The sequence below is a fragment of the Mesorhizobium sp. M0047 genome, from assembly GCF_040323315.1.
Lineage (GTDB): Bacteria > Pseudomonadota > Alphaproteobacteria > Rhizobiales > Rhizobiaceae > Mesorhizobium.
In genome coordinates, this window is the sequence record NZ_JAMYUW010000049.1 from 1 (window position 1) to 51,541 (window position 51,541).

Genomic DNA, 51,541 nt, shown 5'->3' on the forward strand with positions numbered 1-51,541 from the left:
GATCCGCCCTTCCGGCCTGTTCGGCCAGAAGCTCGTCGAGAGGATCTGAACGATGACCGCGATATCAAGCGATTTCTCGTCGGCGCCGGTGCTGCCGAAATGGGTCGCGCCCGTGCTGTTGCTCGCCTTCGCCTATGGCGTCGTGCCGCTGGTCGGCTCGAGCTATCTGTTCGAGGCCATCCTGCTGCCGTTCCTGGCGCTCAGCCTCGCCGGCGTAGGCTTGAACATCCTCACCGGCTATGCGGGCCAGGTTTCCCTTGGGAGTGCTGCTTTCATGGCGGCCGGCGCCTTTGCCGCCTACAATCTCAACCTGCGCGTCGAAGGCCTGCCTTTGATCGGCAGCATCTTCCTGTCCGGCATCGTCGCGGCCGCGATCGGCATCGTCTTTGGTCTGCCGAGCTTGCGGCTAAAGGGTTTCTATCTCGCGGTTTCGACCCTTGCCGCGCAGTTCTTCGTGCAGTGGGCACTGACCAAGTTCAGCTGGTTCTCCAACAATTCGGCATCTGGCGTCATTGATGCGCCCAGGCTGTCGATTTCAGGCTTTGCGCTCGACGGCGCCGTCGGCCGCTATTTCTTCGCGCTGACCATTGTCGCCATCCTTACCTTCCTTGCCTATCGGCTGGTCTCATCGCAGACCGGGCGCAATTTCATCGCCATCCGCGACAATGAAACAGCCGCCCGCATCATCGGCATCCCGGTCCTGAAGACCAAGTTGTTGGCGTTCGCCATCTCGTCCTTCATCATCGGCGTCGCCGGCGTTATCTGGGCCTTTGCGTATCTGCGGACCGTCGAGCCGGACGGCTTCGATCTCGACCGCTCGTTCCAGATCCTGTTCATCATCATCATCGGCGGCCTTGCTTCGATCCGTGGCGCCTTCTTCGGCGCCGCCCTCATCGTCGTCTTTCCACTCGCTCTGTCTCGCCTCGGCGGCTTCTTGCTCGGCGATCTCTTCGATTCGGGCGTGCTCGACATGAGCCAGCGCATCGTGCTGGGCGCGCTCATCATCCTGTTTCTGATCCTCGAACCCGACGGGCTGGTGGCCCTTTGGGACAGGCTCCGAAGACGGCTCCTGTTCGCCTGGCAATCGACTTGAGCTGACGCATCCGAAAATGAACCAGGGGCCGAACCCAAGGCGGCCCATACCGGAGTACCTCGACAATGACTTTCCTCAGCGCAATCAAGGCGGCGGCGCTGTCCGCGGCGATGATCGTGTCGGTGGCCTTGCCCGCCGCGCACGCCGACGAGCAATATTTCCCGCTGCAGAGCTATCGTGTCGGGCCCTATGCGGCCGGCGGCACCGGCTTCTTCGGCGGCTTCATCGACTATCTCAATCTCATCAACATCCGCGATGGCGGCGTCAACGGCGTCAAGCTGACCTGGGACGAATGCGAGACCCAGTACGAGGTCGAGCGCGGCGTCGAATGTTACGAGCGGCAGAAGAGCCATGCTGGTGCCGCCGCGTGGAATCCGCTTTCGGTCGGCATCGCCTACGCCATGATCGACCGCATCACCGGCGACAAGGTGCCGCTGATCACCGTCAACCATGGCCGCACCGACTCCACCGACGGGCGTGTCTTCCCCTATGTATTCCCGCTGCTGCTCAATCCTTACAGCGAAACATCCGGCATCGTGAACTACATCGCCTCCAAGGAAGGTGGCATCGACAAGCTGAAGGGCAAGAAGATCGTCGTGCTCTATCACGGCTCGCCCTACGGCAAGGAGACCATCCCGATCTATGAATTGCTGGCGCAGAAATACGGCTTCACCGTTCAGCAGATCGAGGTGCCGCATCCCGGCAACGAGCAGCAGTCACAGTGGCTGACCATCCGCCGCGCCAAGCCGGACTTCGTCGTCCTGCGCGGCTGGGGCGTGATGAACCCGGTGGCGCTGAAGACGGCGGTCAAGGTCGGCTATCCCGTCGACCATATCGTCGGCAATGTGTGGTCGAATTCGGAAGAGGACGTGATCCCGGCAGGGGACGCCGCCAAGGGCTACACCGCTATCACCACCCAGGCTTCCGGCAACTCCTATCCGGTGGTGCAGGAGATCGTGAAGACGGTCTACGGCGCCGGCAAGGGCAATCTGGAAGACAAGTCGCGCATCGGCTCGGTCTACCACAATCTCGGCATCGTCAACGGCATCCTCAATGTCGAGGCGATCCGCGTCGCGCAGGAGAAGTTCGGTCACCGCACGCTGACCGGCGACGAGGTCCGCTGGGGCTTCGAGCATCTCAAGCTCGATCCGGCCAAGGTCGAGGCGCTCGGCGCCAAGGATTTGTTCCACTCGATCAACGTCAGCTGGGACAATCATGAAGGCGAAGGCTACGTGACCTTCCAGCAGTGGGACGGCAAGAAGTGGAACGTCGTCTCCGACTGGATTGCGCCGGACTGGGCGCTGCTGCGGCCGATCATCGAGAAGTCTGCCGAGGCCTATGCCGCCGAGAAGGGCATCAGGCTGCGTACCGCCGATGATGCCGACGCGGTGACCACCAACTGATCAGCCAAGGCCGGGCGCTGCGAACGACTTTCCACACGCAGCCCCCGGCCTATTTTCGGTTCATCGAACCACGGGAATAAGAGCCCATGCCGGACAATGACGTCATTCTTGCCGTGGACGCGGTCCATGCCACCTACAATCACGCCATCACGGCGCTGCACGGCGTCAGCTTCGTGTTGCGGCGCGGCCAGATGCTTGCCTTGCTCGGTGCCAATGGCGCCGGCAAGACCACGACGCTGAAGGCCGTCTCCAACCTGTTGCCGGCCGAGCGCGGCCAGGTCAATGCCGGCACCATCCGCTATGAAGGCAGCGATGTCTCGCGCCGCAAGCCGGGCGATCTCGTGCGTGGCGGCCTGGTCCAGGTGCTGGAAGGCCGCCACTGCTTCAAGAGCCTCACTGTCGAGGAAAATCTGATTGCCGGTGGCATCGGCCGCAGCGGAAGCCGCGCCGAGATCAACAGGGATCTCGAACGGATCTACGGCTATTTTCTACGTCTCAGGGAAAAGCGCCGGACATTGTCCGGCCTGACTTCGGGCGGCGAACAGCAGATGACAGCGATTGGCCGGGCGCTGATGTCGCGGCCGCGTCTGCTGGTCCTCGACGAACCGTCGATGGGGCTCGCCCCGCTCATCGTCCAGGACATCTTCCAGACGCTTAGAAAACTCAATCGCGAGACCGGCCTGTCGATCCTGGTCGCCGAGCAGAACTCGGCGGTCGCGCTCAGATATGCCGACCATGCCACCGTCCTCGAAAACGGTGTCTCCGTTCTCTCTGGCACGGCTGCCGATCTTCGCCAGCGCGAGGACGTCCGGTCCTTCTATCTCGGTCAATCGACCCGCGAGCAACAGGCATCGCCTGCCGCCAAGCCAGCCCATCTCCACGCCGTTGCCTGAACCGAATCTCAAGGAGCAGTGAAATGACCGTTTCGACCGTCAAGACCGACCACGCTTCCGCCGCCGTGCCGCCAGTCGCGCGGCCAACAGCGCCGGCGCACATCATCAAGGACGACGCCGAGGCGATTGCGATTGCTCACGCGCTCGCCGCCGAATTCGTCAAGGAGTCCTCCAGGCGTGATCGCGAGCGGATCTGGCCGGTTGCCGAACTCGATGCATTTTCGCAAAGCGGCCTGTGGTCGATCAATGTGCCCAAGGCATTCGGTGGGCCGGAGGTATCCTATGCGACGCTGGCGAAGGTGATCGAGATCATCTCGGCGGCGGACTCCTCGATCGGCCAGGTGGCGCAGAACCATCTCGGCGTCGTCGCCGCCATCCGCACGGTGTCCGACGCGGATCAGCAGAAGCTGCTGTTCGCCGAAGCGCTGAAGGGCACCCGGTTCGGCAACGCCTTTTCCGAGTTCGGCTCCAAGCGCGCCGCCGATTTCGAGACCCGCTTCACCGATGCCGGCGATCATGTGGTCGTCAACGGCCGGAAATTCTATTCGTCCGGTGCGCTGCTCGCCCATCTGGTGCCGATCGTGGCACTCGATGACGAGGGCCGCGCCTGGTACGCGATCGCCGACCGTGGCGCGCCCGGCCTGACGGTCATCGACGACTGGTCGAGTTTTGGGCAGCGCACGACGCTGTCCGGAACCGTCATCATCGACAACGTCAAGGTGCCGAAGACGCATCTGGTGCCCGGCTACAAGGGCTACGACAGACCGACCGCAGACGGCGCCATCTTCCAGATCATCCAGGTGGCGGTCGACACCGGCATCGCCCAGGCCGCGATCGATGAGACGGTCAATTTCGTCAGGACCAAAAGCCGCGCCTGGATCGACAGCGGCGTCGACAATGCCTGGGACGATCCCTACACCATCCAGGCCGTCGGCGACCTGACGCTGCGCCTTCACGCGGCGCAGGCGCTGCTGGAAAAGGCTGGCCACGCGATCGACCGGGCGGTGATCGAACCGACCGCCGAGTCGGTGGCGCACGCCCAGATCGTGACTGCTGAAGCCAAGATACTGTCGACCGAAATCGCCATCGCTGCGACCAACAAGCTGTTCGAGCTGGCGGGAACCCGCTCGACCCTTGCTGAACACAATCTCGACCGGCATTGGCGCAACGCGCGCACGCACACGCTGCACGATCCGGTGCGCTGGAAGTACTCGATCCTCGGCAAATATTTCCTCAACGGCGAAAACCCGCCGTTGCACGCCTGGAGCTGATTTCCATCGGCGGGCAGGCAGCTCGCCACGTCGACCTTCGACCATCATTCGCAAGAGGCCCCACTGCCATGTCAAATCCAACAGTCGTCGGTTTTTCCGGCAACATCACCCGGCCGTCAAAGACACGTGCCTTCGTCGATTTGGTCACCAGGGACATCGCCGCCAGCCACGGCCTGTCCGCGAGCACCTACGATATCGAGGATCTCGGTCCGTCGCTGGGACCCGCGAAATGGGCCCGCGATCTCGATGGGCAGGCGCGCGCGATACTGGAACAAATCCTCGCAGCCGACGTCCTCGTCGTCGGGTCGCCGACCTACAAGGGCAGCTATACCGGCCTGTTCAAGCACTTCTTCGACCTGATCGATCCGGCAGCGCTGCGGGGCAAGCCTATCGTATTGACGGCGACCGGCGGTGGCGAGCGCCATGCCCTGATCGTCGAACACCAGCTGCGGCCCCTATTCGGCTTCTTCGAGGCCTTTGCCCTGCCTACCGCCGTCTATGCCACCGACAAGGATTTCACCGACGGTGTACTGCACTCCGAGGCCATCCTGAAGCGTGCGGCGCAGGCGGTCGACGAGGTAGGCTTCGTGCTGGCCAACCGCTCGGCCGGCAGGATCGCCGCCGAATAGTCTGGAGCCACCAGATTTCGCCACGATCAAAATAAGCGAGGACAGCGCCCTCGCTTACGCGCAGTTTACGACCGCACGCTACATCCTGTTCCTGTCTGATTCGTCTGGGATAGGAACATCATGAGCAAAGCCCTCACATCCTTCGCACTGGTCGCCGTGCTGATCGCCTTGCTCATGGCCTTGAGCCTGGCTGTAGCCAGGCACGGCTATCCCTATGGCGCGATCGGCGTCAGGCGCCTTGACGGCATTGCCGATGCCGGCGTGTTCATCCCGATTGCCGCTGTCTATTTCTTCAGCGCAATGCTGATGATGATCCTGCCGATCAGGGCGGCTGGCGTCGTCCTGACCCATGCCGCCGACGCCGTCTTCTGGACCGTGATTACACTTTTTGCGGCCATCGTCGGCTGTCTGGCCGCCAGATGGGCCTTCGGCCAGGGCAGCGCCGTGTGGGCGCTGTTGAACTGGCGGTTCCTGTTTGCGGCAGCGATCGTCGGGTGTCACTTCATCATGAACGAGTTGCGCCGCAATGTGCTCTTGCGCAGCCTGTTTTTCGCCGTCTTTGCCGCCGCTACGCTAGCCTGCCTGTTGTGGTCGTTCACCCTCTGACCAGCCGGCTCCAGTCCTTGCGTGCAGTGGATGGCCGTTGACGTTTGCGCGAATTCATCTCCACGAAACAGCGCGAAAAAATCCTCGATATCCTTGGCTCCTCTTCCCAATGACCATGGCGCATGAACATGTCGCGGATGGCGTTGACGCGCTCCTCGTCGGGGCCAGCCGAGTTGAGCTCGATGGGCGTTCTCGCCGCCCACGTCGCAAGCGAGGGGGATTTTTGTCGCGGCAAGCGACGCAGTGTTTGCTTTCCCGCAAGGCAATTGTCTGGCAAATACCAATTCAGACAGATGCCGCCGCGCGGCCAACCAGCAGGGAAGACAGGATATGACGCTGTTTCGACAGAACCTCATCGATGGCGAATGGGTCGGCGAAGCCGGTTCCCGTAACATCAACCCCTCGGATACCGGCGATGTCGTCGGCGATTATGCCTCCGCGGGAGTCGAGCAGGCCAAGCAGGCGATCGCTGCAGCCAAGGCGGCGTTTCCGGCATGGTCCCGTTCCGGTCCGCTGGCGCGCCACGCGGTTCTGAAAAAGGCCGCGGACGAGATCATGGCACGCAAGGACGAGATCGGCCGCAACCTGGCGCGCGAGGAAGGCAAGACGCTGGCCGAGGGCATCGGCGAGACCATTCGCGCCGCCCAGATTTTCGATTTCTTTGCCGGCGAGACATTGCGCCTCTCAGGAGAGGTCGTGCCAAGCGTGCGGCCGGGCGTCGGCGTCGAGATCACGCGCGAGGCGGTCGGCGTGGTCGGCATCATCACGCCATGGAATTTCCCGATCGCCATTCCGGCCTGGAAGATCGCACCGGCGCTGTGCCACGGCAACACTGTCGTCTTCAAGCCGGCCGAGCTGGTTCCGGAGAGCGCCTGGACCATCGTCGATATCCTGCACCGCGCCGGCCTGCCGAAGGGCGTGCTCAATCTCGTCATGGGCAAAGGCTCGGTGGTCGGTCAGGCGATGCTCGACAGCCCCGATATCAACGCCATCACGTTCACCGGCTCGGTCGGCACCGGCAAGCGGGTCGCCGCGGCAAGCGTCGAGCATATGCGCAAGTTCCAGCTCGAAATGGGCGGCAAGAACCCGCTGGTCGTGCTCGACGATGCCGATCTCGCGGTCGCTGTCGATTGCGCGCTCAACGGCGCCTTCTTCTCGACCGGCCAGCGCTGCACCGCCTCGTCCAGGCTGATCGTGACGGATGCCATTCACGACCGTTTCGTCGACGCCCTCAAGGATCGCATGAGCAAGCTGGTTATCGGCGACGCGCTCGACGCGCAGACCCAGATCGGTCCGGTCGTCGACGCCACACAGTTGAAGCAGGACGAGGACTACATCGCCATCGGCGTCAGGGAGGGCGCCACGCTTGCCTTCGGCGGTGAGCGGCTCGACCGCAAGACGCCGGGCTTCTACCTGCAGCCGGCCCTGCTGACGCAGGCCACCAACGCCATGCGCAGTTCGCGCGAGGAGATATTCGGACCCGTCGCCAGCGTCATCCGCGTCAAGGATTATGACGAGGCGCTTTCCGTCGCCAACGACACGCCGTTCGGGCTGACATCGGGCATCTGCACCTTGAGCCTCATGCACGCCACCCACTTCAAGCGAAATTCGGAGGCTGGCATGGTGATGGTCAACCTGCCAACAGCGGGTGTCGACTTCCATGTTCCCTTCGGCGGCCGCAAGGGCTCGAGCTACGGCCCGCGCGAACAAGGCCGCTACGCGGCGGAATTCTACACCACGGTGAAAACCGCCTATACGTTCCCAGGCTGATCGGCCATTGGCCGATCATGCCGGGCTGATCGGTCGCCTCTGATCGGGCCCGCAACCCCCTACGTACGGTCACTGGGCACATCGAGATTGGAGTGGTGCGAAGCGATGACGGTGCAGAACCTGACCTGGCTCAATCCGCCGCCGCACCATTCCATCGACGGCGATGCCGTTCGTGTGCGAACCGGTAAGGAGACCGATTTCTGGCGCGAGACGTTCTACGAGTTCTGGCGCGACAACGGTCACTTTCTTTACCGGCAGGTCGAGGGCGATTTCACCGCCGAGGTCACCGTCAAAGGCGACTACAAGGTGCTTTATGATCAAGCCGGACTGATGGTCCGGCTGAGCGAAACGCATTGGATCAAGGCCGGCATCGAATACAGCGACGGCGTGATGTACTTTTCCGTCGTCGTCACCAACGATGCCTCCGACTGGTCGCTGGCCACAATTCCGGCCAGTCCCGACGGTGTCAGGATCCGAGTGACCCGTCACGCCGAGACGATCCGCGTCCAGTACCTCGATGCTTCCGACAGCCACTGGAAGCCGGTGCGGCTTGCCTATTTTCCGATCTCGAAGACGGTCGATGTTGGTATGATGTGCTGCTCGCCGCAGCGCGAGGGTTTCGAGGTCACATTCTCCGATTTTTCCGTCGGACCACCGATTTCGCGCGAACTGCACGATTGATCGAAGAGAGCCTCGGCCCCTCACCATGGACGTGCCTGGACGCGTGTATGCGAAGCAGGTCCCGCACAGCACGATGATTGAGCAGCGGGCGCTCCGGACTTTGCGCCGGAGCACGGCGTGGTCACCGCCTGGACCACGCCAGCCAGCGGCCCGCCAGATGTTTCCAGGATGAGGTGAGCTTTGTCCGCCGATAGGCGTCGCCGGCCATCTTGATGCCTTGTGCCTGGGTCGGGAAAGGGTGGATGACGTCGGCCAGCGCGTGCAATCCCATGCCCGACTTGATCGCCAGCGACACCGCATTGATCATCTCGCCCGCATGACTGGCGACGATCGTGGCACCAAGGATGCGGTCGGACCCCTCCCTGACGTGGATTTTGGCGAAACCCTCCTCCTCGCCGTCCATGACTGCGCGGGCGACGTCGTGCATCAGCACCGTATAGGTCTTGACTGGGATGCCGTTCTGGCGCGCCTCCGTTGGATAGAGGCCGACATGGGCGATCTCCGGATCGGTGTAGGTGCACCACGGAATAACCAGTTCGCTTAATTTCCTGCGTCCGAGAAACAGGGCATTGCCCACAACAATCCGCGCCGTCGCCTCGGCGGTATGGGTGAATTTGTATGCGAGGCAGACGTCGCCCGCCGCATAGATGCGCGGATTGGTGGTTCTCAGATAGTCGTCCACTTTGATCCCGGTGGCGTCATACGCCACCCCGGCGTTCTCCAGGTCGAGCCCGTCGACATTGGGCGAACGGCCGATGCCGGTGATGATCTCGTCGACGGAAACCGTCATCGTGTCGCCGTCGCACACAAGGTCGGCGAGCTTCTTGCCGCCTTCTGTCCGTACCGCCACCGCCTCGGTATTCAGGCGAACCTCGACCCCTTCGCGCGCCAGCGCGTCGGAAAGGATCTGGGCGGCGTCGCGTTCCTCGCCAGGCAGAAACATCGGCTCCCGCTGCACCAGGATGACGCTGGCGCCCAGCAGGCAGAAGGCCTGCGCCGCCTCGCACCCGAGCGGTCCGCCGCCAATGACCAGAAGCCGTTTCGGGCACTCTGTGAGATCGAACATCGTAGCCGGCCTCGGTGAGGCCCGGAATCGTCGGCAGGGCCGGACGCGCGCCCGTCGCAACCAGCGCCTTCTTGAAACGCAGAGTCTTCCCGGCAACCGTGACCTCGTCCGGCCCGGAAAAACGTGCTTCGCCGAAGTAGAGGTCGATGCCTGCGGAAACCACGCTCGCAGCCGAATCGGCGCGGCTGATCCGCTGCCGGATCTGCCGCATCCTCGTCATTGCCCGCTGAAAGTCGATGCGAAGACGGTCCGGCGTGTCGCCGCCGAGATTTTCGGCATCGCGCATATCCGCATAGAGCCTGGCCGTGCGGATGATCGCTTTCGACGGGATGCAGCCGACGTTGATGCAGGTGCCGCCGATCAGCCCGCGCTCGATCAGCGCGACTTTCGCACCGAGGTTTGCCGCCTCGCTGGCAGCGGTCAAGCCGGCCGGCCCGGCGCCGATGACGAGGAGATTGTATGGGCCATTGGGCTCAGGGTTCTTCCACAGCGGTGGATGGGCACCCCTGATCAGCTCGATGTCATGGCGGTCGACAGGGAAGGCGGTGGCCATGGTCCGGTCACGCGACATCGCCACCACCTGACGCCGGGCTTGCCGGCTGAGACAGCCAACCGCCGCTGAATCCGGCTCTGCCCAGGCCGCGGCGGATGTGCGGGTTGGACCGCATCAGTTCCCAGATCAGGCGCGACCGATGGTTCTCGATCATCATCACCACGATGCCCTGATCCAACCCGAAATGGCCTTCCGACACCCAGCCGTTGCGGCCGAATTTTCGCCGGTTGGCCAATGTCGGATTGAAGCCGCTCGGCAGCCGGAAATTGTCAATCACCTCGGGGTAGCGGTCCCTGAGATGGCGCAAAGCCGCCAGGCAGATATCCGGCGCGAAGGGCAGCGACGCCAAACAGGACCATGGGGCGATCGTTCCGTCGTCCGGCCCGAAAGGCGCGCCGCGCGCGGCATAGCCGGAAAACCGGCGACGCTGTCGCTGTACGCTGGCACGAAAGCTGCCGGGTCCGTCGCCCGCCGAAAGTCCCCACAGGTTCGCGTCGTAGCCGCCGTAGCCGTAAGGGTTGTGGCGCGCATAGTCGCGGTGCAAGTACGTCGAACGGCGGCTGTTTTCGAAATAGTCCGAGTTCTTCTCACGCATGAAAGCGTCGCGGATGCCGGCGAAGTCGATCCAGGCATGCGAGAACTGGTGCATGAACAGAGGACCGCCATAGAGCACGTCGTAGCCGTAGATGTTTTCCCACTGATAGGTCGCCGTCCAACCCTCGTAGCTGTCGTCCGAGGTCGGGTTGTCGGGCGAGGCCATCGACAGCACGTAGAGGATCGTCGCTTCGTTGTAGCCTTCCCAGCCATAGTGGAGAAAGCCGCTCTTCGGCTTCCAGCCCTGCCGGAGCGTCGGGCTCGAGCCTTGCGCCCACCGCCAGTCGACGCGCCGGTAGAGCGCCTCGGCCAGTTGGCGGATTTCGGCTTCGTCGCCATCGTCGTCGGAGAAATAGGCGCCTGCCACCAGCATGCCTGATATCAACAATGCGGTATCCACCATCGACAGTTCGCAGCGCCAGACGCGCAGGCCGGTCCGCATGTCGAGGAAATGGTAGTAAAAACCCTTGTGGCCGGTGACCTCGTCGCCATTGCCTTGCCGGCTGGTCGAGAAGAAACGCAGAGCGGCAAGCGTCAGCTTCACGGCCGCATCGCGCGCCATCCAGCCGCGCTCGACGCCGATCGGGTAGCAGGACAGCGCGAAACCGACGACAGCGATGCTGGCCGGCGAATTCGGCCGCGACGTATCGGCGACCAGTCCATTTTCCGGGTTCACGTTCTCGATGAAATAATCGAAGGCGGCGCGCTGATAGCGCTCCAGAAGCTCGTCGTCGGACAGCACGGCAGGTTCGACCTTAAGCAAAAGAAGCAACCTCCCGCCCGATTGCTGTCAATTGCCAAGCGGTGGCATAGCACCGGCAGGTCATTGCCGAACTGTCACGCCGTGTCATGGCTTTCCCCGCATAGCTTTGTTGCATCTCCGTCGATTCGAAGTCTGGGATTATACGCCGCTGCGCACCCGTTCGTTGCACCGTCACGCGGAATTGAGATGCGTCCTGCTTAGTAGGTGGCGCGGCCGCTGGAAAAGTCGAACATGGCGGCCGTCGTGAACGAGCACTCCTCCGAGGCGATCCGCAGGTTAGCGCCACTCGTCGGCCTCGCCAACGCGGGCCATCAGTATCTTTGGCAGTATGAAGTCGATGTGCTGCCGGGCGCCTCTCCGCAAATGCCTCGCTGTAAGACAAGGTGACCGGATTTGCCATTGAGCGCCGGGCGCGATAGGTTATATTGCGCTGCACAATGGAGACGCCGTTTATTGCACGCCCATGTTTGCGAAAATTCCGGCCGGCTCATGGCTTGCCGGCCGTGGGTCGTGCCGGCGGGACTCTGAGATGAAGATTCCAAAGTCGTTGCTGATCGATCCCGAGAAAAACTCGGTCTATGGCGCCTTTGCCGTGGCCGTGTCGATCTGGGCGTTTTCCTACTCCGTCATTTTCGGCCAGGTGCTGATTCTCGCCTATTATGCGGTCTGGCTTCCGCTCATCCTGGTCGATTACCGGCGGTTTATGCGCCAACTGTCCAGCGCCTGGCTGCCGTTGCTGTTTGCGGCCTATGTCTGCTCCTCCGTCTTCTGGTCGCAGGCGCCCGGCGTCACGGCGAGAACGGCCGTCCAGTATTTTTCCCATATAGCCTGCGCCTATGTCGCTGCGCGCACCGTCAGCGCGCGCACGCTGACCATAGGTGCTCTGGTCGGGATATTCGTCGTCCTCATCTATTCGCTGAAGGTCGCGAACTATTCCGAAGACGTTCTGGATGGCACTGTCAACTTTGTCGGCGCCTTCGCTTCCAAGAACCAGATAGGCTTTGTCGGTTCGCTCGGCATCTATTTCTGCGCCGTCTTCCTCGCCTTTTACAGGCGCGGCCGGCTGAGCCTCATCCTGACGGCGCCCGTCGTGCTGCTGTCGGCCTATGTGCTCATCGTATCGCATTCCGCCACCTCGATGGCCTCGATCCCGGCGGTTCTGGCGCTGGTGGCGCTTCTTGCGATGAGCAAACTTTTGTCACGGCGCTATCGCCGCGTGATCTTCCTGATCGGCGCCGGGCTGCTGGTCGTGGTTGCGTTTGTCGCCTTGAATCTCGGGCTGATGGACTTCGTCCTCGGCCTCTTCGGCAAGGATTCAACGTTGACCGGGCGGACCTATCTGTGGGAACAGGGCTGGAATACCGTGCAGAAATCGCCAATTCTCGGTGTTGGCTATGCCGCCTATTGGGTGCAGGGTTTCGCCGAAGCCGAGCGGCTGTGGAACGAATTCTACATCACCACACGCACCGGCTTCCACTTCCACAACACCTACATCGAAGCCCTCGTCGAACTTGGCTTCGTCGGGGCGACGCTGGTATCGCTGATCATGTTGCGCACGCTCTACGGCCACGTCGCCGCTGTGATCTTCAGGACATGGCAGGCGGATTCGGTGATCCTCGCCGGCGTGATGGTGCTGCTGCTGATCCGCTCCTTCGTCGAGGTCGAGGTACTCAATCCCTACATCATGGGCTCTTTCCTGATGTACTTCAGCTTCTTCAAGCTGGCGCGAGTGCCCGTTACCAGCAGGCGACGGTCACAAGCCATAGAACAGGCAGAGGCCAGGGGAGAGGCCGATTGGCCCCGGCATGCTGGCCGTCCGGCGGCCGCCGATCCGTCATGACCCACCGGCTCGCAGGTTGAACTCAGCGCTCGCAAAAACAGTAGTGCCGCTGCGCTTTTCGCGATCTGGGCCGAACTCTGATATACCTGCTGCAATGCATGGGAGGTTTTCATGCCATATGCTGTTGAGACATGCCCAGACGACGTTGATCGATTAAAAACGCTTCTGCACAGCCTTGGTGAAGAGGGCAGTAAGATCGTCAACGTAATCTGGCAGCCCACGCGAGATATTCCGGCGGAGAACGGTCCATTCACAACGCCGTCTGGCTACATAATCATTTTGGAATACCCACGCTAAGTGCCGGCCAGAAACGCCCCACTGACGTGATCGGATTGCCACAGACGACCAAGCCGCCGCCCGTTGATTTCAAATTTCCAACACTGAAACACGTCCCAACCCTATCGGATCGAAATACTGGGCGGTGCCGGCGCGTCTATTGGCTGGCCAGCGGCGCCAGCTTGACCTTGATCACATCGCCAGGCAGCACCGGCGTATCTTCCTTCGCGGCAATTTCGCTGGTCTTGCCGTCGACGATTCTCACCAGTGTGTAGAGCAGGGTAGGCTCTTCATTGGTAGCACTGGCGGCCGCCGTCGTGGCAGGATCGGTTGCCTGGGCGATCAGGCCTTTCTGCATATTCGCCTTCAGCGCCGCCTCGTTCAGCTCGGCTTCGGTCTGCTGCCGGTCGGTGGCGAGCCTTGAACTCAAGGTATTCTGGGCATCGATGGCATCCTGCGTAGCCTTGCTGATCGCCTGTTTGGCGGTGAGGATGGCCGTTTCGTAGTCCAGGATCTTGCCCTGCAGATCGGCAACGTTTTGGCGCGAATCCAGCAGTCGGGCGTTGGCGATCAGGCCTTTCTGCGCCAGCGGGCCGATGCTGGTGAGTTGCTGCTGCGCCAGATCGACCTGCTGCTGCTGGTTGACGATCTTCTTCTGCAGGGATTCGATCTCGGACTGTAGAACCCTCTTCAGCTCGTCGAGCGCCTCGAGTTTCAGCTTTAGCGCTTTTTGGTCGGCCGTCAGGATCGTCATCTCGTCGGCGACGATGGCTGGCAGTCTCGGATCGCCCTCGACCTCCTTCGGTACGTCGAAACTTGTCTTGCCGGTCATGTCCGCGTCGATGCGGGCGCGCTTGACGATTAGCCGAATGCGCAAGTCGTCAGAGATATCGAAGTTACCCTTGGCTGTGACCAGATCCTTGCCTAGCTGAGGACCATAGTCGGGGTTTCGCCTGATGCCACCGGCGACGCTGATCGCCTGCAACACTGTCAGGTCGGGCACATAAGGAAATTTGCCGGGGTTCTGTACTTCGCCCGAAATGTAGAATGGCCGGAACTGCGCCATTTCGACCGAGGCTTCCGGCCTATCCGACAGAGCGAGCTTGCGTTGCAGCGCCTCACCGATCGTCGTTGCGATTTCGGACGTGGTCTTGCCTGCTGCCGGCACTTCGCCGACGAACGGCACCGACAGCGTGCCCGATGGACCGACCGTGTACTCGCCATTCACCGCCGACCAGTCACGAAACGTGCCTTCCACGGTCTGCCATTCGGCAACTCGAATGGTGAGTTTGTCCTGCGAGCCGAGGCGGTAGTCGCCTGCGACGGCGATGTGGGGGACGACGAGCGACATGGCGAGGCACGTGGCCAGCAAACGCGCCCGCCGCAGGCGGCCGGAAACCGGGCTGCTGCGAAGGGCTTCGAACATATCTTTTTTCAACTGAACATTCCGATCCGCTTTAGCCCCATCGCCCGATGAGCTTGCGTCGAATGGCCGGCGCCAATATCTGGCGTTGGCCACCGGCCGGTCAGTAAGAGCCGCGCGACATCCAGACGGCCGGGACGGTCTTGATGATGATGCGAACGTCCTCGAACAGCGACCAGTTCTCGACATAGTGGCGGTCGAAGGCGACGCGGCTGTCATAGGACACATCGTTGCGCCCGCTGACCTGCCACAGGCCGGTCAGGCCCGGGCGGGATTTCAGGTAGTAGACCGCTGACGTGCCATAGATTTCCAGTTCGTCGCGCACGACCGGACGAGGGCCGACAAGGCTCATGTCGCCCTGCAGGATGTTGATGATCTGCGGCAGTTCATCGAGGCTGAGTTTCCTCAGTACGGCTCCGACACGGGTGACGCGCGGGTCGTTCTTCAGCTTGCGGGTCGCGATCCACTCGGCGTTGGCGTCCGGGTTGGTGGCGAGATAGGCCGCCAGCACCTTGTCGCCGTCCGGAACCATGGTGCGGAACTTCAGGCACGAAAAAATCCGCCCGCCGCGCCCGATTCGCCTGTGGCCGTAGAAGATCGAGCCGCCGTCGGAAAACTTGACGAGCAGCGCTATCATGACGAACAGTGGGCTGAGAGCGATCAAGCCAATCAGTGAACCGGTAATGTCGAAACTGCGTTTGAGCAGGCCGCCGATCGGCGGCGGAAAATCGATGTCAGCCTGCGAAAAGCCCGCTGTGGCCGACTTGGCAACATCCCTCATGCCATAAACTCCATGCGTTGAACGAATGGTTCGCGGCAAGATACCAAAAAAATGTTGCAGCGCAACACACAATTTCCAACCGCATTGAAATAGTCGCGTCATGAATTGACTAAATAATAAGCTAGTCATGCACAAATTTCGGCGTACTTAGCACGTTTGTGACAAGAAATGGGCATAGTTGGAAAAATACCGACATTTGTAGGGCGGTTTTTAGGCAAGCCTACCTGCCGACCAAGGTGCGGCGCATGTTAGTGCTTTAGCGCCAGGCGGTGCTTGGACAAAACCATCTAAAATACTACTCAATATTGGCTATTCTACTGAAAGATGCTGATGGCGGGAGATCGGCTTGAATCTCGTTGCGTGCGTTGCAGCATGGCGGAGTCGATCGCAAAAGCCCAATGAAAAATATCCGGAGTTGCCCTTGCCGCCTACTGCTCGTCTTAATAGAATTGCAAATTATATCTGTCACAGTGGCGACAGGTAGAAAAGGCCGGAAGCAACCGGCCGAGAGTGGGCGACCTTAACAAGCCCGCATGACAAGGGACGGCGCTCGGGTGGGGCAAAACGTTATATGTACCCGAGCCGGTTTATGGGCTGTTGGGTATGGCACTTCCAAAATTCATCCTCGGGATGATTTTCGCTCTGGCTATCGTGGTCGGCTGGTCCTGGCTGGGCGGCGTATCGATAGGCACAATACTGGTGCGCGTCATCATCTGCGCGGTTATCATCCAGGCGGGTTATTTCGTGCTCGTCTATGCCATGATCGCCAGGAGCCCGCCGACGCCGGCCGACATGGCTCGTGACGCTGAGCGAAAACTGAATGCGCCCGAAGTTGCCGAAGGCGAGAAGCTGAGCGCAAGGCGCGGCCTGCACTAGTCGCGGCTTATCAGCCTTACGCCGCGTTGGCGGGTTCGCTCTCCGGCTGTTCCCCCCGACGGCATCCTCGACGACCGGCTGCCGGTTTTTCTTCAGCCGCTGATATTGGCTTCGGCGATACGGCCGCATGGTAGCCTTTTATGGGTCAAGGCTGTTAATCATCTGTCGATCAATTGCAGGTTTGTCGGCGTCACCCCATGTGAGCCACGCCCAAACCCCGAGATCTTTTGAGCCGATTCCTTGTGCGTAGGGCAGGCGATCTCGGTAACGCTCTGGCTGCAAAATTCCGCACTGCAAAAGCAAGGGCTTTACGGCATCGAGGTTTTTGGTGATGCTTGCTTCGCACTGCAGCATAAGCGTCGCGCAACCGCTTTTTGGGAGACTGTGCGCCAAGTGGCCTTGCCGGATGGTTCATACGAAGGATTGCGCGCCGCTGACTATGATGGCGAGGTGGCCTATGTGCGGGCCTGCTTTTGCCGGGCCGGACGCCGCCGCCGGCGACGTGTCTACGCCTTGGTCCACTTCCTCGGCGAACAGCATATGACCCGCGGCGATGGGCAAGTACAGGGCGAGGGCAAGCGATATCACCTGTACGAGAGGCAAATCCATGTCGATGACGAAATCCGAGGTCTGCGTGATCATCGCGGCAAGAAACGCGGCAGCGACGATCGCTGTCGCCATCGCGTCCGCGTTGCGTGAAGCGGAAGTGGCGGAGGTCGTCGTCGTCGATGACGCATCCACCGACGACACCGCTGATGTCGCGCGATCCGCAGACGATGGTAGCGGGCGGCTCAAGGTGATGCGCCTCGATATCAATCGCGGCCCCTCCTTTGCCCGCAACGCAGCCATCGCCGGCTCGAAATCGCCGTTCATCAGCATTCTCGATGCCGACGATTTTTTCCTTGAAGGCCGATTTCGCAACCTGTTCGCCGGCGCCGATTGGGATTTCGCGGCAGACAACATCATGCTGATCAGGGATGACGCGACAGGCGATGCGACGAAAATCGTCGCGCCGCAGTTTGCCGCCGATCCGGAATTCCTCGATTTCGAGCGCTTCGTCGAAGGCAACATCTCCAGACGCCGCGTGCAAAGGGGTGAACTGGGCTTTTTGAAGCCGGTGATCAGCCGCGCCTTCCTCGACCGCCATGGCTTGCGCTACGACGAGGGCCTGCGGCTGGGCGAGGACTATGAACTCTACGCCCGCGCGGTCGCCCGTGGGGCGCGGTTCAAGGTCATTCGCTCCTGCGGCTACGGCGCCATCGTCCGCGCCGATTCGCTGAGCGGCCGCCACAAGACGCAGGATCTGAAGCGTCTGGCCGATGCGGACCTGGCGCTGCTGGCGATCGACACCCTGCCGGAAGGCTCGAAAGCGGTGCTGCGGCGGCATGAGCGGCACGTGCGCGACAAGTACCGGCTGCGCAATTTCCTCGACGTCAAGGCCGAGCGGGGGCTGGCATCGGCCGCTGCCTACGCCTTATCAAGCCAATCCAACCTCGTTCCTATCGTGCAGGGCGTCGCTTCCGACAAGCTTGAGGCGCTGTTTCGCCGTGTTGGCCTCGTGTCCAGGCAGAAGCACGTGCCGCCGCTGCGTTTTCTGATGGCCGGAACCAGCATGGGCAAGCAACGTTGACAGCGGCGCCGATCAGGCGCGATCTATTCACCAAGGGCACGTTCATCACGTAAACCATTTCGGCCGGATTTATGAGTTTACGAATTGGGTGGTTGCCTGTCGGCTCCGACGATGGCAGTCTATGGTGCGGTGCAGCAAATTGGATGACCAGCCGAACTGGCCCCCGATCGGATTGGTCTGATGTCTCCTTGATTGGAGCAGGACAATGCGACACGAGTTTTCTGAGCCCCGGCTGCGGGGATCGGCCAGAAGCCCGGCCCAAAAGCCGGCGATGACGGGAATCTGAGTTCATGGCCTCGATATTCGGTTTCAGATCAAGGGATCCGGCCCGCGACCGGCAGACCGACGTTTCGCGCCTTGATCGCCTGGCAAAGCTGTTCGAGCAGATCGCGGCCGAGATCGAGTCCGAGAAAGCCGGGCTTGAGAATCGCTACCGGACCAAGGCGACCAATGCCGCCTTCCTGATCGAAGCGATGGAAAACGGCTCCGCCTCCGACAAGCGGTCTTCGGAAGTCAGCGCGCTGACGCAGTCGATCCTGAATTGCGAACGCCGCATCGCGGCGCTGTCGCGCCAGGACGGCATGATGAAAGAGCTCCGTCATTCGCTGCATATGGTCTTCGATGACAATGCCGGTCCGGAAATAGCGGCCAAATTCGCCAAGCCCGCGGGCGCCAGCAGAGGTTGATGGTGACGGCTCGAAACTGTTCAACGGATTTGATGCAAGGCAGGAAAAGCAATTCGGGAGGGTCACAAAAGCAGGTCAAGGTTGCCCGTTTCAGGAGCGGTTCGAACGTCTACTTTGGGTTGGGGACGCGCAGCGCAAAGGTGAGTTTGATATGAATTCGGATCCGAAACCTACGTCCACAACAGCATTTGGCGCAGCGCCGCTCGCACAGCGGACCGCGCAAGCCGGCCGGCGGCGATTGGGTTCGCTCAGTGCCTTGCTGCTGGCTGCTCTTGGAGGTTTCCTGGTAACCCCCTCCTATGCCCAGGACATTCCGACATCGCCGTCCTTTGTCGACGATTTCAAAAGCTTCGATCGTGCGCGCTGGTATGTTTCCGACGGCTGGAACAATGGCAGCCATCAGAATTGCACCTGGTCGAAGCGACAGGTCAGCCTTTCGGACGGGGTGCTGTCGCTGGGCTTCGAGAAGCAGCAACTGAAAAACCGTGAGTTTGCCTGCGGCGAGGTCCAGACCAAGCAGCGCTTCGGCTACGGCACCTATGAGGCGCGGATGAAGACCGATACCGGCTCCGGCCTTAATGCTGCGTTCTTCTCCTATATCGGTCCATCCGACAAGCAGCCTTGGGATGAGATCGATTTCGAGGTCCTGACCAAGGACACTTCCAAGGTGCAGGTCAACGCCTATATTGCGGGCAAGGGCAAGAACGAGAAGCTGGTCGACGTGCCGGGTGGCACCGAGAGTGCTTTCAACGATTACGCCTTCGTCTGGCACAAGGACAGTTTGCGCTGGTACGTGAACGGTCAGCTGGTCAACACCATTACCGATCCGGCGAAATTGCCGACCCATGCGCAGAAAATATTCTTCAGCTTCTGGGGCAGCGATAGGATGACCGGCTGGATGGGAGCTTTCACGGATCCGGGCCGCAAACTTTCGCTGCAAATCGACCGCGTCGCATTCACGGCCCAGGGTGACCCCTGTCAATTTCCGGAATCGCTGGCATGCAGTGTAAAGTAGTTGGGAAAGTCGTGTTGAACTGGCCGGGCCGAAAACGGCCCGCTGCCTTGCATGGGAACGAAACCGAATGAATTTGACGGTGTTTGGAATTGGCTATGTTGGCCTCGTACAGGCGGCGGTGCTTGCCGAAGTCGGGCACCAGGTGGTGTGCGTCGACATAGACGCCGCCAAGGTCGAGCGGCTCAATCAGGGCCTGGTTCCCATCTTCGAACCTGGACTGGAAAGCCTGGTCAGGGAGAACCACGCCGCCGGCCGAATCAAGTTCACCACCGATGCCGCCGCTGCCGTCAGGCATGGCGAGATTCAGATGATCGCGGTCGGCACGCCGCCCGGCGAGGACGGCTCGGCCGACCTCAAATATGTGCTGGCCGTCGCCGAGACCATCGGCCGCGAGATGGACAAATCCAAGATCGTCGTCGGCAAGTCGACGGTGCCGGTCGGCACCTGCGAAAAGGTCAAGGCCAGGATCGCCGAAACGCTGAAGAAACGAGGCCGCGAGGATCTAACCTTCGACGTCGCGTCCAACCCGGAATTCCTCAAGGAAGGGTCTGCGGTCGCCGACTGCATGAAGCCGGACCGGATCATCGTCGGCACCGGCAGCGAGGACACCGAGGCGGTGATGCGCGAACTCTACGCGCCGTTCAACCGCAACCACGAGAAGATGATCGTGATGGACGTGCGCAGCGCCGAATTCACCAAATATGCCGCCAATTGCATGCTGGCGACCAAGATCAGCTTCATGAACGAGATGGCCAATTTGGCCGAGCAGCTCGGCGCCGACATCGAGGAGGTCCGCAAGGGCATCGGCAGCGATCCGCGCATCGGCTACCATTTTATCTATCCGGGTCTTGGTTATGGCGGCTCCTGCTTCCCAAAGGACGTGCGCGCGCTGATCAAGACCGCCGAAGGCGTCCAGTTCGATGCCAAGCTGCTGCGCGCGGTCGAGGAGCGCAACAACGCACAGAAATCGGTTCTCTTCGACAAGGTGGACCGCTATTTCAAGGGCAACCTCAAGGGCAGGACCTTTGCGCTGTGGGGTCTCGCCTTCAAGCCCGACACCGACGATATGCGCGAGGCTCCGGCGCGCACGCTGATGGAAGCGCTGTGGAAGGCCGGCGCCAATGTGCAAGCCTATGATCCCGAGGCGATGCAGGAATGCCAGGCCATCTACGGGCTGCGCGACGACCTGCTTCTGTGCGGCACCAAGGAGGCGGCACTGCGCGGCGCCGATGCGCTGCTGATCGCCACCGAATGGAAGAGTTTCCGCGCGCCGTCCTTCGACGCGCTGCGAGATGCACTGACTACACCGATCATCTTCGACGGCCGCAACCTCTATGACCCCAAGGTCATCGCCCGCCATGGCATCGAATATCACTCGATCGGCAGAATGGCGGCGTGACGGGAGGGCGGCACAACAAGGAGCCAGGTCCATGAAAGTTCTGTTTGCAGGCGGCAGCGGCTACACGCCGCAATTCAGCGGCGGCGTGCAGTCGAGCACCCACCACCTGGTCGAACAATTGCGCGAGAACGGTCATGATGCTTCCGTTCTGGCGGCGCTGTTCGGCGATGGCATGTTCGGCTTCAGGGCGCGCGCCAAGATGAAGCTCCTTCGTCAGCGCGCTGTCATCGACACTTTCCCGGGCTATCCGGTGGTGCGGGCATGGTTTCCCTGGGAAGCGGTCGGCTTTGCGGTCGAAAAGCTGAGGCCGGATGTTGCCGTGGTGCAATGTCACAACTCGGTTCCGATCGGCAGGGCACTGCAGGCCGAAGGCGTGCCCGTCGTCGTCTATCTGAGGAATGTCGAATTCCGCGAACTGGCCGGCGACCTGCGCGACCTGCATTCGGCGCTCTATATCGCCAATTCCGAGTTCACGGCGCGCACCTACAAGGCAAAATTCGATATCGATTCGACGGTCATTCCGCCGACCATCAATCCCGCGTTCTACTGCACACCGACGACAGGTGAATTTGTCACGCTCATCAATCCCTATGAGGAAAAAGGCTTCGACCTTGCAGTCCGCATTGCCGCCGCCTGTCCTGAGATCCCATTCCTGTTCGTCGAAAGCTGGAAGCTCGATGACGATCATCGGGCCCGGATCGAAACGACGATCTCTCCATTGCAAAACGTCAAGCTGGAAGGCCGCACCAGTGACATGAAGACGGTCTACGGCCGCACGAAGATACTGCTTGCGCCCAGCAAATGGGAAGAGGCCTGGGGCAGGGTAGCCTCGGAAGCGCATTGCAGCGGCATTCCCGTGGTCGGCTCACGTCGCGGCGGTCTGCCGGAAGCGATCGGCTCCGGCGGCGTGGTGCTGGACTACGACGCACCGCTTGCCGACTGGGTCTCGGCCGTCAGACGGCTGTGGAGCGACGGGGCCGAGTACAAGCGTCTATCGGCGGCAGCGACTCAGTTTTCAGAGCGACCGCAAATGAACCCGGACCGTCAGTTCGCTACGTTCATGGACGTTCTCGACAGCGCTCGGCGTGTCGGCCTGGAGCGGGCTGCCTAAGACGCGGTGCGTTGGAATCGACTTACCTGGCGCCTACGCTGCCAGGCGCCTGCAATCGCATAAACGCCCCTGAGCCAGTTCCAGGCCCAGCAATCCGCCGGGCAGTTCGATTCAAATGCTGCAGCGCAATATTCCTGTGGCAATGCAGCAATCAACGTGTATTCTGTCCGCATACATTAGGGCTGGCGCAACGCGGACCGCTTGGGGTCTAGGGCAAGCCCCAACCTTGCAGGCGGGCTATGCGTGTGGGCTTTGTCGTCGGCGGATTCCCTCTGCTTTCAGAAACCTTCGTCGTGGACCAGATGGCTGGGCTACTGGCGCGGGGCTTCGATGTTGAGGTCGTCTGCGATAGGACGAAAGGCGACGATCGGATAGACCGGCAAATGGAGCCGATGGCGACGCTGCTCGCCAGAACCCAACATTGGTGGAGATGGGCCGCTGGAATCAGCGAATTTGTACGCCGGCTGCCGCCGCGCCTGCGATACAAGGCTTCGACCGCTCTTGATATGGTTTTTGCACGCCGCCTGAACCACTGTGACGTGATTGTCGCTCACTTCGGACAGAACGGGGAAAGAGCGGCGGCGCTGAAGAAATGGAAGGTCCTCAAACCGCCTATCATAACCATCTTTCACGGCGCGGATGTCGCGATCCCCGCGCGGCAGGCAGTGCTTGCGACGCAATACGCTGGGCTAATCAAGCATGGCAGCTTGAACCTGCCGGTCAACGATTTCTTCCGCAGGATGTTGCTGGAAGCCGGTGCGTCTCAGGCAAGCACAACGGTCCATCACATGGGAATCGATCCCCGCGAAATAAGCTATCGCTGGGAATCGTGGGAAGGCACCCAGCTGATCGTGACGACGGTTTGTCGCCTGGTGGAGAAGAAAGGCGTCGAGTTCGCCTTGCGCGCCCTTGCCTCTCTGGCAGCGTCCCATCCTGAGATAGACTGGCGCTACGATATTGTCGGCGACGGTCCATTGCGGGTTGGTTTGGAGAAGCTGGCTGTGGAATTGGGCTTGGCGGGTCGCGTAACATTCCTTGGCAGCCTCCCCCACATGGAGGTGAAAAGACGGCTTCGCATGGCACATCTCTTCTTGCTTCCAAGCGTCACCGCCAGCGACGGGGACATGGAAGGCATTCCGGTCGCGCTCATGGAGGCCATGGCCGCCGGATTGATTGCGGTCAGCACGCATCACTCGGGAATCCCCGAGCTCATCGAGGATCAGGAGACAGGGTTGCTTGCACCCGAGCGAGACGTTTCAGTGCTTGCCACCAAGCTTGCCTGGGCAGCCGAACATCCGCAGGAATGCGAACGCATCGCAGTTGCCGCGCGCCGCAAGGTCGAGGACGACTTCAACGCCGATGTTCTGAATGAACGTTTTGCACAAATGGTTGCTCAACTGGCCACGTCGGCCTCTGCACCTGAACCCGGCAAGCATGCCGGCGCTGCCGAGGTCCTGGCGAGTCCTTCATCTGCGGGCCTTGGTGGCTGATCGGCAGACACGCCAAATTGCCGGAAATCTTGCTCCGCCGCACCAAAAATGTTGCAGTGCAGCAAAGCCTGTACTAATGTCCATCCCGGGTGGCCAACAGCGGTAGAATTCTATGCTGCATGTCTCGTGCCTTGGGCACGATGTTTTCGGCCCGGCCGTCGTCGGGCGCGCACCGGCTCCCAGTGCGGTTGACCTGCAGCCACCTTGCGAGGTTTCCGTGTCCCCTGCCGGTCCCCATGCGGGGCGGTTCACAACGGGCTGCTTGATCGGTATTCGCATGAATGCATCCTGCCGATGAAGATTTGCTTCGTAGTCGACAAGTTCCCCTCATTGTCGGAGACGTTCGTTCTCGACCAGATAGCCGGGTGCCTTGAGCGCGGCATGGAAGTCGGAGTCGTCTGCAATGAGATGTCCTTTGGCAAGGACGCCAATATCGACGATTCGCGCTGGCACGCGCTGCCGGGAAAGGTCGTATGCTGGTGGGGTCGCCTAGCTCGCTATCGCCCGCTACTCAGGAAGTGGTCTGGCAGGTTCTGGGATAAACTCTCGACCGCCATCGACATTGTTCATGCGCATAGGTTGCAGAATGCCGACGTGATCGTCGCCCATTTTGGCAACAACGGCATGCGCGTGGCCCGCGCTATTAAACGAGGCAGGATTTCCGCTCCCCTTATGACGATATTTCATGGCCGCGATGTCGGGGAGCCGCTGCATGACGATACGCTCGCGCGCTACAAGATTGTGTTCGAAAAGGGCGCTCTTCAACTGCCGGTGAATGCGTTTTTCCGCGATGCCTTGATCGACGTTGGTGCATCGCCGACGCAGGTTATGGTTCACCATATGGGCGTGCGGCCGAGCGAGATCGGCTATCGGTGGCGTTCATGGGAGCAAGCCACGCTATCTTTCATCTCGGTCTGCCGCCTGACTGAAAAAAAGGGCATCGAATATTCGCTTCGCGCGCTCGCCAGCCTGCCGCGGCGCAATTGGGTCTATTCTGTGATCGGAGGCGGAGAACTTCTGGAGGAGCTGAAGGGGATCGCCGCAAATCTCGGCATCGCCGACAGGGTGACTTTTCTTGGCCCGCGTCCGCACAGCGAAGTGAAGCAGCGTCTGCGCGATGCCCATGTGTTTCTGCTGCCTAGCGTCACTGCGCGCGATGGCGATCTGGAAGGTATCCCGGTTTCACTGATGGAGGCGATGGCCGCCGGCCTGACGGTGGTCAGCACATATCACTCGGGGATTCCCGAACTGATCGAGGATCAAAAGACAGGTTTTCTGGCTCCCGAGCGAGACGTCGCGGCGCTAACTTGCAAACTTGCCTGGATCGCCGAGAATCCGAAGCCCTGCGAGCAAATTGCCCTCGCCGCGCGCAAGAAGATCGAGGCGGACTTCAACGCAGATGTGCTGAACGAACGTTTCGCACAGATCGCCGAGCAGCTTGGCGAAACGAGGGTCGGTTCATGAATGTCAATCCGCCGCCCCCTCATTTTGGTCGTGTCGCCCTTCGTGGCGGGTTGGTAACGATCGGTGCGCAGGGCTTCAAGATGGCGATCCAGTTTCTCTCCGTCATCGTGCTCGCCCGTCTGCTCGTTCCCGAGGATTTCGGCCTGGTGGCTTCCGTCGGGCCGATCGTGGCCTTTGTTGGATTGCTTCAAAACCTGGGCCTCCAGCAGGCTGTGGTTCAGCGCAAGGACATCAGCGACCAGCAGCTCAACCAGGTTTTCTGGATCAGTGCGCTCGTCGGGCTGGGCAGTACCGTGGTAGTGGCCGGCATGGCGCCTGCGATTGCCGCTTTCTACGGCGATCAGCGCATGTCCGGCATTACCCTTGGCTCCGCCTTGCCGCTGCTCCTCGGCAGTCTTGCCGCGGTGCCGCTGGCATTGATGAATCGCCACCTGCAATTCGGCCAGCTCGCCGTGAATGATGTGATAAGTGCCGCCGCCGGACTTCTGGCCGCTGCGGTCGCAGCCTATGCGGGGCTTGGCTACTGGTCGCTGGTCATCGGCCCGGCTGTTTCAGCGGTTGTCGCATTGGCGGCCGCGTGGCGGGTGGCGCGGTGGAAGCCACTTCGCCCGGATTTGAAAGTCGATGCCGACATATTGTCGTTCGGCGCCAATCTGACGGGCTTCAATCTTGCCAACTTCTTCTCGCGCAATCTCGATAACATTCTCATCGGAAAATATTCCGGCGCGATCGAGCTCGGCTATTACGACCGCGCCTATAAGCTCCTGCTGTTCCCGCTGCAGAACATCAACCAGCCGCTGACGCGCGTGATGGTGCCTCTGCTAAGCCGCATCCATGAGGACAAGGCTCGATTTCGCGACATCTACGTGCGGACCAACTGGATGCTGGCTGCCGTTACCATGCCCGGCATCGCGGCGCTGACGATGACCTCCGATCAGGTCGTGGCGCTTCTCTTCGGCCAGGGTTGGGCGCCGGTGGCGCCGATTTTCGCCTGGCTGGGCATCGCTAGCCTGGTCCAGTCCGTTTCAAGCACCACAGGCTGGATATTCATCTGTCAGGGCAAGACGAAGACCATGTTCCACTGGGGCATCTATTCGTCACTGACGACCGTAGCCGCCTTCATCGTCGGCCTGCACTGGGGTGCCGTCGGCGTTGCCGCGGCCTATGCCATCAGCGGTTACGTGCTGCGCGTTCCCGTGCTTGCCGTGCTGGTCCATCGAGTCGGTCCCGTCACAGCCGCCGACTTTCTGGTCATGCAGGGGCTTTTCATTACCTCGTCCCTGCTCGCCTGGCAGGCGTACTCGTGGTTGCCGGCGTCGCTGACCGGACAGTCAGACCTGCTCGCGGTCTTTCTCGCGATTGCTCTCAATTACGGGATCGGTCTCATTCTCATGCTTGCGGTCGCCCAGTCGCGCCGCGCGGTGTTCACCACCCTGTCCAACGCCGCGCGCAACATCCGCTGAGTGACCGTCGATCAACGGTGCCAGCAGGCTTGTGGCCGACATCGCCGAGGCATGCTCCTCAAGCACGGCCTGAAGGCTGGTCTGGCGATAGAGGTTGAGGTTTGCTGCAAATCTGCCGAGCTTTTCACTCGCTTCCTCTGACGTCACTGTGTCGATGTCGAGCAGCACGTCGGCGACACCGATCCGTTTGGCCACTTCCTTGGTCTTGAACTCATAGGCGATTGGCAGCACCGGCGTGCCGACACAAAGCGACATGATCATCATGTGCATACGCGTGGCGACCACGAAGTCGAAGCCTTTCACCAGTGCCATCAACTGTTCCGGCGTGTGGAACGCAGCGTCTACGGTCACATGTTTGGCGATCTCCGGATCGAGTTCGTCGACGATCGCCCGCGCGGTCTTGGAATCGTCATGCGCGTATTCCGGCACCCCCTGACACGTGGAGACGAACGTCACCTCCTTGCCGTGGTCCCTGACGAGAATCGACGCGATCTCGCGGATCGAATCGAGATAGCGGCGCATGCCGCCTTCGCCATCGCTGACGTAATTCCAGTGGCGGACGGAAATGGCGACACGGCCCGTCGGCGCCGGCGGCTGACCGGAGGCTAGAATTTTCTCGATCCTGTCGGTATCGGCAAGGGCGAAGACGGCATCGGCCACCACGTGGCATTTGCCGAAATCCTTCACCAGATCCTGGATATGGTTTCTGGACCGTTCGTCACGCAGCAGGATGAGCGGGCTGCGGTCGAAGATCGGGCTCAGTTCCTGGCGGTTGTAACTTTTATTGAACGGGCCGAGGGATTGCGTGAAGAAGACCGGATCCTTGCCGAGCACGGCATCAAGCCGGAACTGATTGAGACGTCTTTCGAGATTGTAGTTCTCGACGAGATAGGTCCCGCCTGTCGTGACCACGAGATCGGCGCCAGTGTAGATATCGAGGCTGCGACGGTCACTCCGGCTGAAGAAAGCGCCAATCGCGCTGCTCCCGAACCACCGCAGGGCCTGAAGGACAATTTTGTTGTAGATCGGCTTGATCCAGTTCTTCAGTCCATCGCCATTCTTATACCGGAAAAGGGACTCCGACAGCAGCTTGTGAAATTCAAGGTCCGGATAATCCCTTTGCGGGTAAAGCCTCGCCGCGACCTCGGGCTGGCTGTCGAAGATGAAGAATTGCAGGTCGCTCCCGGCGACTGCCTTTAGGATGTGCCGGATCGCTAGCAAAATCGCTGCATCCCCGGTGTTCAGGCAGACTGTGTTTTCGACCACGATCTTCATGGAATTACCTCATATCGTCAGCAGATTCCGCGGCCAGGCCAGCGGTGCTTAAGACGGGGGTGACCGAAAAATGCTGCACGCCAGGACGATCCCGATGCGCTCCGCGTCACGATTTAGGGCGCCGCACCAGGTGACCAACCGCACGGTCCGAGTGGCGCTAAAAGCTAGCCCGAGATTAACGCCTCAATTTTGCAGTGCAACAGAAAAGGTGGATCGTTGCACCAAAAATGTTGCGATGCAGCAAGACCTGTACTAGGATTCCTATGGGTGGGCCAACAGCGGTCGAGTTTTCATGCTGCATGTCTTGTACCTTGTGCACGACGTTTCCGACCCGGCAGTGCGCCGAAGGATTACGATGCTCAGGGCAGGTGGGGCCCAGGTCACCTTGGCCGGCTTCCGTCGCACCACGACTCCGATAGCGGATGTCGAGGGATTGCGGCCGATCGACCTTGGCGCGACGCGTGACGGGCGATTCGGCCAGCGCCTCGCGGCGGTCGCCAAGGCGACGTTATCGATGGGCTCGAAGCTTGCCGGAGTGCCGAGGCCCGATCTCATCATCGCGCGCAACCTGGAAATGCTGGCGCTCGCCCGCCGCGCGAGGTCAGCCTTAGGTGCGTCGGTTCCGATCGTATACGAGTGCCTCGATATTCATCGCCTGGTGCTGCGCAACGATGTCCTGGGCAAGGCGCTGCGCGCCACCGAACGCTTTTTGGCCAGGGACGTGAAGCTGCTGGTTACCAGTTCGCCGGCCTTCATAGCCAATTACTTCAAGCCGTTCGGCCAGGTCGCGGCACCCATCGAGCTGGTCGAAAACAAGTATTTCGAGGTCGCGGCGGTCTTGCCTGGCGATGCTGAAGCGGTTGAGAGCCCGCCCGGCCCGCCGTGGCGGATCGGCTGGTTCGGCGCCCTGCGCTGCCGCCGTTCGCTCGAGTTGCTGGCCGATTTCTCCCGCCGAATGGAGGGACGCTTCGAGGTCGTGCTGCGCGGCCGCCCGGCTTTGTCCGAATTCCCGGATTTCCATGGCTTCGTCGAAGCCGAGCCGTGGCTGTCGTTTCGCGGGCCCTACCGCAACCCGGAGGACATGGCGGCGATCTACAAGGAAGTCCATTTTTCCTGGGCAATCGATTTCTTCGAAGCCGGGCAGAACTCCGAATGGCTTCTGCCAAACCGGCTCTATGAGGGCTGCCGTTTCGGCGCGGTGCCGATCTCGATGGGCAACACCGAGACCGGGCGGTTCCTAAAACAGCAGGATATCGGTGTGTTGTTGCCGCAGGCGTCGCCCGAAGCGCTCGAAGCCGAACTCGGCAAGATGGAGGAGCATCGCTTTGCCAGGCTGAAAGGGCGTGTTCTTGCCCGCAACCCAAGGACCTGGAGCTACGATCGCAGCGATTGCCGGGCGCTCGTCGAGCGGCTGCGCAGCCTGACCGCCATGCCCGGCTCCTTTGCGGCCGAGGCATTGGCATAGGATGGGCAGAGATGGACAGTGGCAGGATGGACAGAGGTTGATGACGCAGACTGAAAAGCCTTCATCCAGCCTGATCGTTATCCCGTGTCTGAACGAAGCCGCCCATATCGGCGCGCTGCTCGATCAATTGCGACCCGCGGCAGCCAGGCTTGACGCCCGGATCATTGTCGCTGACGGCGGCAGCACCGACGGCACGCTGGCCATCGTCAAGGATATCGTTGCGAAGGACCAGCGCGTTGTCCTGCTTAACAATAAGCGACGCATCCAGAGCGCGGCGATCAATCTCGCCGTCGGCACGTTCGGCGAGGGCGCCGACTATCTGATCCGCATCGATGCGCATGGCGGCTATCCCGACGACTATTGCGACCGGCTGGTCGAGGAGGCATTGGCCACCGGGGCGGATTCGGTTGTCGTTTCGATGCTGACCAGCGGCAGCGGCACCGTGCAGAAGGCCGCCGCCGCGGCACAGAATTCCAAGCTCGGCACCGGCGGCTCGAAGCATCGGCATCTTTCGGGGGGAGAGTGGATCGACCACGGCCATCACGCACTGATGCGGATATCGGCCTTCGAGGCAGTCGGCGGTTATGACGAGACGTTCAGTCACAATGAGGACGCCGAGCTCGATTACCGGCTGAGACAAGCCGGCTACAAGATCTGGATGAGCGGCAAGACGCAGATGGTCTACTATCCACGCGCCTCGCTCAGCGGCCTCTATTTCCAGTATCTCGGCTATGGCCGCGGCCGCGCCAAGAACGTCCTCAAGCATCGCGTCATCCCAAAGGTCCGGCAGATGGTGCCGCTGTTGGTGTTTCCGGTCGTGCTGTTGGCCGCCTTCTCCTTTGTGTATTGGCTGGCGGCAGTGCCGCTGCTGGTCTGGGCTTCGGTATGCCTCTTCTATGGCCTGTCGACGGCCATCCGCCAGCGCAATGCCGATATCGCGCTTGCCGGCGTTTCGGCGATGGTCATGCATCTTGGCTGGTCGGTCGGCTTCTGGCTGCAGCTTCTCGGCCTCGGGTCGCGACGCGAGGCGGCGTGATGGCGGCGCAGGGCAAGAAGCGCAGCATTGACGTCGGCGTCTGCACGTTCCGCCGGCCGGAACTGGCCGACACGCTACGCTCGCTCGACGCCATGGACATGCCTGAAGGGTTCGATGTCAGCATCGTCGTCGCCGACAATGACGACGCCCCGACCGCCCGCGACCTGGTGACGGCGCTGTCGCGGGAATTGACGGTGCCGATCCGCTATCAGCATGCTCCGGCGCGTAACATTTCGATCGCCCGCAACGCCTGCCTCGACGCCAGCACTGCGGATTTCGTCGCCTTCATCGATGACGACGAGACGGCCACGCCCGCATGGCTCGTCGAACTGGTCGCCATGGCTGAAGCAAGCGATGCCGCCGCTGTGCTCGGCCCGGTCAGGGCGCACTATCGCCCGGATGCGCCGGACTGGATGCGGCGCGGCGATTTCCATTCGACCTTGCCCGTCTGGGTGCGCGGCGAGATCCAGACCGGCTACACCTGCAACGTCCTGCTCCGGATGGGATCTGGGAGCCTGCGCGGCCGCCGCTTCAGCCTGGCGCGCGGCCAGACCGGCGGCGAGGACACCGAGTTCTTCGACCAGATGCACAAGTCCGGAGGCCGCATCGCTTTTGCGCCGGAAGCCTGGGTCGACGAGGTGGTGCCGCGCACAAGGGCGGCATTCGACTGGCTCGGCCGCCGCCGCTTCCGCGTCGGGCAGACGCATGGCCATCTTCTGGGGCGCAACGCGCGCGGCATCGGCCTGGTCAAGCAGGTCGGCCTGGCGTCGGCGAAGGCCATCTATTGCTTCGCCTCGGCACTTCCGGTCCTCATCAGTCCGGTTCGAAGGAACCGAAGCGTGCTGCGCGGCATTATGCATGTCGGCGTCGTCAGTGGGCTGGTCGGCATTCGCGAAATCCGGCTCTACGGTCAGCCTTCGCCACAGGAGGGAGGCAAGCGTGCAGCCTGATGTGAGCTTCGTGATTGCCGCCTTCAACGCCGAGGCGACCCTCGACCGGGCGATCGCCGGCGCCATCGCCCAGAACAACGTCAGCGTCGAAATCATCGTTGTCGACGACAAGTCGAGCGACGCGACGCTCGATGTGGCGCGGGCCTATCCGCAGGATATCGTCCGCGTCGTCGCTCTGGCCAGCAATCGCGGCCCTGGCGGGGCCAGGAATGCTGGCCTCGACGCCGCCCGAGGCAGGTGGATCGCGGTTCTCGATTCCGACGACGCCGTCTTTCCCAATCGGCTCGCCGCCATGATCGCGCGTGCCGAGAGTGCAGGCGCCCAGATCGCCGTCGACAACCTCCAGGTCATTCGCGAGGACGGTATCATCGAGGCCGCGATGTTCCCGCGGCACTATCTGGAAGGCTTGCGGGAAATTTCGCTGGCCACTTACATCGCCGGCAACATCCTCTTCGAATCTAAGTTCAATCTCGGCTATCTCAAGCCGATCTTCCAGCGCGAGTTCCTGAACGAGAACGGGCTTCGCTACGATGAAAAACTGATCATCGGGGAAGACTACATCCTCCTGGCCAACGCCTTGGCCATGGGCGGCAAATGCGTCGTCGAACCTGATATCGGCTATGCCTATCATATCCGCAGCGGCTCCATCTCCCGTGTGCTCGAGCTTCACCATATCGAAGCCATGCACAGGGCAGATGCGGTGTTCGCTCAAACCCATCAGATGGATGACGCCGCGCGGGCCGCGTTCGCCCGGCGCGGCCGCAGCCTGCGCACGGCCGCCTCATTCCTGTCGATGGTTCAGCACATCAAGGCGCGGTCGCCATTCAAGGCGATCCTGACAGCACTCGGCGACCCGGCGGCGGTCAGGCATATGGGCATGCCGATCGCCGTGCGGTTGCGAAGAATGGCGGCGCAGTTTGCCGTTGGGGTGGGCAGGTGAAGATGCAGGCACATGGAGAGTTTTTCGTGGCCTGTGAATGGACTGAAGTCGATCTCCTCAGAAGGAATTTGCGATGAAGAAAATCAGGAAGGCCGTCATACCGGTGGCGGGGCTTGGAACACGGTTCCTGCCGGCGACCAAATCGATGCCGAAGGAAATGCTTCCTGTCGTTGATAGACCAGTCGTGCAATATGCGGTGGACGAGGCCTTCGAGGCCGGCATCGAGCACATCGTGTTCGTGACCGGTCGCAACAAGGCGGTAATCGAGGACTATTTCGACCTCCATCCGGAACTGATCGGAACCCTGGAACAGACCGGCAAGAAGACGCAGTTGCAGTCGCTGGAAAGCCTCTTGCCGGTGGCCGGCGCCACCAGCTTCATCCGCCAGCAATCGCCGCAAGGGCTCGGCCATGCCGTCTGGTGCGCGCGCGAAGTCATCGGCAACGAGCCCTTCGCCTTGCTGCTGCCGGACATGGTCTCCTTTGGCGGGCGCGGATGCCTCGCCGAAACCGTCGACCTATATGAACGCACCGGCGGCAATGTCATCGCCGTCGAGCGTTGCGAACCGACCGAGACCAACAAATACGGCATCGTTGGCCGCGGCGCCGAGATCGGCAGTGGCTTCGAGGTGACGGCGATGGTCGAAAAGCCGGCGCCGGCCAACGCGCCGTCGAATTTCTACATCAACGGCCGCTACGTCCTGCAGCCCGAGATCTTCGCGCTTCTGGGCAATCAGCAGCGCGGCGCCGGCAACGAGATCCAGCTGACGGACGCCATGGTGCGTCTATCAAAGGATCAGCCGTTCTTCGCCCAGCCTTTCAAGGGTCGCATGTTCGACTGCGGTTCCAAGGAAGGGTTCATCCAGGCCAACATCGCCTTCGCGCTCGCGCGCGACGACATGAAGGGCCCGGTTTTCGAGATGCTTCAGGAGTTCGTCCGGTCGCATGAACGTCAGGAAGAAGCCGCATAATGCCCATGTTTTGGGAGCATTTTCAGATGGTGGATGGCGCGGGGCTATAGGCCCCGCGCTGTCTGGCACGAAGTTTGCGTCGCTTTTGCGCAAACACTCCCGATCCTGGCGGCGCCTGCAAGCCAAAGCATGATCCCGGAAAGTGGGTCCCGGTTTCCGGAAAAGATCATGTTCAAATAGTGAGATAGAGCCCATTGCGATCAATCGGAATGGGACCGGCTCTAGAATTGGACCGAAGATGAACTATGCCAACTTTCCTCTCGACAAGAGGATGCCATTGCCGAATTCCGACGCAGGAGACGGCGAAGACTTCATCGATATCGAGCGGCTGCTTGGCATGGCTGCGCGGCAGGCCAAGGTGGTTGCCGTGTGCGCTGTCATTGGCCTTTTCCTGGGCGTGCTCTATTTGCAGACGACGCCGCCCAAATATCAGTCGTACGCGAGCGTGCTGATCGACGAGGGCTTGAACAAGATTGTCGACGACATTTCGGCCGCGTCGACAACCATGCAGACCGATTCCGCCATCCTGAGCCAGATCGAAATCCTGACCTCGACGCGGCTTGCTTCGGTCGTCGTCGACAAGCTGAAGCTCGACCAGAATGATGCGTTCATGAATCCGCCCGTATCGGCTCTGGCGACGGGCGTCGGTTTCGTCCGAAGCGTGATCCAGTATGTCCGCCCCAGCCCTTCCATGCCGGGTGTTGGCGACATCAGCAAGCTCGACCCCGCCGCCCGCGACGCGCTGATGGCGACGTCGCGTCGCGACTACGCAATCCTCAAGCTGCAAAGCGAGGTGCAGGCGGAGCGCGTCGGGCGAAGCTTCGTGATCACGCTAGGTTATCAGGCGACGGATCCGACCCTCGCAAACGCGGTCACCAAAGCCTATGCCGATGCCTATCTCGCCGATCAGCTCGATGCCAGCTTCGACGCCACCGAGCGGGCGGCGGTCTGGCTGCAGGGTCGGCTGACGGAACTGCGCCAGAGTTCCCAGGCAGCCTCGCTCGCCGTTGAGAAATTCAGGGCCGAACACGGGCTCGCCGCCAACAGCGATGGCCAGCTGATGAGCGACAAGCAGCTCTCCGATCTCAATGCGCAGCTCATCGTGGCGCAGGCCGACACCGCGCGCGCCAGCGCCCGCTACCAGCAGTACAAGGCGATTGTCGACAGCGGTTCCGACAACGCCTTCAAGGATGCCGCCATATCGAGCGACCAGCCGAGCAGTTCGGTCATCGCGGCGCTCAAGACCCGCTACCTGGCGGTGTCCAAGCGGCTGCAGGACGTCGAGGCGAATTTCGGTCCCGAGCATCCACAGGCGGTTGCACTCGCCAAAGAGAAGGCCGACATCTCGACCCAGATTTTCGGCGAACTGAAGCAGCTGACCGAAAGCTATCGCAACGAATATGAGGTGGCGCAGACCCGCGAGACCGCGCTCAGGGCCAACGTAGCGGCCGCACAAGGCAAGAGCTCCGTCGACAACCAGACGCAAGTCAAGCTGCGTGAACTCGATCAGCAGGCGACGGCGCTCACCACGCTCTATCAGACATTCCTCGGCCGTTATGAGGAAGCCGCGCAGCAGCAATCCTTCCCGGTCGGCAAGATCCGCATCATCTCGGACGCTTCGATGCCGCTTAGCGCGTCAAGCCCGCGCACAATTGTCGTGCTTGGCCTTTCGCTGGTTCTTGGCATGCTGATGGGCGCCGGCTTCGGAGGCCTGAACGAGTTCAACGAACGGTTCTTCAGGACCGGCGAGGATGTACGCGACCGCGTCGGTCTGAAATTCCTCGGCTATCTGCCGATGATCGGCGGCAAACTCGGCAAGGAGGAAAAGCCGGGCGAGACCCAGGTGGATGCCAAGACCGCCAAATCGCTGTCGGCTGCGGAAAAACGGGCGCGCATGCGGGTCAGCATCGATTCGCCTGCCTCGATGTTCTCCGAGACGCTGCGCAGCGCCAAGATCGCCTTCGACGTCGTATTGGAAGGGCAAGGCAGCCGCGTCATCGGCATCATCTCGGTGCTCCCCGGCGAGGGCAAGTCGACGGTCGCGGCCAATCTCGCCGGCCTGCTTGCCACCAACGGTGCCAAGACCTTGCTGATCGACGGTGACATGCGCAATCCCGGCCTCAGCCGGGGCCTTGGCATGGAAGCCGAGCAGGGCTTGATGGAGGCGGTGGTCAACGGCCTGACCTGGCAGTCCGTCGGCAAGATCGACAGGCAGACAAAGCTGGCGATCATCCCGGCAGCGCTGCGCGGCAACTTCTCACATACGAGCGAACTTCTCTCTTCGGCGGGCATGCGGCGTTTTGTCGAGAACGCCAAGGAGACATTCGAATACATAGTCGTCGATCTGCCGCCGCTCGGACCCGTGGTCGATGCCAAGGCCTTCGCGCCGCTGGTCGACGGTTTTGTGCTCGTCACCGAATGGGGGAGCACGCCGCGCGCAATGGTCAGGTCGATGCTGGAATCCGAACCCTACGTCGCCAACAAGATCGTCGGCGCGGTGCTGAACAAGGTCGACCTGAAGAAGCTGGCCAAATACGGGTCGTTCGGCGGATCGGAGAAATTCTTCGACAAATACTCGACCTACTATCTGGAAAAGTCGGAGGTGCGCGGCAAGGCACCGGTCTGATTTGACCGCTGCCCGGGCAATGCCGGCCGCGTTCCGTTCATCGTGACGCTCCGGCGCGGACGATCGCCACCCAAGCATGGCCGCGCCGACAACGTAGTGGATCGTGTAGTAGAGTGCATTCTCCGTGCACAATAAAAGACTGCCCGCCGATCCTAAAAGCCGCACCGACAAGTAAACCGCTTCAGCGGCTCAAAGGCCGATCCCGCGCGCCTTCAGGGCGGCGGAGATCTCGTCGAGAATGACCGGATCGTCGATGGTGGCCGGCATCGCCCATTCTTCCTTGTCGGCGATCTTTTGCATGGTGCCGCGCAGGATCTTGCCCGAGCGTGTCTTGGGCAGGCGCTTGATCGTCACCACCGTCTTGAAGGCGGCGACCGGACCGATGCGTTCGCGCACCAGGCCGACCACCTCACCTTCGATCAGGCCGATATCGCGTGTCACGCCCGCGTTCAGCACCACGAAGCCGAGCGGAACCTGCCCCTTCATCGCATCGGCAATGCCGATGACCGCGCATTCGGCGACATCGGGATGGGCCGAAAGCACCTCCTCCATGGCGCCGGTCGACAGCCGGTGGCCGGCGACATTGATGATGTCGTCGGTGCGGGCCATGACGTAGAGATAGCCGTCCTCGTCGACCATGCCGGCATCCGCGGTCTTGTAGAAGCCGGGAAACTCGTCGAGATAGGCTTGGCGGAAGCGTTGATCGGCGTTCCACAGCGTCGGCAGGCAGCCGGCTGGCAGCGGCAGCTTGACCACCACATTGCCCAGCGTGCCGCGCGGCACCTCGTGGCCCGCATCGTCGAGCACGCGAATGTCGTAGCCGGGCATAGGCACGCCGGGCGAGCCGTATTTCACCGCCAGCAGGCCGAGGCCGGCGGGATTGATCGTCATCGGCGAGCCGGTTTCGGTCTGCCACCAATGGTCGATCACCGGCACGTTCAGCTTCTGCTCCGCCCATTTGATGGTTTCCGGGTCGGCGCGCTCGCCGGCAAGGAACAGCGTGCGGAATTTCGACAAATCGTATTTCGCGATGAACTCGCCCTTCGGATCCTGCCCCTTGATGGCGCGGAATGCGGTCGGCGCAGTGAAAAGTGCTACGACGCCATATTCCGATATCACCCGCCAGTAGGTGCCGGCATCGGGCGTACCGACAGGCTTGCCCTCAAACAGGATGCTGGTACAGCCATGCAGCAGCGGCCCGTAGACGATATAGGAATGCCCGACCACCCAGCCGACATCGGATGCTGCCCAGAACACCTCGCCCGGCTTGACGCCGAACTCGTTTTCCATCGTCCATTTCAGCGCGACCATGTGACCGCCATTGTCGCGCACGATGCCCTTGGGCTGGCCGGTCGTGCCTGATGTGTAGATGATGTAGAGCGGGTCGGTGGCAAACACCGGCACGCAGTCGACATTGGCGCCGGCTGCCCGTTCGCGGGCGACGGCATCGGCGTAGTCGATGTCGAAATGCTCCTTGAGTTCGCAGCGCAGCTGGTCGCGCTGCAGGATCAGGCAGGCGTCCGGCTTATGGCGGGAGATCTCTATCGCCTTGTCGAGCAGCGGCTTGTAGGCGACGACGCGACCCGGCTCCAGGCCGCAGGAAGCGGAAATGATCAGCTTCGGTCTGGCATCGTCGATGCGGGTGGCAAGCTCATGCGAGGCAAAGCCGCCGAACACCACGGAATGCACCGCGCCGATGCGGGCACAGGCAAGCATGGCGATGGCCGCCTCCGCCACCATCGGCATGTAGATGATGACGCGGTCGCCCTTGCCGATGCCGCGGTTCTTCAGCACCGAGGTGAGTGCGACCACCTCGCGCTTGAGTTCAGCATAGGTGAACTTCTTGACCGTACCGGTGATGGCGCTGTCATGGATCAGCGCGATCTGGTCGGCGCGTCCGCCCGCCACATGGCGGTCGATGGCGTTGTAGCAGGTGTTGCAGGTGGCGCCGGTAAACCAGCGGCCATAGACGCCGGCAGCGGCATCGAACACCTTGTCGTAGGGCGAATACCAGTCGATGGCGCGGGCCGCATCCGCCCAGAATTGTTCCGGGTCGCGTTTCCAGCCCTCATAGACCTCGTGATAGCGTGAAGTCATCCGGCTCCTCCCCAGGAATGATTTTCAACCCTCCAGATAGCGCGCTCTACCCTTGGCCGCAAATGCGCGCTGTTGTGCTGATGACATTTGAGCTGGGGGAGGCGCTATCAACGGCCGCGACCGCCGCCTCATTGCCGTGACCGGTCAGCCGCGCCAACACGCATCGAGCGCCCAGGCAGGCGGAATCCGCTTGGTGAAAGCCAGTTTCTCTAGATCGGCAGGGCCACAAGCATAAGGCCAATGCCGCCAGCGATCAAAATAACCGTCGCCAGCGCTTTTCTGTGACGTTCGAAGCTCGACGGAGCCCGCTCCCAATTGTAACGCATTACGCTATCTCCCCACGACCCAGGCAGGTTTTACCTTACTCTACGGAAGAAAAGCAACGGCCGAGCCGGTCAGTTCGGTTGCTTGTCGCCTCGCCTTGACGACTATTTCTGGACGTTTCCTGTCGGGAACGGTCAGCGGAGGCGATTTCGCGACCGGGAGGATTTGTCAAAAGGCAAACCGCAGGTGCCGCCCGCCGGCGGGAGCTCGAGGTCGACAAGGGGACGCTCGATCAGTTGGTCACGGATCTGATCTCGACGGCTGGCGCTTCTGGATCGGCGTAGGGCAGCAGCAGCTTTTTCTTCGGGTGGCATGAGAGATGGCAGCATCAACCCGGACAATGTTGCGGCTAAAGAATTGTCCGGGATAGTTGCAGAAAAGCGGGGTGTAAGCAGCTCTACATGCCCCAGCGCAGCGCCGCCGTGTGCACTGGCGCGTCCCAGAATGCGGTCGTCTCATCGTCGAGCATGGTGAGTGTGATCGAGCAGCCGGCCATGTCGAGCGAGGTGACGTAGGAGCCGACCAGCGAACGGGTCACCGTCACGCCATGCGTCTCAAAGATCGCCCGCGCGCTGTTGTACATCAGATAGAGTTCCATCAGCGGCGTGCCGCCGAAGCCATTGACGAACAGCAGCGCCGGGCCTTTCGCCCTGTCGCCGAGATCGCCCAGGATCGCGGCACAAATCTCCTGCGCGATAGCATCGGCGCTTTTCAACGTGTCGCGCCGGCGGCCGGGTTCGCCATGGATGCCGACGCCGAATTCCATTTCGCCGTCGCCGATGTCGAAAGTTGGCTTGCCCGCTGCCGGGACCGTGCAACTGGTCAGTGCCACGCCCATCGAGCGGGTTGCAGCGTTGACGCGGTCGCCCAGCGCCTTCAGTGGCGCCAGCGCCAGGCCATGTTCGGCCGCCGCTCCAACGATTTTTTCCACCACCAATGTACCGGCGACGCCGCGCCGGCCCGTCGTATAAGAAGAATTCTCGACGGCGACATCGTCATTGGTCACGATCTGCTGGGCGCCTTCCGACATCTCGGCCGCCATGTCGAAATTCATCACGTCGCCCTCATAGTTCTTGACGATGAACAGGCAGCCGGCGCCGGTGTCGACGGCTTCCGCCGCTGCCAGCATCTGGTCCGGTGTCGGCGAGGTGAACACCTGGCCGGGGCAGGCGGCGTCCAGCATGCCGTGACCGACAAAGCCGCCATGCAGCGGCTCGTGGCCGGAGCCGCCGCCGGAGATCAGCGCCACCTTGCCCGGCCGCAAGGTCTTGCGGCGGACAAATTTGTGCTCGTCGCCAAGCATGAGAATGTCGGCATGAGCTGCCGCGAAACCGTCGAGGCTCTCGGTCAGCACCGTGTCCACCGAATTCATGAATTTCTTCACGGCCGTCTCCTCCCGAAATGGGCCTGACATCAAAGCAATTCCAGGCAAAGTGTGTAACGGTTTTCCGTCCGGAATTGCGTACAAACTCCAAAGGGTCAGCCACCCTTGCCGGTGATGCTGGTGATCTTCTGGATGAAATCGTTCACAGCCCTGTCGAGCGCGGCGTTCTGCTTGTCGTCGCCGAAATCCGGCACGACGAGCGAAACATGGCGCGTCTTGCGCATGCCTGCCGCGATCGACATTTTCCCCGGATGCGCCTGGTGATAGGCCGCGAGAAACTGATCGCGCTCTGCCGGGCTGAAATGGCACACCGAAAATATAGCCGGCAAATGTTTGGACGGAATCGGGATCGAATACGCCGGACTGGAAATCTGCGTGACGAAGCTGCGGTGTTTGCCGAGCGCATCTGCAAGGCGCTGGCGCATGCCGGACGGGCGCTGGTCGATGACGTGCGACAGGATCGTCTTGTAGGCGCGGATTGCCTCTTCGGAGCCAGGTTCGGGTTTCTTGTCGATCATGCCAGCCGCGCCTAAATCGAAATGTCGGCGATGGCCGCCTTGGCCATGGCAAGTTGCGCCGGAGCGACGGAAAGGTCGCGCAGGCCGGCCTCGAGCAGTGACGGGATTGAGGCGGGGTCCGCGCCGGCATCGCCGCACAGGCTGACCGGGATATTTTCACGCGAGCCAAACGCGGTCACGGCAGCGATCAGCCGCAGCACGGCAGGATGACGAACCGAATTCAGATGTGCCACCGCGGCATTGTCGCGGGCGGCCGCCATGACATATTGGGTGAGATCGTTTGAGCCGATAGAAAAGAAGTCGACCTCGGCAAGCGCTTCCGGCGCGATCGCCACCGAAGGCACTTCGACCATGATGCCGAGTGGCGGCATCTTTTGGGCGATGCCGCGCGCGGCAAGCGCGGCCTGTTCCTCAGCGAATATCGCCGCTGCCTGCCTGTATTCCTCAATAACGGCGATCATCGGGAACATCACCTTCAGACTGCCGTACACGGCTGCGCGCAACAGCGCACGGATCTGTACACGAAAAACCTCCGGTCTTGCCAGCGACAGCCTGATGCCGCGCAGGCCAAGAAACGGGTTGCTCTCCTCGACGGTGAAGCCGGGCACCGGCTTGTCGCCGCCGGCATCGACGGTACGGATCGTCACCGGCTTGTCGCCGGCCCACTCCAGCACCTTGCGGTAGGCGCGATATTGCGTCTCCTCATCCGGAAGCGTCCTGCCGAAGAGGAATTCGGTGCGCATCAGCCCGACACCGTCGCAGGTAGCGATGTCGACGGCGTCGACTTCGGACGGGTCGGCGATGTTGACCTGCACGCGAACGGACGTGCCGGTTCTGGTCACCGCCGGCCGCGCCAGGAAAGTCCCAGCCCGGTCGCGGCGCGCCGAGAACGATGACGACGATTGGCGAAAGGCGGCGATATCGGCCTTGGAGGGTGACAGCACGATGCCGCCATGTTCGGCGTCGAGCAGGGCGATGCCCGCAGGGTGAGCCGGCGAAGCGCCCAGCCCGACGACCATGGGAACGCCGCGCGAGCGCGCCAGCATGGCGACGTGGCTGGCGGTGCTGCCTGCCTCCAGCGCGATCCCGCCGCCGCCGCTCCAGTCGGTTTCGAGAAAGCGCGTCGGTGCGATGTCCTCCCCATAGAGAATGGCGCCGGCCGGTGCCTGGATGTCGCTGTCCTTGGTCAGTGCCCGCAGCACCTGGTCCCTGATGTCGCGTATGTCGGCGGCACGTGCGCGGAAATAGTCCTGGTCCGAGGCATCGTAGCCGGCGATCTCGGCGTCGAGCGCCTGTCGCCACGCCACATCGGCGGGTTGACCAGCCCCTATCGCGGCAAAGGCCGGGCGGCTCAGTGCATCGTCCTCCAGCATGGCGATTTGAAATTCAAGAATGTCGGCAGCGTCGTCGTCGGCGGTTTGGATCAAAGCGGCGAGACGAGCCGCCGCACTGCCGATTGCGGTCTCAAGCGCGGCTTTCTCATCGTCGGCTGTTTCCTTGCCGACATAGGATGCGGCAATCCGGTCGAAATCGAACAGCGGCCCCTCGGCATAGCCGGCCGAGGCCGAAATGCCTTGCAGCCTAAGCGGTTCGGACATGGTCCGTGCCTTCATCGAAATCGCGGCGCACCAGCTCGACCAGCGCGTCAACGGCATCATTGGCGCCGTCGCCGCTGGCCCTGATATGCAGCACGGTGCCCTTCGGCGCCTTGGCCGCCATCACCTTGACGATGCTCTTGGCGTCGAACCATGGTCCGTTGGCGGCCAGCGCAATTTCCACCTCGGCGGCAAAAGTCTTGGCCAGCTTGGTGAACTTCACCGAAGGACGCGCGTGCAGGCCCACCTCGTGGGTGATCACAACGGTCGCTTCGGCGGATGCGGACATGTCTTCAAGCTTCCCGTTCGCTCACGACGGCGACAATTCATGCGCCGTCGCCACCACTTCCTTCAGCGAGGCGCCGCCGGACGCCTCGGTCGCCGCCATCACCGCGCCTTCGACGATCGGCGCGTTGCACACGATGATCTTTTGCGACCGGGGCTCGCCGATCAAATCCACCGCCATTTCACTGTTGGTCTCGGCGCCGCCGAGATCGACCAGGATGGCGACACCGGCCTCCGACCAGGCCCTGTCGATGGCGGCCATGATGGCCTCGACATTGGTGCCGAGTCCGCCATGGCCGTTTCCGCCGCACCACGCAAGCGGCACTTCGTCGCCCACCATCTGCCGCACCATGTCGGCCGTGCCCTCGGCGACCAGCGGCGAATGCGAAACGATGACGATGCCGACATTGCTCATGGCTGACGTTCCAGCATCTCGACGATCGTGCGTACCAGAAGCGCGGTCGAACGTGCGCCGGCATCCATGTGGCCGATCGAGCGGTCGCCGAGGAACGAGGCGCGGCCACGCAGGGCCTTCATCGGCACGGTCGCCTTAGCCGCAGCGTCGGCGACATCGGCGATTTCCGATCCAGTCTTGCCCACGACCAACGCATCATGCGCCGGCTGTAGGACGTCGAGCATGGTTTTTTGTCCAACCTGTGACTTGCCGCGCGCGGCCACCGCTTCGATCGCCTTGCCGAAGGCCGCGGTCAGATTGGTGCGATCGGGCTCCGCCGAAATTTCCTTGCCGAGCGCCATGAACAAAGTTCCGAACAGCGGGCCGGAAGCGCCGCCGACCGTCATCACCAGCTTGGTGCCGATCGCCTTCAGCGCCTCGGGCAATGGCTTGGCAGCAAACATCTCGGCCTCGGCCCGCACCGCCTCGAAGCCGCGCTTCATGTTCAACCCGTGGTCGCCGTCGCCGATCGCCTGGTCGAGCGCCGTCAACTCTTCGGCGTGCGCGGCAATCGTGTCCGCGGCAGCCGTAATCAGCCCGGCAAGGTTCAGCGCCGCCATATCACCCGCATTCCTGGTTTCCACCCTTCCGGCAGTATCGAAAGAACGCTCATTCGACAACTGGAGCATGCATCAGGCCGCTTCGTGCAGCGCGGCGGCGGCCGCGAAGACCTCGGCCACCGCATGCGCGCCCGGGTCCACAACACCTTGCAGCTTGCTGCCGACATAGGCGGATCGTCCGGCCTTCGCCTTCTCCATGGAGGAGGTAGCCTCTGCGCCGCGTCGGGCGGCTGTTGCCGCATCTTCCAGGCCATTGGCGTCGAGCGCTTTCAGGGCCGGTTCCAAGGCATCGACCATGGTCCGGTCCCCGATCCTTGCACCGCCATAGAAGGTCATCCGCTCCAGGCCGGCCAGCAGCGCCTCGGCCAGTTTGGCCCCGCTGTCCAAACCCTGAGCCGCCGCCGTGAAAAAGATCGACAGCAGCACGCCGCTGGACCCGCCCATGGACGCGCTCAGAATGTCACCTATCGCACCAAGGGTCGCGGAAGATTCGGCAAGCGGCAGCGTGTCGAGCCGTTCCAGCACGCTGCGTGCGCCGGTCGCTGCCGTCGAGCCGGTGTCGCCGTCACCCGCCTTGGCATCCAGCGCGTTCAAGGTGCCTTCGAGCGCGATCAGTCTTTCGCAGACCGTGACGATCAGGCGCCTGGTGCGTGCATCCTGGCTGGGCTTGCGCGCCGCGCTTTGCCCGGCCGCTTTCGACAACGGCAAGACGGCAGGCGGCACAACAGGCTTTGCCGGCATCCAGGCATGCGGGCCGACTGCCGCCAGCAAGGCTGTTTCTCGTGCCGCGTCGAGCCGGATCAGCGACAGCGAGAAACCGTTCATGTTGAGCGCCGTCATCAGCGGGCCTGGGCCGATGGTCAGCTTGATCGCTTTGGCCAGAGGCGAAGCCAGCACCGCGTTGGCGATAACAGACATTTCGAGCGGTGGCACAGAGCCGAGATTGTTGATCAGCAGGGCGTAGCCGGCCGCAGGATCGAGCCGTGCCGACAGGCGCTCGGCCATGACCGCAACCAGCCTGTCGGCGCTCTGCACCGCAATGCGCTCGACGCCCGGCTCGCCATGAATGCCGAGGCCGAGCTCGCCGTCATTTTCACCGAACCGGTCTTCATGCGGCTGGCCGGGGATCGAGCAGGACGACAGCGACATGCCGAACGAAACGATATCCTTCGCCGCCGCGCGCGCGGCTGCAGCAACGGACGCCAGGTCATGGCCGGTTTCCGAAAGATGGCCAGCGATCTTATGCACGAACAAGGTGCCGGCAACGCCGCGTGGCTGGGTGATGTCAGGCAAAGCGATGTCGTCGGCGACGATCACCATTTCGACGCGAAACCCTTCGGCGCGCGCCTTCTCGGCCGCGAGGCCGAAATTGAGGCGGTCACCTGTGTAGTTCTTGACGATGAGCAGGCAGCCGGGCGGACCGGTCACCGCGCGAATGGCCGCCAGCACCGCTTCGACGCTTGGCGAGGCAAAGATCTCGCCCGAGACCGCCGCCGTCAGCATGCCATTGCCGACGAAGCCGGCATGCGATGGTTCGTGCCCGGCGCCACCGCCGGAGACGATGCTGACCTTCGTCTTGTCCCAACCGGCGCGCAGGATGACCTTGATTTCGGGATAGCCATCGAGACGGGCGAGATCGCCCGCGCCAATAGTTCGCAACAGGCCCTCCAGCGCCTCGGTGACGATCGTTTCCCTGCGATTGAAAAAGTGCTTCATCGAATTCGTCCCGTACTCGCAAAGTCGAAAACCGGTGCTGAACCCTTGGCTAGCAAACACCGAAAACCGTTCACATCAGCCCGTTCACATCAGTCGTTGTCCATCGGCGCCAAAATACAGCGGCGACCGGTAGCGGATCACCACTCTGTCGCCCTGCGCCAGATCCGTGTCGGGATCGGTCAGCGTCACCAGTTTCTTGGGTCCCACCGTCACATGCAGGTGGTTCTGGTCGCCGAGATGCTCCACCCAGTCGACGACGCCGTCGGCATGGCCGTTGGCAGCCTTCTCGATCGCCAGATGTTCGGTGCGGGCGCCGATTGTCTTGGTTCCCGCCGGCGCGCCACTATCGGGCAGCAACCCCGTCGGCAGAAGATTGATCGCCGGCTGGCCTAGCCTTGCCGCGACATGCAGGTTAGCCGGCTCAGAATAGATCGTCCGCGGAGAACCGATCTGCACCAGCTCGCCATCGGCAAGGATACCGATGCGATCGGCCATGGTCATCGCCTCGATCTGGTCGTGCGTGACGTAGAGCATGGTGGCGCCGAGCTCGGTCTGGATGCGCTTGAGCTCAAGCCTGAGGTCCCCGCGCAGCTTGGCGTCCAGCGACGACAGTGGCTCGTCCATCAGATAAATCGACGGCTTGCGCACCAGCGCGCGGCCGATGGCGACGCGCTGCATTTCGCCGCCCGAAAGCTTGGTCGAACGGTTGGCGAGCTTGTGATGGATGCGCACCATCCTCGCCACCTCCTCGACCCGGCGGCGGATCTGGTCTTCCGGCATTTTCCGCGCCGGCGAGCGCAGCGGGAAGGCGAGGTTGTCGAACACCGACAGATGCGGATAGAGCGAATATTGCTGGAACACGAAAGCCGTATCGCGCTCGGCCGGCGACAGCGCGGTGGCATTGTGGCCGCCGATTTCGATCGTGCCGGAATCCGGCCGCTCCAGCCCGGCGATGAGCCGCAGCGTCGTCGTCTTGCCGGCGCCGGTCGGCCCGAGCAGCACGACGAACTCACCATCCGATATATGCAGGTCGAGGCCATTGACGGCGGCATGGTCGCCAAAACTCTTGGTCACGTTCCTGATGCGCACGTCAGCCATGACGGGCCCTCCGCTCAGAGGCCACATCGTGGATCGCGGTTCTCACCGCGCGGCCGGATCCCTTCTCGAACAGCGACAGCCGCGCGCTGCTCAGCGTCAGGCCGACATGATCTCCGGTCGAGAGCCGGATTTCGGCCGGCACGCGTGCCTTGATGATGCCGTCCGCCGTCTCCACCGCGACGATCTGCGTGGTGCCGAGATATTCGGTGCCATAGATGGCGCCGCGCAGCTTCGAATTGTCATCGAAGCGGATGTGTTCGGGCCTGATGCCGAGCGCCATGTCGACCGGCGCAACATCCTCGCGCACCTCCGGCACCGCCACTTTCGCACCTTGCACGACGATCTCCCTGGCGCCTTTCGCCAATCCACCGCCAAAGCCCAAGAAGTTCATCGGCGGCGAGCCGATGAAGTCGGCGACGAACATGGTCGCCGGGCGGTCGTAGATTTCGCGAGGTGTGCCGAACTGTTCGATGACGCCATGGTTCATCACCGCGATCTTGTCGGCCATCGACATCGCTTCCATCTGGTCGTGCGTAACATAGACGGTCGTGGCGTGGATGCGGTTGTGCAACTCGCGCAGTTCATGCACCATCAGATCACGGAATTCGGTGTCGAGCGTACCAAGCGGCTCGTCCATCAGGAAGCATTTGGGCCGCCGCACGATGGCGCGGCCGAGCGCCACGCGCTGGCGGTCGCCACCGGCAAGGCCGGAGACGGATTTGTCGAGCAGGTGGTCGATGCGCAGCAGCTTCGCCGTCTCCTCGACCCGCGTGCGGATCTCAGCCGACGGCATGCCTTGCGCCAGGAGCGGAAAGCCGATGTTCTTGCACACGTTCATGTGCGGATAGAGCGCGAACAGCTGGAAGACAAAGGCGATGTCGCGCTCGCGTGCCCGCAGCATGGTGACATCGTCGCCGCCAAGCAGGATCTGGCCGCCGGTCGGCAATTCGAGCCCGGCGATCATACGCAATGTCGTCGTCTTGCCGCAGCCCGATGGCCCGAGCATGACGAAGAACTCGCCATCCTCGACGACGAAGTTGGAATCCTGCACGGCGACGAAATCGCCGAAGGCCTTTCTCAGGTGCTGGACGCGAATTTCGGCCATGATTATTCCGGGAACTTCGAGACGACGATGAACATCACCGTGCCGGCGAGCATGGTGATGAAGGAATAGGTGTAGAGCGACAGCGCGAAGGGCTGGAACAGCATCAGGAAGCCGACGGCGATCAGCGCCGTGGCGATGTTTTCCATCAGCCCGCGCCTGGCCCAGCGAGGCCATGATGATTTCCTGGAGATGGCGGCGCGCGTCATACGTAGCCTTCCTTTTCCACACCCAAAGGGAGAGATGGCTGCCAGGTGGTTCCCCCACTCCGTCGCTGTTTCGCAGCGCCACCTCTCCCCCCTCCGGAGGGAGAGGAAGGGAGCCTGGCTGAATTAGGTTCGCGCCCTTCCTCTACCCCGTCGATCGGGGGAGAGGTGTCGAGCGAAGCTCGACGGAGTGGGGGTCGACCTGGCGCGGCGCCAGACGATACATGTGCCCGCTTGCCATGCGCGCTATCGCTAAATGCTAAGCGTTCGCAAGTGTGTCGATCCCGTAGCCGTGAACGAGGAGAAGGGAAACGGTGACACCGGCGGTCTCTTATTCCCACATCAATCATTTGCGCACCGCGCCGAAGGTGATGCCGCGCAGCAATTGTTTGCGAAGCAGGATTGTGAAGACCAGGATCGGCACCAGGAAGATCGTCGTGCCGGCTGCCACCGCCGGCCAGTCCTGGCCGCCTTCGCCGATGATGGTCGGGATGAAGGGCGGCGCGGTCTGCGCCGTGCCGGAGGTCAGGAGAGCGGCGAAGGCATATTCGTTCCAGGCGAAGATCAGGCAGAAGATGGCGGTCGCGGCGATGCCGGTCGTCGCCTGCGGCAGCACGGTGCGCCAGAACGCCTGCAGCCGCGTATAGCCGTCGATCATCGCCGCTTCCTCATATTCGCGCGGGATCTCGTCGATGAAGCCTTTCAGCAGCCATACAGCCAGCGACACGTTGACCGCCGTGTAGAGCAGGATCATGCCGAGAGCGGTGTCCGACAGGCCAAGCTCGCGGTACATCAGGTAGATCGGAATGGCGACGGCGATCGGTGGCATGAAGCGGGTCGACAGGATGAAGAACAAAAGGTCGTCGGCGAGCGGCACCTTGAAGCGCGAGAAGCCATAGGCCGACAGCGTGCCGAGGAACACGGCGCAGAAGGTCGAGCCGAAGGCGATGATCAGTGAATTGACGAAGCGCGGCAGGAAGTTGGACGGGCCCGCGATGACCATGTTGCGCTTGCGCGTGGTCTCGTCGCAGAAGCCGGTCGCCGGACCCAGCGAGTTGATGTATTCGGGCGTCTGCCGGGTCCGCGTCGTGAACAGGTTGCAGTAGCCTTCTAGGCTAGGCTGGAACAGGATCTTCGGCGGATAGGCGATCGAATCCGGCGGCGTCTTGAAGCTGGTGGCGAATATCCACAGCAGCGGCACGATTGAGATCAAAGCATAGGCAATGATGATCGCGCCGGCGATGCGCTTCGAGTTGACCGAGGGTGCGACGACCGAGTGGGCGGTGGTCAGGCTCATCTCTGCTTCACCTTGTTGAGCGCCTTGACGTAGATGTTGGCCAGCCCGAATACCGCGACGAACAGGATGATGGCGAAGGCCGAGGAATAGCCGGTACGCCAGCTCTCGAAGGCCTGCCGCTTCAGCGTGATCGAGGCGACCTCGGTGGTCGAGCCCGGCCCGCCTCCGGTCAGCAGGTTGACCATGTCGAACATCTTGAAGTTCTCGATGCCGCGAAACAGCACCGCCAGCATGATGAAGGGCAGCGCCATCGGCAGCGTGATCGACCAGAACTGCCGCCAGTTTGAGGCGCGGTCGACCTCGGCCGCCTCATAGATGTATTCGGGGATGGAGCGTAAGCCCGCGAGGCAGATCAGCATCACATAGGGCGTCCACATCCACGTATCGACGATGATGATCGACCAGGGCGCCAGCGAGACGTTGGAGAGCATCTGGATATCGGTTGGCGGAATTCTCGTGACGAAGGAAATCGCGTAGGCGAACAGGCCGATCTGCGGCTCGTAGAGGAAGCGCCAGAAATTGCCGACCACCGCCGGCGACAGCATCATCGGCACCAGGATCAGCGTCGTCCAGAAGGCATGGCCGCGAAACTTCCTGTCGATCAGCCAGGCCAGCGTGAAGCCGATCAGCGTCTGCAACAGGATGGTCCAGAACACGAAATGCGCCGTGGTCTGCATGGCGACCCAGATATCCTTGTCGCCGAGGATGCGCTGGTAGTTGGCAAAGCCGAGGTTCTTCACCACTTCGTTCGGGCGGTTGGCCCGGTAGTTGGTAAACGACAGGTAGATCGCCCAAAACAGCGGGAAGATGTTGATGGCGAGCAGCAACAGGATCGTCGGCGAGATGAACAGCCAGGCGAGACCCTTGTCGCTGATGCCCCGGACCTTGCGGGCCAACGGTTCCGGGGTCGCCCGGGCAACGTTCTCCGCGGTCCGATTGAGCATGGTCAGTCCTGCTTCGGTCACTTGGTCGTCTCTGTCATGGAATTTATCTGAACCGCGTCCCGTGCTAAGGCGGCACGGGACCAAGAGCATGATGCCGAAAAGTGTGCAGCGGTTTTCGGACGACATCATGCTCTCTCTTTTTTCCCCGGAGGCGGATGATTTCTGGTCGATTCGACCTGAAAATCATCCGCCTCTGAGGCCTAGCTCGGGAGGAGCCGATTACATCTTGCCATCGTCCTGGAAGACCTGCGTCCAGTCTTTGACGAGACCGTCGAGTGCGTCCTTGGCCGATCCCTGGCCGGCGACGACATAGTCGTGGAAGCGCTTCTGCGAGGCCTGCAGCAGCGGTGCGTAGCTAGGCTCGGCCCAGAAGTCCTTCACGATGGCCATCGAGTCGAGGAAGGTCTGCGCGTAGGGCTGGCTGGCCGGGAAGGCCGGATCCTTGACCACTGCGTTGAGGCAGGAATAGCCGCCGAGCGACCACCACTTGGACTGCACGTCCTTGTTGGCGAACCACTTGATGTATTTCAGCGCCGCTTCCTGCTTGTCGGAATAGGACACCACCGAGATGCCCTGGCCGCCGAGTTGGGCGAACTGCTCGCCGTCGGGACCCTTCGGGTTGACGAAGTAGCCGATCTTGTCGCCGCCGACATTCTCGTCCTTCTGCAGGCCAGGCCATGTGAAGGCGAAATTCATATGCATCGCTACCTGGCCGGATTTGAAGGCATCGACACCTTCGCCCATGTAGCTGTTCGACGCACCGGGCGGCGTGCAGCAATCATAGAGCGCCTTGTAGAACTCCAGCCCCTTCACCGACTTGTCGGAGTTGACGAAGCCTTCCATCTCGTAGGGTTTCTTGGGGTTCTCGTATTGGAAGCCATGGCTGTAGAGTACATCCATGGCGCCCATGGTGATGCCTTCAGAGCCGCGCTCGGTATAGATCGAGGCGCCGTAGACGGTCTTGCCGTCGATCTCACGCTTCTGGAAGAATTCGGCGACCTGCTTCAGCTGGTCGAAGGTGGCCGGCGGGCCGAGATCCCAGCCATACTTCTCCTTGAATTCCTTCTGCAGTTCCGGCTTGGAGAACCAGTCCTTGCGATAGGTCCAGCCGACGACGTCGCCCATGGCCGGCAGCGCCCAATAGTTCGGCGTGTTCTTCGGCCATTCCGAATAGCCGACGACGGTTGCCGGCACGAAGTCGTCCATGCTGATCTTCTCCTTGTCGAAGAAGTCGTTCAGCTTGACGTAGTGGCCGTTCTCGGCGGCGCCGCCGATCCACTGGCTGTCGCCGATGATCAGGTCGCACAGCTTGCCATGCGAATTCAGCTCGTTGAGGAACCGGTCGGCATAATTGGTCCACGGCACGAATTCGAATTTCATGCCGATGCCGGTTTCCTTGGTAAAATCCTTGGACAGTTCGACAAGCGCGTTTGCCGGATCCCAGGCGGCCCAGCACAGCGTCAGGTCTTCAGCGTGCGCGACGTTCGAGACGGCTGTCGACGCTGTAATCGCCGAGGTGAGTCCCAACGCCAGTTTCAATCTCGATTTCATGCCTTCCTCCCATTTGCGAAACGCGTCCGGATGACGGTTTCAAAAGCCCTCAACCCCTCTCCTCAGGGGCCCAAACATGGCGGCGCGGCAGCGCGGCAGATGTTTAGTAATTTGTTTAGTGATGCAATTTTTACTAAACAAGGCAAGCGAATTCGTTGCTGCGCCGCAGCATGCCGGGGGGCGGTGTCTGAAAACGTTGGGAAAAGTGCTGCTCGCTCGTAGGGCGTTCGAAGCCGTGCAGCCAACAGGAGCAGGGCTGAGGGAGCGTCGCGCCGGTCAGTCGACCCGTTTGGTGCTCACCATGACCTTCCGGATCGGCGGCGCCGGCGGCAGCAGTTCGCGGATGTCGGCGAACGGGAAAATAGGTTCGAA

Annotated in this window: 44 protein-coding genes and 3 pseudogenes; 26 read left to right on the forward strand and 21 right to left on the reverse strand. The window is 61.9% G+C overall.

Going from position 1 to position 51,541, the window contains the following annotated elements:
- Positions 1-52: 52 nt before the first annotated feature.
- The 8 genes from NKJ89_RS30765 to NKJ89_RS30800 all read left to right on the forward strand — a co-directional run bounded on the left by NKJ89_RS30765 (position 53) and on the right by NKJ89_RS30800 (position 8,346).
- Positions 53-1,093 (forward strand): branched-chain amino acid ABC transporter permease, encoded by a 1,041-nt coding sequence (locus NKJ89_RS30765; RefSeq protein WP_352608142.1) that lies wholly within the window; start codon positions 53-55, stop codon positions 1,091-1,093.
- A 65-nt stretch (positions 1,094-1,158) separates the two neighbouring features.
- Positions 1,159-2,496, forward strand: coding sequence for an ABC transporter substrate-binding protein (locus NKJ89_RS30770; protein WP_352608144.1), 1,338 nt, complete (start codon positions 1,159-1,161; stop codon positions 2,494-2,496).
- An 86-nt stretch (positions 2,497-2,582) separates the two neighbouring features.
- A complete protein-coding gene (locus tag NKJ89_RS30775) occupies positions 2,583-3,389 on the forward strand; it encodes an ABC transporter ATP-binding protein (RefSeq protein WP_352608146.1) in 807 nt (268 codons plus the stop codon).
- Positions 3,390-3,412: 23 nt separating this feature from the next.
- A complete protein-coding gene (locus NKJ89_RS30780; protein WP_352608148.1) occupies positions 3,413-4,660 on the forward strand; it encodes an SfnB family sulfur acquisition oxidoreductase in 1,248 nt (415 codons plus the stop codon).
- Positions 4,661-4,728: 68 nt separating this feature from the next.
- A complete protein-coding gene (msuE, locus tag NKJ89_RS30785; protein WP_352608150.1) occupies positions 4,729-5,289 on the forward strand; it encodes an FMN reductase in 561 nt (186 codons plus the stop codon).
- A 120-nt stretch (positions 5,290-5,409) separates the two neighbouring features.
- On the forward strand, positions 5,410-5,895 hold the full coding sequence (locus NKJ89_RS30790; protein WP_352608152.1) for a hypothetical protein: 486 nt from the start codon (positions 5,410-5,412) through the stop codon (positions 5,893-5,895).
- Positions 5,896-6,225: 330 nt separating this feature from the next.
- A complete protein-coding gene (locus NKJ89_RS30795) occupies positions 6,226-7,665 on the forward strand; it encodes an aldehyde dehydrogenase family protein (RefSeq protein ID WP_352608153.1) in 1,440 nt (479 codons plus the stop codon).
- 105 nt (positions 7,666-7,770) lie between these two features.
- Positions 7,771-8,346, forward strand: a complete 576-nt coding sequence (locus NKJ89_RS30800) for a DUF1349 domain-containing protein (RefSeq protein WP_352608155.1) — start codon at positions 7,771-7,773, stop codon at positions 8,344-8,346.
- Positions 8,347-8,467: 121 nt separating this feature from the next.
- Here NKJ89_RS30800 and NKJ89_RS30805 read toward each other — a convergent pair whose 3' ends face one another.
- Together NKJ89_RS30805 and NKJ89_RS30810 are read right to left on the reverse strand one after the other, a co-directional pair.
- Positions 8,468-8,923, reverse strand: a complete 456-nt coding sequence (locus tag NKJ89_RS30805) for an oxidoreductase dimerization domain-containing protein (protein ID WP_352608216.1) — start codon at positions 8,921-8,923, stop codon at positions 8,468-8,470.
- Positions 8,924-8,995: 72 nt separating this feature from the next.
- Positions 8,996-9,836: pseudogene (locus NKJ89_RS30810) on the reverse strand (FAD-dependent oxidoreductase); the annotation flags it as partial.
- Between NKJ89_RS30810 and NKJ89_RS30815 the strand changes: the two are divergent.
- Entirely contained in the window at positions 9,718-9,996 is a 279-nt protein-coding gene (locus NKJ89_RS30815) for a hypothetical protein (RefSeq protein ID WP_352608218.1), read from the forward strand. The pseudogene NKJ89_RS30810 and the gene NKJ89_RS30815 sit on opposite strands and share 119 nt — an antisense overlap.
- Here NKJ89_RS30815 and NKJ89_RS30820 read toward each other — a convergent pair.
- Positions 9,973-11,322, reverse strand: a complete 1,350-nt coding sequence (locus NKJ89_RS30820; protein ID WP_352608157.1) for a glucoamylase family protein — start codon at positions 11,320-11,322, stop codon at positions 9,973-9,975. The genes NKJ89_RS30815 and NKJ89_RS30820 overlap by 24 nt on opposite strands.
- Positions 11,323-11,851: 529 nt before the next feature.
- Between NKJ89_RS30820 and NKJ89_RS30825 the strand changes: the two genes are divergently transcribed.
- Entirely contained in the window at positions 11,852-13,162 is a 1,311-nt protein-coding gene (locus NKJ89_RS30825; RefSeq protein ID WP_352608159.1) for an O-antigen ligase family protein, read from the forward strand.
- Positions 13,163-13,595: 433 nt separating this feature from the next.
- On the opposite strand, the gene NKJ89_RS30830 is transcribed toward NKJ89_RS30825, so the two are convergent.
- Positions 13,596-14,864 carry a polysaccharide biosynthesis/export family protein gene (locus NKJ89_RS30830; RefSeq protein ID WP_031260783.1) on the reverse strand — a complete coding sequence of 423 codons (1,269 nt, stop codon included), beginning with the start codon at positions 14,862-14,864 and terminating at the stop codon, positions 13,596-13,598.
- Between the two features lie 100 nt (positions 14,865-14,964).
- Positions 14,965-15,642: a sugar transferase gene (locus NKJ89_RS30835; protein WP_023761497.1), complete on the reverse strand. Its 678-nt coding sequence runs from the start codon at positions 15,640-15,642 to the stop codon at positions 14,965-14,967.
- Between the two features lie 603 nt (positions 15,643-16,245).
- On the opposite strand from NKJ89_RS30835, the gene NKJ89_RS30840 reads away from it, so the two are divergent.
- The 10 genes from NKJ89_RS30840 (at position 16,246) to NKJ89_RS30885 (ending at position 26,776) form a co-directional block, all read left to right on the forward strand.
- Complete coding sequence (locus NKJ89_RS30840; RefSeq protein WP_352608161.1) at positions 16,246-16,518, forward strand: exopolysaccharide production repressor protein; 273 nt, start codon at positions 16,246-16,248, stop codon at positions 16,516-16,518.
- Between the two features lie 240 nt (positions 16,519-16,758).
- Positions 16,759-17,217, forward strand: a complete 459-nt coding sequence (locus tag NKJ89_RS30845; RefSeq protein WP_352608163.1) for a hypothetical protein — start codon at positions 16,759-16,761, stop codon at positions 17,215-17,217.
- A complete protein-coding gene (locus NKJ89_RS30850) occupies positions 17,126-18,148 on the forward strand; it encodes a glycosyltransferase (protein ID WP_352608165.1) in 1,023 nt (340 codons plus the stop codon). The genes NKJ89_RS30845 and NKJ89_RS30850 overlap by 92 nt, the downstream gene beginning before the upstream one ends.
- 290 nt (positions 18,149-18,438) lie before the next feature.
- A complete protein-coding gene (locus NKJ89_RS30855; protein ID WP_352608167.1) occupies positions 18,439-18,834 on the forward strand; it encodes a hypothetical protein in 396 nt (131 codons plus the stop codon).
- 151 nt (positions 18,835-18,985) lie between these two features.
- The gene (gene exoK / locus NKJ89_RS30860) at positions 18,986-19,849 is read left to right on the forward strand and encodes an endo-1,3-1,4-beta-glycanase ExoK (RefSeq protein ID WP_352608170.1); all 864 of its coding nucleotides are present in this window, start codon (positions 18,986-18,988) and stop codon (positions 19,847-19,849) included.
- A gap of 67 nt (positions 19,850-19,916) precedes the next feature.
- Positions 19,917-21,248 (forward strand): UDP-glucose dehydrogenase family protein, encoded by a 1,332-nt coding sequence (locus NKJ89_RS30865; protein ID WP_023761503.1) that lies wholly within the window; start codon positions 19,917-19,919, stop codon positions 21,246-21,248.
- A 31-nt stretch (positions 21,249-21,279) separates the two neighbouring features.
- Entirely contained in the window at positions 21,280-22,359 is a 1,080-nt protein-coding gene (locus NKJ89_RS30870; protein ID WP_352608172.1) for a glycosyltransferase, read from the forward strand.
- A 239-nt stretch (positions 22,360-22,598) separates the two neighbouring features.
- Positions 22,599-23,849, forward strand: coding sequence for a glycosyltransferase (locus NKJ89_RS30875; protein WP_352608174.1), 1,251 nt, complete (start codon positions 22,599-22,601; stop codon positions 23,847-23,849).
- A gap of 294 nt (positions 23,850-24,143) precedes the next feature.
- Positions 24,144-25,313 (forward strand): glycosyltransferase, encoded by a 1,170-nt coding sequence (locus tag NKJ89_RS30880; RefSeq protein ID WP_352608176.1) that lies wholly within the window; start codon positions 24,144-24,146, stop codon positions 25,311-25,313.
- A complete protein-coding gene (locus tag NKJ89_RS30885) occupies positions 25,310-26,776 on the forward strand; it encodes a lipopolysaccharide biosynthesis protein (RefSeq protein WP_352608178.1) in 1,467 nt (488 codons plus the stop codon). The genes NKJ89_RS30880 and NKJ89_RS30885 overlap by 4 nt, the downstream gene beginning before the upstream one ends.
- A gap of 225 nt (positions 26,777-27,001) precedes the next feature.
- Here NKJ89_RS30885 and NKJ89_RS30890 read toward each other — a convergent pair.
- Positions 27,002-28,051, reverse strand: a pseudogene (locus tag NKJ89_RS30890) (polysaccharide pyruvyl transferase family protein); the annotation flags it as partial.
- 292 nt (positions 28,052-28,343) lie between these two features.
- On the opposite strand from NKJ89_RS30890, the gene NKJ89_RS30895 reads away from it, so the two are divergent.
- The 6 genes from NKJ89_RS30895 (at position 28,344) to NKJ89_RS30920 (ending at position 36,038) form a co-directional block, all read left to right on the forward strand.
- On the forward strand, positions 28,344-29,516 hold the full coding sequence (locus NKJ89_RS30895; protein WP_023761509.1) for a glycosyltransferase: 1,173 nt from the start codon (positions 28,344-28,346) through the stop codon (positions 29,514-29,516).
- Positions 29,517-29,556: 40 nt separating this feature from the next.
- Positions 29,557-30,552, forward strand: coding sequence for a glycosyltransferase family 2 protein (locus tag NKJ89_RS30900; RefSeq protein ID WP_352608180.1), 996 nt, complete (start codon positions 29,557-29,559; stop codon positions 30,550-30,552).
- The gene (locus tag NKJ89_RS30905) at positions 30,552-31,502 is read left to right on the forward strand and encodes a glycosyltransferase family 2 protein (RefSeq protein ID WP_352608182.1); all 951 of its coding nucleotides are present in this window, start codon (positions 30,552-30,554) and stop codon (positions 31,500-31,502) included. Before NKJ89_RS30900 ends, NKJ89_RS30905 begins: the two co-directional genes overlap by 1 nt.
- Positions 31,492-32,442, forward strand: a complete 951-nt coding sequence (locus NKJ89_RS30910; protein WP_352608184.1) for a glycosyltransferase family 2 protein — start codon at positions 31,492-31,494, stop codon at positions 32,440-32,442. Before NKJ89_RS30905 ends, NKJ89_RS30910 begins: the two co-directional genes overlap by 11 nt.
- A 73-nt stretch (positions 32,443-32,515) precedes the next feature.
- Positions 32,516-33,412: a UTP--glucose-1-phosphate uridylyltransferase gene (locus NKJ89_RS30915; protein WP_352608186.1), complete on the forward strand. Its 897-nt coding sequence runs from the start codon at positions 32,516-32,518 to the stop codon at positions 33,410-33,412.
- Between the two features lie 238 nt (positions 33,413-33,650).
- Positions 33,651-36,038, forward strand: coding sequence for a polysaccharide biosynthesis tyrosine autokinase (locus tag NKJ89_RS30920; protein WP_352608188.1), 2,388 nt, complete (start codon positions 33,651-33,653; stop codon positions 36,036-36,038).
- Positions 36,039-36,227: 189 nt separating this feature from the next.
- Here NKJ89_RS30920 and NKJ89_RS30925 read toward each other — a convergent pair whose 3' ends face one another.
- The 15 genes and pseudogenes from NKJ89_RS30925 to NKJ89_RS35850 all read right to left on the reverse strand — a co-directional run.
- Positions 36,228-38,135 (reverse strand): propionyl-CoA synthetase, encoded by a 1,908-nt coding sequence (locus NKJ89_RS30925; RefSeq protein WP_352608190.1) that lies wholly within the window; start codon positions 38,133-38,135, stop codon positions 36,228-36,230.
- Between the two features lie 721 nt (positions 38,136-38,856).
- Positions 38,857-39,843, reverse strand: coding sequence for a dihydroxyacetone kinase subunit DhaK (dhaK, locus tag NKJ89_RS30930; RefSeq protein WP_352608192.1), 987 nt, complete (start codon positions 39,841-39,843; stop codon positions 38,857-38,859).
- A gap of 95 nt (positions 39,844-39,938) precedes the next feature.
- Positions 39,939-40,361, reverse strand: coding sequence for a hypothetical protein (locus NKJ89_RS30935; RefSeq protein WP_352608194.1), 423 nt, complete (start codon positions 40,359-40,361; stop codon positions 39,939-39,941).
- A gap of 11 nt (positions 40,362-40,372) precedes the next feature.
- Positions 40,373-41,959 (reverse strand): phosphoenolpyruvate--protein phosphotransferase, encoded by a 1,587-nt coding sequence (gene ptsP / locus NKJ89_RS30940; RefSeq protein ID WP_352608196.1) that lies wholly within the window; start codon positions 41,957-41,959, stop codon positions 40,373-40,375.
- Positions 41,943-42,245: an HPr family phosphocarrier protein gene (locus NKJ89_RS30945; protein WP_352608198.1), complete on the reverse strand. Its 303-nt coding sequence runs from the start codon at positions 42,243-42,245 to the stop codon at positions 41,943-41,945. The genes ptsP and NKJ89_RS30945 overlap by 17 nt, the downstream gene beginning before the upstream one ends.
- A gap of 21 nt (positions 42,246-42,266) precedes the next feature.
- Positions 42,267-42,656 (reverse strand): dihydroxyacetone kinase phosphoryl donor subunit DhaM, encoded by a 390-nt coding sequence (dhaM, locus tag NKJ89_RS30950; protein WP_352608200.1) that lies wholly within the window; start codon positions 42,654-42,656, stop codon positions 42,267-42,269.
- Positions 42,653-43,255 carry a dihydroxyacetone kinase subunit DhaL gene (dhaL, locus tag NKJ89_RS30955; RefSeq protein WP_352608202.1) on the reverse strand — a complete coding sequence of 201 codons (603 nt, stop codon included), beginning with the start codon at positions 43,253-43,255 and terminating at the stop codon, positions 42,653-42,655. The genes dhaM and dhaL overlap by 4 nt, the downstream gene beginning before the upstream one ends.
- A gap of 72 nt (positions 43,256-43,327) precedes the next feature.
- Positions 43,328-44,971, reverse strand: a complete 1,644-nt coding sequence (locus tag NKJ89_RS30960) for a dihydroxyacetone kinase subunit DhaK (protein WP_352608204.1) — start codon at positions 44,969-44,971, stop codon at positions 43,328-43,330.
- A gap of 84 nt (positions 44,972-45,055) precedes the next feature.
- The gene (locus NKJ89_RS30965) at positions 45,056-46,069 is read right to left on the reverse strand and encodes an ABC transporter ATP-binding protein (protein ID WP_352608206.1); all 1,014 of its coding nucleotides are present in this window, start codon (positions 46,067-46,069) and stop codon (positions 45,056-45,058) included.
- Entirely contained in the window at positions 46,062-47,174 is a 1,113-nt protein-coding gene (locus NKJ89_RS30970) for an ABC transporter ATP-binding protein (RefSeq protein ID WP_352608208.1), read from the reverse strand. The genes NKJ89_RS30965 and NKJ89_RS30970 overlap by 8 nt, the downstream gene beginning before the upstream one ends.
- Positions 47,175-47,176: 2 nt before the next feature.
- Positions 47,177-47,380 (reverse strand): hypothetical protein, encoded by a 204-nt coding sequence (locus tag NKJ89_RS30975; RefSeq protein ID WP_352608210.1) that lies wholly within the window; start codon positions 47,378-47,380, stop codon positions 47,177-47,179.
- A 343-nt stretch (positions 47,381-47,723) separates the two neighbouring features.
- Positions 47,724-48,674 carry a carbohydrate ABC transporter permease gene (locus NKJ89_RS30980; RefSeq protein ID WP_023761527.1) on the reverse strand — a complete coding sequence of 317 codons (951 nt, stop codon included), beginning with the start codon at positions 48,672-48,674 and terminating at the stop codon, positions 47,724-47,726.
- Complete coding sequence (locus tag NKJ89_RS30985) at positions 48,671-49,618, reverse strand: carbohydrate ABC transporter permease (protein ID WP_502904185.1); 948 nt, start codon at positions 49,616-49,618, stop codon at positions 48,671-48,673. The genes NKJ89_RS30980 and NKJ89_RS30985 overlap by 4 nt, the downstream gene beginning before the upstream one ends.
- 219 nt (positions 49,619-49,837) lie before the next feature.
- Positions 49,838-51,169 carry an ABC transporter substrate-binding protein gene (locus tag NKJ89_RS30990; protein ID WP_352608214.1) on the reverse strand — a complete coding sequence of 444 codons (1,332 nt, stop codon included), beginning with the start codon at positions 51,167-51,169 and terminating at the stop codon, positions 49,838-49,840.
- Between the two features lie 276 nt (positions 51,170-51,445).
- A pseudogene (locus NKJ89_RS35850) lies at positions 51,446-51,541 on the reverse strand (PIG-L deacetylase family protein); the annotation flags it as partial.

Bases quoted from the DNA above. Each gene is read 5' to 3' on its own strand.
- NKJ89_RS30850 (WP_352608165.1), top strand. From the start codon at position 17,126: ATGTCGATGACGAAATCCGAGGTCTGCGTGATCATCGCGGCAAGAAAC.
- NKJ89_RS30795 (WP_352608153.1), top strand. From the start codon at position 6,226: ATGACGCTGTTTCGACAGAACCTCATCGATGGCGAATGGGTCGGCGAA.
- NKJ89_RS30970 (WP_352608208.1), bottom strand. From the start codon at position 47,174: ATGGCCGAAATTCGCGTCCAGCACCTGAGAAAGGCCTTCGGCGATTTC.
- NKJ89_RS30880 (WP_352608176.1), top strand. From the start codon at position 24,144: ATGAAGATTTGCTTCGTAGTCGACAAGTTCCCCTCATTGTCGGAGACG.
- ptsP (WP_352608196.1), bottom strand. From the start codon at position 41,959: ATGTCCGAACCGCTTAGGCTGCAAGGCATTTCGGCCTCGGCCGGCTAT.
- NKJ89_RS30765 (WP_352608142.1), top strand. From the start codon at position 53: ATGACCGCGATATCAAGCGATTTCTCGTCGGCGCCGGTGCTGCCGAAA.
- NKJ89_RS30780 (WP_352608148.1), top strand. From the start codon at position 3,413: ATGACCGTTTCGACCGTCAAGACCGACCACGCTTCCGCCGCCGTGCCG.
- NKJ89_RS30915 (WP_352608186.1), top strand. From the start codon at position 32,516: ATGAAGAAAATCAGGAAGGCCGTCATACCGGTGGCGGGGCTTGGAACA.
- NKJ89_RS30825 (WP_352608159.1), top strand. From the start codon at position 11,852: ATGAAGATTCCAAAGTCGTTGCTGATCGATCCCGAGAAAAACTCGGTC.
- NKJ89_RS30790 (WP_352608152.1), top strand. From the start codon at position 5,410: ATGAGCAAAGCCCTCACATCCTTCGCACTGGTCGCCGTGCTGATCGCC.
- NKJ89_RS30875 (WP_352608174.1), top strand. From the start codon at position 22,599: ATGCGTGTGGGCTTTGTCGTCGGCGGATTCCCTCTGCTTTCAGAAACC.
- NKJ89_RS30925 (WP_352608190.1), bottom strand. From the start codon at position 38,135: ATGACTTCACGCTATCACGAGGTCTATGAGGGCTGGAAACGCGACCCG.
- NKJ89_RS30990 (WP_352608214.1), bottom strand. From the start codon at position 51,169: ATGAAATCGAGATTGAAACTGGCGTTGGGACTCACCTCGGCGATTACA.
- NKJ89_RS30855 (WP_352608167.1), top strand. From the start codon at position 18,439: ATGGCCTCGATATTCGGTTTCAGATCAAGGGATCCGGCCCGCGACCGG.
- NKJ89_RS30965 (WP_352608206.1), bottom strand. From the start codon at position 46,069: ATGGCTGACGTGCGCATCAGGAACGTGACCAAGAGTTTTGGCGACCAT.
- exoK (WP_352608170.1), top strand. From the start codon at position 18,986: ATGAATTCGGATCCGAAACCTACGTCCACAACAGCATTTGGCGCAGCG.
- NKJ89_RS30885 (WP_352608178.1), top strand. From the start codon at position 25,310: ATGAATGTCAATCCGCCGCCCCCTCATTTTGGTCGTGTCGCCCTTCGT.
- NKJ89_RS30775 (WP_352608146.1), top strand. From the start codon at position 2,583: ATGCCGGACAATGACGTCATTCTTGCCGTGGACGCGGTCCATGCCACC.
- msuE (WP_352608150.1), top strand. From the start codon at position 4,729: ATGTCAAATCCAACAGTCGTCGGTTTTTCCGGCAACATCACCCGGCCG.
- NKJ89_RS30980 (WP_023761527.1), bottom strand. From the start codon at position 48,674: ATGAGCCTGACCACCGCCCACTCGGTCGTCGCACCCTCGGTCAACTCG.
- NKJ89_RS30975 (WP_352608210.1), bottom strand. From the start codon at position 47,380: ATGACGCGCGCCGCCATCTCCAGGAAATCATCATGGCCTCGCTGGGCC.
- NKJ89_RS30905 (WP_352608182.1), top strand. From the start codon at position 30,552: ATGGCGGCGCAGGGCAAGAAGCGCAGCATTGACGTCGGCGTCTGCACG.
- NKJ89_RS30945 (WP_352608198.1), bottom strand. From the start codon at position 42,245: ATGTCCGCATCCGCCGAAGCGACCGTTGTGATCACCCACGAGGTGGGC.
- NKJ89_RS30770 (WP_352608144.1), top strand. From the start codon at position 1,159: ATGACTTTCCTCAGCGCAATCAAGGCGGCGGCGCTGTCCGCGGCGATG.
- NKJ89_RS30835 (WP_023761497.1), bottom strand. From the start codon at position 15,642: ATGAGGGATGTTGCCAAGTCGGCCACAGCGGGCTTTTCGCAGGCTGAC.
- NKJ89_RS30865 (WP_023761503.1), top strand. From the start codon at position 19,917: ATGAATTTGACGGTGTTTGGAATTGGCTATGTTGGCCTCGTACAGGCG.
- NKJ89_RS30960 (WP_352608204.1), bottom strand. From the start codon at position 44,971: ATGAAGCACTTTTTCAATCGCAGGGAAACGATCGTCACCGAGGCGCTG.
- NKJ89_RS30800 (WP_352608155.1), top strand. From the start codon at position 7,771: ATGACGGTGCAGAACCTGACCTGGCTCAATCCGCCGCCGCACCATTCC.
- NKJ89_RS30840 (WP_352608161.1), top strand. From the start codon at position 16,246: ATGGCACTTCCAAAATTCATCCTCGGGATGATTTTCGCTCTGGCTATC.
- dhaL (WP_352608202.1), bottom strand. From the start codon at position 43,255: ATGGCGGCGCTGAACCTTGCCGGGCTGATTACGGCTGCCGCGGACACG.
- NKJ89_RS30830 (WP_031260783.1), bottom strand. From the start codon at position 14,864: ATGTTCGAAGCCCTTCGCAGCAGCCCGGTTTCCGGCCGCCTGCGGCGG.
- dhaM (WP_352608200.1), bottom strand. From the start codon at position 42,656: ATGAGCAATGTCGGCATCGTCATCGTTTCGCATTCGCCGCTGGTCGCC.
- NKJ89_RS30895 (WP_023761509.1), top strand. From the start codon at position 28,344: ATGCTGCATGTCTTGTACCTTGTGCACGACGTTTCCGACCCGGCAGTG.
- NKJ89_RS30870 (WP_352608172.1), top strand. From the start codon at position 21,280: ATGAAAGTTCTGTTTGCAGGCGGCAGCGGCTACACGCCGCAATTCAGC.
- NKJ89_RS30985 (WP_502904185.1), bottom strand. From the start codon at position 49,618: ATGCTCAATCGGACCGCGGAGAACGTTGCCCGGGCGACCCCGGAACCG.
- NKJ89_RS30935 (WP_352608194.1), bottom strand. From the start codon at position 40,361: ATGATCGACAAGAAACCCGAACCTGGCTCCGAAGAGGCAATCCGCGCC.
- NKJ89_RS30920 (WP_352608188.1), top strand. From the start codon at position 33,651: ATGAACTATGCCAACTTTCCTCTCGACAAGAGGATGCCATTGCCGAAT.
- NKJ89_RS30900 (WP_352608180.1), top strand. From the start codon at position 29,557: ATGACGCAGACTGAAAAGCCTTCATCCAGCCTGATCGTTATCCCGTGT.